Genomic DNA, 51,107 nt, shown 5'->3' with positions numbered 1-51,107 from the left:
TCCTCGGCATCTTCGGCGTGCCGCGCTCGATGATGCCGGAGATCCGCTCCTCCTCGGAGGTGTACGGCACGGTCGAGGAGTCGAGCCTGCTGCGCGAGACGCCCATCGCCGGCATCCTCGGCGACCAGCAGGCCGCGACGTTCGGCCAGGCCGCGTTCGCCGCGGGCGAGGCCAAGAACACCTACGGCACCGGCAACTTCCTGATCTTCAACACGGGCGAGGAGATCGTCCACTCGAAGAACGGGCTGCTGACGACGGTCGGTTACAAGCTCGGCGACCAGCCCGTGCACTACGCACTCGAGGGGTCGATCGCCGTCACCGGCTCGCTCGTGCAGTGGCTGCGCGACAACCTCGGCCTCATCTCGTCGGCCGCCGAGGTCGAGGAGCTCGCGAAGTCCGTCGAGGACAACGGCGGGGCGTACTTCGTGCCCGCGTTCTCGGGCCTGTTCGCGCCGTACTGGCGTCCGGACGCGCGCGGTGCCCTCGTCGGCCTCACGCGCTACGTGAACAAGGGCCACATCGCCCGGGCCGCGCTCGAGGCCATCGCCTTCCAGACGCGCGACGTGGTGGAGGCCGTGAACGCCGACGCCGGCATCGACCTCACCGAACTCCGCGTCGACGGCGGCGCGACGGCCAACGACACGCTGCTCCAGTTCCAGGCCGACATCCTGGGCGTCCCGGTCGTCCGCCCGGTCGTCGCGGAGACGACCGCGCTCGGCGCCGCGTACGCCGCCGGGCTCGCGGTCGGGTTCTGGTCGGACCTCGACGACCTCGCCAAGAACTGGCAGGAGGACCGCCGCTGGACGCCGTCGATGGACGCCGACGAGCAGGGCCGCTTGGTCCGCAACTGGAAGAAGGCCGTCACGAAGACCCTCGACTGGGTCGACGACGACGTCCGCTAGTCGCCGCCGAGCCGCGCGGCGAGGAGCGCGGGGAGCTCGGCGAGCGTGCGGATCTCATGCACGCCCGCCGCAGCGGCATCCGCGGCCTCGTCGTCGGCGGGGCGCAGGCCGGGCCGGTTGAGCCAGACGCCGACCAGCCCGGCCTCCGCCGCGCCGATCGCATCGGTGCGCAGCCGGTCGCCCACGTAGGCGGCGCGAGACACGGGCGCGTCGGCCGCGAACCGCGCGACCGCCGCTGCGAAGATGCGCGGGTCGGGCTTCGCGACGCCCTCGGCACCGGATGCCACGAGGTGGGCGATGCGCCCCGGGTGACCCACCTCGAGCCCGAGCCGCACGAGCTTGGCGAGCTGGAACTCGAACTCGCCGTTCGTGATGATGCCGAACCGCACGCCGGGCAGCACCGTCTCCAGCGCGTCGAGCGCGGGGTGCACGTCGTCGTGGAGCGCCCACGCCTCGCGGTACCGCTCGAAGTACGAGCTGAACCAGGCGCCCGCCGCCTCGTCGTCGACCTGCTCGCCGTGGGCCAGCGCGAAGTCGGTGGCCCGCGCCCGACGCTGCTGCTCGAACGTCAGGTCTCCGGCGAGGTACGCGTGGTAGTGCCGTTCCTCGAGCTCGTGCCACAGCGCCTGCGCCGCCGCGAGGTCACCGGCGTACGCTCGCTCCCGCATGTGCAGCGCGATGCCGGCGGCGACGGCCTCGCGATGCGCCATGAGCGTGTCGTCGAGGTCGAAGAGGACGACCGGCCCGCCGCCGGCTGTTCCGACCGCACCCGACGCGGAGTCGACGCTGCTCACCGCCGGCGGAGGAAGCCCACGCGGTCGTACACCCGGGCGAGCGTCTGCTCGGCCCGCTCGGACGCCTTGTCGGCGCCGATCGCGAGCAGCCGGTCGAGCTCGGCCGGGTCTTCCATCAGCTCGAGCGTGCGCTCCCGGATCGGCGCGACGCGCTCGACGACGACCTCGGCGAGGTCCTTCTTGAGGTCGCCGTAGCCGCGACCGTCGTACTCCGCCTCGAGCTCGGGGATCGCGCGCCCGGTGACCGTCGCGTAGATGTCGAGCAGGTTGGCGATGCCGGGCTTCGCCTTCGGGTCGTAGCGGATCTCGCGCTCGGTGTCGGTGACCGCGCTCCTGATGCGCTTGGCGATGACCTTCGGGTCGTCCATCAGGTTGATCAGCCCGTTCGGGCTCGACGCCGACTTCGACATCTTGGCCGTGGGCTCCTGGAGGTCGTAGATGCGAGCCGACTCCTTCGGGATCATCGCCTCGGGGACGACGAACGTGTCGCCGAACCGCGAGTTGAAGCGGCCCGCGAGGTCGCGCGTGAGCTCCAGGTGCTGACGCTGGTCGTCGCCGACGGGCACCAGGTGCGTGCCGTACAGCAGGATGTCGGCGGCCATGAGCACCGGATAGGTGAACAGGCCGACGGTCGTCGCCTCGGCGCCGTACCGCGTCGACTTGTCCTTGAACTGGGTCATGCGGCTCGCCTCGCCGAAGCCCGTGAGGGTGCCCAGCACCCAGGCGAGCTCGGTGTGCGCCGGCACGTGCGACTGCACGAAGAGCGTGGAGCGCTCGAGGTCGACGCCGGCCGCGAGGTACTGCGCCGCCGTGCGGCGGGTCGCCTCGCGCAGCGCGTCGGGCTCCTGCGGCACCGTGATCGCGTGCAGGTCGACCACGCAGTAGATCGGGTCGTGGTCGTCCTGCAGGGCGACCCAGTTCACGAGCGCGCCGAGGTAGTTGCCGAGGTGGAGCGAGTCGCCGGACGGCTGCATGCCGGAGAAGACGACGGGACGTGCGGAGTTCATGGATTCAGGAGTCCTCAGGGGTCGGAATGGCGTAGTCGACGACGACGGGGGCGTGGTCGGACCATCGCTGGTCGTAGGCGTCGGCGCGGTCGACCGAGTACGCCTGCACCAGGTCGGCCAGCGCGGGCGTCGCGAGCTGGTAGTCGATCCGCCAGCCGCTGTCGTTGTCGAACGCCTTGCCGCGCCACGACCACCACGTGTACGGGCCGGGCACGTCGCCGGCGACCCGACGGCCCACGTCGACCCAGCCGAGGCCCGCGCCGTCGTTGTAGCGCTCGTCGTCCTCCGAACCCATGAACCGGTCGAAGTACGCGCGTTCCTCGGGCAGGAAGCCGGCCCGCTTCACGTTGCCCTTCCAGTTCTTGATGTCGAGCGTGCGGTGACCGACGTTGAGGTCGCCCACGACGACCGCGAGCTCGTGCTCGGCGAGTTGCGTCATCCGCTCGCTCATCGCGTCGAGGAAGCGGTACTTGTCGACCTGCTTGGGCGAGTCGGCCTCACCCGAGGGGACGTAGCAGCTCACGACCGTGACGATGCGCCCGCCGACCTCGTAGTCGGCTTCGAGCCAACGGCCGGCGGTGTCGTGGTCGGTCTCGCCGAGCTCCACCCGGTGGATGTGCGCGTCGGCGCGACTCGCGATCGCCACGCCCGCGCGGCCCTTCGCGGTGGCCGGGTCGTGCAGGATGCTCCACTCGTCGCCGAGCAGGTCGGCCAGGTCGTCGGTCGACGCGCGGACCTCCTGCAGGGCGAGGAGGTCGACATCGCGCGCGGCCAGCCAGTCGCCCATGCCTCGGCGGAACGCCGCGCGGACCCCGTTCACGTTGGCGGTGGCGACACGGAGCATCGAGGCGGGGGGCATGCCTTCGATCCTAGGCGAGCCCCCCGACGTCCCGGTTCCGGCGACGCCCGCGCCGCCGCCGCGCGGCCGCCGCCTCGGCCGCCGCCTGATCGAGTGCCCGCTCGGCGTCGGCGACCGCGAGCTCCGCGTCGGCCAGGTCGGCCTCCGCGCGCGTCAGCCGCCGTCGGCCGCGCAGCCACCCGAACCATCCGGACTCCTCCATGGCGTCGCGGATCGTGCGTACTTCGCGTCGACGCTCGGCCGCGTCGGCCCGGCGCTCCGCGAGCAGCGCCTCGGCCGCCCGCTGGTCCGGCGTCACCGGACGCAGCGTGTCGTTCGCGTCGGCCGTCTCGATCGCGATCCAGGCGGCGGCGACGAGGATCACGATGCTCGCGATGCGGAACCACAGCAGCAGCCCGATGAACACCGTGAACGTCGCCAGCAGCGGGTTGTTCGTCGTGGCCGTCACGAGGAAGCCGCCCAGCACGTGCAGGACGCTGAGCGCCGCCGAGCCGAGGAGCGAGCCGATCCACATGCGCCGCCACGGCACGGCCGCTCCCGAGAGGAACCGGAACAGGACGGCGAGGGCCACGGTGTCGATGACGAACACCACGACGAGCGATCCGAACCGCAGGCCGCCCGACATCACCGGCGAGGCCGCTTCGGTCGAGAGGCCCAGCAGGTCGAGGAACGCGTCGAGGAGGGTCGTGGCGACGATCGAGAGCAGCGCGGCCACGACGAGGGCGATGCCGAAGCCGAGCGAGGCGAGGAAGTCGCGCGCCTTCAGCAGGACGTACGGCCGGTCGTCGCGCGGCAGGCCGAAGGTGCTCCGCACCGCGAGCCTCGTATAGGTGATCCAGCTGATCGCCGTCCAGATCAGGCCCGCGAGGGCCACGGCGCCCGTCAGACCGAACAGGCTCGTGCTCGCCTCGGTCACCTCGACCAGGTCGTCGGTCGTGATGAGGCCCTTCGGGCCGATGAGTCCGGGCGCGTAGGTGTTGATCAGCGTGATGAGGGCGTCCAGCGTGTCCGGGCTCGACACGAGCCAGAGCCCGGCGATCGCGAATGCCACGTAGATCGCGGCGAACGTCGCGAACAGCGCCTGGTAGCTCATGCCCGCCGACAGCAGGAACCCGTTGCGCTGCAGGAAGTGCCGCCAGACGCGCACGGGGAAGATCTGCATCGTGCGCCGGGTGAGGTTCGTCACCCGCGCGATCGGCTCGTCGAGGCGCAGCCTGAGCTCGCGCCCGTTCATCGGCTCCGCGCGGGGCGCCACCGCGGCGCCGCTCGCGTCGCCGTCGGGTCGCCCCGCTCCGCGTCGTCCCACGCGATCACCCTAGCCAGTGCGCGGCCCCGGACACGACGACGGGCCCGGCGTCCGCTGACGCCGGGCCCGTGCCGTCGATGCTGCCCGCTAGGGCTTGCCGCGCATGATCGCCTGCTTGACCTCGGCGATGGCCTTGGTGACCTCGATGCCGCGGGGGCACGCGTCGGTGCAGTTGAAGGTCGTGCGGCAGCGCCACACGCCCTCCTTGTCGTTCAGGATGTCGAGGCGAACCTTCGCCTCGTCGTCGCGCGAGTCGAAGATGAAGCGGTGGGCGTTCACGATCGCCGCGGGGCCGAAGTACTGCCCGTCGGTCCAGAACACCGGGCACGACGACGTGCAGGCGGCGCAGAGGATGCACTTGGTGGTGTCGTCGAACCGCGCCCGCGAGGCGACGTCCTGGATGCGCTCCTTGCCCGGCTCGGGAGTGGTGCGCGCCTGCAGGAACGGCTGCACCTCGCGGTAGCTCGCGAAGAACGGCTCCATGTCGACGACGAGGTCCTTCTCGAGCGGCAGGCCCTTGATCGCCTCGACGTAGATCGGCTTCGAGATGTCGAGGTCCTTGATCAGCGTCTTGCAGGCGAGGCGGTTGCGGCCGTTGATGCGCATGGCGTCCGAGCCGCAGATGCCGTGCGCGCACGACCGGCGGAAGGTCAGTGACCCGTCCTGCTCCCACTTGATCTTGTGCAGCGCGTCGAGCACCCGGTCGGTCGCGTACATCTCGACGTCGAAGTCCTGCCAGCGCGGCTCCGAGTCGACCTCGGGGTCGTAGCGGCGGATCAGGAACGTGACGGTGAAGGACTGGATCGCGGCATCCGCCGACCCGGCCGACGTGTTCTCGAGCGTGGCGGTCGTCACGTCAGTACTTCCTCTCCATGGGCTGGTATCGGGTGATCGTCACCGGCTTCCAGTCGAGCCGGATGTGGTCGGAGGCGATCGACGAGTGGGGGTCGCCCGACAGGTAGGCCATCGTGTGCTGCATGAACCGCTCGTCGTCGCGGTCGGGGAAGTCGTCGCGCATGTGGCCGCCGCGGCTCTCCTCGCGGTTCGCGGCGGACTCGACGACGACCTCGGCGAGGTCGAGGAGGAAGCCGAGCTCGACGGCCTCGAGCAGGTCGGTGTTGAACCGCTTCCCCTTGTCTTGCACGGCGATGTTGCGGTAGCGCTCGCGCAGGCCGGCGATGACGGATGCCACGTGGGCGAGCGACTCCGCGGTGCGGAACACCTGCGCGCCCTTGTCCATCTCGTCCTGGAGCTCCTTGCGGATCGCGGCGATGCGCTCGGTGCCGTTCGAGTCGCGGAGCATCTCGAGCATGCGGCGCACGTCGCCGGCCGGGTCGGCCGGGAGCGGCGTGAAGTCGACGCCGGAGTTGACGTACTCGACCGCGTTGCGACCGGCGCGCTTGCCGAAGACGTTGATGTCGAGCAGCGAGTTCGTGCCGAGCCGGTTGGAGCCGTGCACCGAGACGCAGGCGCACTCGCCGGCCGCGTAGAGCCCCGGCACGACGGTGGTGTTGTCGCGGAGCACCTCGGCGTTGACGTTGGTCGGGATGCCGCCCATGGCGTAGTGCGCGGTCGGCATCACGGGCACCGGCTCGTAGACCGGGTCGACGCCGAGGTAGGTGCGGGCGAACTCGGTGATGTCGGGCAGCTTGGTCTCGAGGACCTCGGCGCCGAGGTGCGTGCAGTCGAGCAGCACGTAGTCCTTGTTCGGACCGGCGCCGCGCCCTTCCGCGACCTCCTGCACCATGCATCGGGCGACGATGTCGCGCGGCGCGAGGTCCTTGATCGTCGGCGCGTAGCGCTCCATGAACCGCTCGCCGGACGCGTTGCGGAGGATCGCGCCCTCGCCGCGCGCGCCCTCGGTGAGGAGGATGCCGAGGCCGGCGAGGCCGGTCGGGTGGAACTGGAAGAACTCCATGTCCTCCAGCGGCAGGCCCTTGCGCCAGATGATGCCGACGCCGTCGCCCGTGAGCGTGTGGGCGTTCGACGTCGTCTTGTAGATCTTGCCGAAGCCGCCGGTGGCGAAGATCATGGCCTTGGCCTGGAAGACGTGCAGCTCGCCGGTCGCCAGCTCGTAGGCGACGACGCCCGACGGCTGCGGGACGCCGTCGACCTCGGTCATGACCAGGTCGAGCGCGTAGAACTCGTTGTAGAACTCGATGCCGAGCTTGACGCAGTTCTGGAACAGCGTCTGCAGGATCATGTGACCCGTGCGGTCGGCCGCGTAGCACGCGCGGCGGACCGGCGCCTTGCCGTGGTCGCGCGTGTGGCCGCCGAACCGGCGCTGGTCGATCTTCCCGTCGGGCGTGCGGTTGAACGGCAGGCCCATGTTCTCGAGGTCGATGACCGCGTCGATCGCCTCGCGCGCCAGGATCTCGGCCGCATCCTGGTCGACGAGGTAGTCACCGCCCTTGACGGTGTCGAACGTGTGCCACTCCCAGCTGTCCTCCTCGACGTTCGCGAGGGCGGCCGCCATGCCGCCCTGCGCCGCGCCCGTGTGCGAGCGGGTCGGGTAGAGCTTCGAGATGACGGCGGTGCGCGCGCCGGGGCCGGCCTCGATCGCGGCGCGCATGCCGGCGCCGCCGGCGCCCACGATGACGATGTCGAACTGGTGGTGGTGCACGCCGTCGACGATCGTCGACTCGGCGCTGGCGTTCTGGGGGTTCACGTGACTCCTATGCGGCGGGGCAGAACGAGGGGAGCAGGTCGGCGGGCGATCCGGCGGGGCACGGGTCGAAGGTGAACACGACCAGCGTGCCGAGCACGAGCAGCACGGCGACGGATGCCACGAGCGCGAGCTTCAGCACCTTCTGCACGGTGCCCGGGTTCGTGTAGTCGTTGATCAGCGTGCGCATGCCGTTGGCGCCGTGGATCAGGGCCAGCCAGAGCATGAGGACGTCCCACCACTGCCAGAACGGCGAGGCCCACTTGCCGGCGACGAAGCCGAAGTCGATCGCCTTCACGCCCTCGCCGACCATGAGGTTGGCGAAGAGGTGGCCGAAGACGAGCACGAGCAGGATCACGCCGGAGGCGCGCATGTAGATCCAGCCCCACTTCTCGACGTTGACGCCGCGGCGAGGCGCCGGCCGGGCGGGAGTGCGCGGGGATTCGATGACGGTCATCTCGGCGCTCCTAGTGGCTGAAGACGTTGATGAGGTGGCGCGGGGTGAACGCGAGCATGGTCAGCACCCACAGGCCGATGACGACGTAGAAGAGGACCTTCTGGTTGCGCGTGGCCCACGACCAGAAGTCGACCAGGATGACGCGGATGCCGTTGTACGCGTGGAACACGATCGCTCCCACGAGCGCGACCTCGCCGAGGCCCATGATGGGCGTCTGGTAGGCGGCGATCACCGCGTTGTACGCCTCGGGGCTCACCCGGACCAGCGAGGTGTCGAGGATGTGCACGAGGAGGAAGAAGAAGATCGCGACTCCCGTGATCCGGTGCAGCACCCACGACCACATACCCTCGCGGCCGCGGTAGAGCGTGCCGCCCGGCTTCTCGGTCGCCGGCTTCTCGGGTGCGGTCGGGGTCCGTGTCGTCGTTGTTGACATGGACAACCCTCCTGGCGGTGTGCGTCGCCCGACTGTGGGCGTGACGGGACCGATGGCCCGGGTTCGAGTCTAATCCCGACTCGAGCGTGCTCCGGTCGCCGCCGTGTCCACCCGTCGGCCCGCCGCTATCCTGAGCGGATGCGACAGGCACCCCTCGACCGCTTCTACAGCGTCATCCCCGCGGGCGGGGTCGGCTCCCGGCTCTGGCCGCTCTCGCGCGCCGACGCCCCCAAGTTCCTGCACGACCTCACCGGATCGGGCCAGACCCTGCTGCGCGACACGTGGGAGCGGCTGGCCCCGATCTCGGGCGAGCAGCGCATCATGGTCGTCACCGGGCGCGCCCATCGCGCGGCCGTGGAGGCGCAGCTGCCGGAACTCGCCGACGAGAACATCGTGCTCGAGAGCGAGCCGCGCGACTCGACCGCCGCGATCGGCCTGGCGGCCGCCATCCTCGAACGCCGCGAACCGGGCGTCATCATCGGCTCGTTCGCCGCCGACCACGTGATCTCGGGTTCGACGCTCTTCCGCGAGGCGGTGACCGCGGCCGTCGCCGTCGCCGACGCCGGATACATCGCGACGATCGGCATCACGCCGACCGAGCCCGCCGTGGGCTTCGGCTACATCGAGTGCGGGGATCCGCTCGAGCTGGGCGGCCACGAGCACGTCTCGGCGGTGTCGAGCTTCGTCGAGAAGCCCGACCTCGAGACCGCGAAGCGCTACCTCGACGGCGGCCGGCACCTCTGGAACGCCGGCATGTTCATCGCGCGCGCCGACCTGCTCCTCGCCGAGATCGCGCGCACCGAGCCCGAGCTGCACGCCGGCCTCGTCGAACTCGCCGCCGCGTGGGACGATCCGGCGACGCGCGGCCCGGCGGTCGACCGCATCTGGCCGACGCTCGAGAAGATCGCGATCGACTACTCGGTGGCGGAGCCGGCCGCGGCGGCCGGCCGCATGGCGGTCATCCGCGGTCACTTCCAGTGGGACGACGTGGGCGACTTCGCCTCGCTCGCCAAGCTCAACACCGCCGGACGCTCGGGGGAGCTCGCCATCCTCGGAGAGAACGCGCGGGTCCTCGCCGACGCGTCGAGCGGCATCGTCGTGAGCCGCGCCGACCGCGTCATCAGCCTCATCGGCGTGCGCGATATCGTCGTCGTGGACACGCCCGACGCACTCCTCGTCACCACGAGCGAGCACGCGCAGCGGGTGAAGGCGGTCGTCGACGCCCTCCGGCTCGGCGGCTCGAACGACGTGCTCTAGGCGCGGGAAGGCGGTCGGCGGATGCGGATGCGCAGGTCAGTCCGGTTCGGAGTCGCCCTGGTGGCGGCATCCGTCGCCCTCGCGGGCTGCGCGCCGGCCCCGGAAGCCGGCGACGACGGCGCGACCGCCGACGGCTGCGTGCGGATGGTGACCAACTCGGGCGGCCTCGAGGACCGGTCGTTCAACCAGTCCACCTGGGAGGGGCTGCAGCAGGCCGAGGAGGAGTACGGCGTCGAAGCCGAGGCCCTCGTGTCGACGAGCGAGACCGACCTCGCCCCGAACGTCCAGCAGGCCGTCGACTCGGGCTGCGGCCTCATCGTCACCGTCGGCTACGAGCTCGCCGATGCGACGCTCGACCAGGCGGGCCGCAATCCCGACCTCGCCTTCGCGATCGTCGACGAGACGGTCGAGGCCGACAACGTCAAGCCGGTCGTGTTCGACACCGCGCAGGCGTCCTACCTCGCCGGCTACCTCGCGGCCGGCGTGACGAAGACCGGCGTGGTGGCCACCTTCGGCGGCGGCAACCAGCCGCCCGTGACCCTGTTCATGGACGGCTTCGTCGACGGCGTGGGCCGCTACAACGAGGTGCACGGAACGGACGTTCGGGCGCTCGGCTGGAACAAGGACCGCCAGGAGGGTTCGTTCACCGGCGACTTCGAGGACATCAACAAGGGCAAGGTGCTCACCGAGGGCTTCATCGACCAGGGTGCGGACGTGATCCTCCCCGTGGCCGGGCAGGTGGGCGAGGGCGCCGCCGCGGCGGCGGTCGAGCGGGACGGCGTGTCGATCATCTGGGTCGACAGCGACGGGTACGACACCCTCCCCGCCGAGTTCCGGCCGGTGCTGCTCACGAGCGTGCTGAAGAACACCCAGCAGGCGATGGTCGACATCGTCGGCGAGGTGCAGGACGAGACCTTCGACAGCGAGCCGTATGTCGGCACGCTCGAGAACGGCGGGGTCGACCTCGCGCCGTACCACGACCTCGAGTCGCTCGTCCCGCCGGAGCTGCAGGGCGAGCTCGAGGGCATCCGCCAGGCGATCATCGCCGGTGAACTCGTCGTCGAGTCGCCCTCGACCCCCTGAACGGATGCCGCGTCCCCCGCTCGGGGGTGAGGTCGCCCTGCTCATATGAGCAGAATGTCGCGGCTTCATAACCATTGCCCGATGGCCGAGCGGGACCCGTTCCGTGCGGCGCAACTTTGGGTAACGTGACCTCACGGTCCCCGAGACCCGTTCGGGGTGCGTCTTTTGGAGGACACAGTGACGTTCACGTTCAAGAAGGCCGCGTTCGGCGGCCTGGCGACGCTCGGTGCGGTCGCGCTGCTCGCCGGCTGCGCTTCGGCGCCCGAGGAGTCGGACGAGGCCGGCGGCGGCGAGGCGCTCGACTACCTGCCCTGCATGGTCTCCGACGCGGGCGGATTCGACGACAAGTCGTTCAACCAGCTCGGCCTCGAGGGCATGCAGCGTGCGGCCGAGGAGCTCGGCACGGAGTACATCGAGGTCGAGTCGGCCGCGGAGACCGACTACCCGTCGAACCTCCAGAACCTCGTCGACCAGGGCTGCAACACCATCGTCACCGTCGGCTTCCTGCTCGCGCCGGCCGCCCTCGAGTCGGCGACCGCGAACCCCGACGTCGAGTACGTCTCGATCGATGACACCGTCGACCAGGACTTCGACGGCACCACCGACGCCGAGAACATCAAGCCGATCATCTTCGACACCGCCCAGGCGGCGTTCCTCGCCGGCTACCTCTCGGCGGGCATGTCCGAGACCGGCGCCGTCGGCACCTTCGGCGGCATCAACATCCCGACCGTCTCGATCTTCATGGACGGCTTCGCCCAGGGCGTCGAGTACCACAACGAGCAGAAGGGCACCGACGTCCAGGTCATCGGCTGGGACCGCGCCGCGCAGGACGGCTCCTTCACCGGTGGCTTCGAGGCGAACGACACCGCTCGCCAGGTCGCGCAGGGCCTCATCGACCAGAACGTCGACGTGCTCCTGCCCGTCGGCGGCCCGATCTACCAGAGCGCCGCGGCCGCGATCCGCGACGCCGGCCGTGACATCGCCCTCATCGGCGTCGACGCGGACGTGTTCGAGACCGACCCGTCGGTCGGCGACCTCCTCCTCACCTCGATCCGCAAGGGCATCGACGTGGGCACCTACGAGGCGCTCGTCGCCGCCGGCAACGGCGAGTTCTCGGCCGAGCCGTTCATCGGCACGCTCGAGAACGAGGGCGTCGGCCTCGCGCCGTTCCACGACTTCGAGGACGCCGTCTCGGACGAGCTGAAGACGGAGCTCGAGGACCTGCAGCAGCAGATCATCGACGGCGACATCGTCGTCGAGTCCTACCTCGCTTCGCAGGAGTAGGCACACGTTCGGAGGGGGGTCGGCACAGCCGGCCTCCCTTCGTCGTTTCCGGCGGGTGCGCGACATCCGCAACATCTGAGCGGCCCCGGCCGCGCATCGGCGCACTTCGGCGCACGACCGCAGTGTTCGGCGGTCTGAGAACTAGGATCGGTGGCATGAAACTCGAACTCCGAGGAATCACGAAGAAGTTCGGTTCCCTGGTGGCGAACGACCACATCGACCTCACCGTCGAGGCGGGGGAGATCCACTGCCTCCTCGGAGAGAACGGCGCAGGCAAGTCGACGCTGATGAACGTCCTGTACGGCCTCTACCAGGCCGATGAGGGCGAGATCGCGCTCGACGGCCGAGTGCAGCACTTCGATGGGCCCGGTGACGCGATGCGGGCCGGCATCGGCATGGTGCACCAGCACTTCATGCTGATCCCCGTGTTCACGGTCGCCGAGAACGTCATGCTCGGGCACGAGCAGACGAAGGGACTCGGTCGTCTCGACCTGCCCGCGGCTCGCGCGAAGGTGCGCGAGATCAGCGAGCGGTTCGGGTTCGACGTCGACCCCGACGCCCTCGTCGACGACCTGCCGGTCGGCGTCCAGCAGCGCGTCGAGATCATCAAGGCGCTCTCGCGCGATGCGCGGGTGCTCGTGTTCGACGAGCCGACGGCCGTCCTGACCCCGCAGGAGACCGACGAGCTGATGGGCATCATGCGTCAGCTGAAGGAGTCCGGCGCGTCCATCGTCTTCATCACGCACAAGCTCCGCGAGGTCCGCGAGGTCGCAGATCGCATCACGGTGATCCGACTCGGCAAGGTCGTCGGCGAGGCAGCCCCGACCGCCTCCAACGCCGAGCTCGCCTCCCTCATGGTCGGGCGCGCGGTCGAGCTCACCGTCCACAAGGAGGAACCGAAGCTCGGCGACGAGGCGCTCACGGTCGAGCACCTGAGCGTCGTCGACCCGATCGGCCAGCTCGTCGTCAACGACGTGAGCTTCAGCGTGCGGCGCGGCGAGGTGCTCGCGGTCGCGGGCGTCCAGGGCAACGGCCAGACCGAGCTCACCGAGGCGCTCGTCGGACTGCAGCCCCGCGTGCAGGGCACCATCCGGCTCGACGGCGAGGACATCACCAAGAACTCCGTGCGCCGCATCCTCGACGCCGGCGTCGGCTTCGTCCCCGAGGACCGCAAGGAAGACGGCCTCGTGGGCGAGTTCTCCATCGCCGAGAACCTCATGCTCGACCGCGCCGAGGGTGCGCCGTTCGTCAAGGCCGGCAACGTGCAGCGCGGGTTCCTCGCCGAGTTCGCGAGGGACAAGGTCCAGGAGTTCGACATCCGCACGCCCGGGATCGACACCTGGGCGGGCCGCCTCTCCGGCGGCAACCAGCAGAAGGTCGTCCTCGCCCGCGAGCTGAGCCGCGACCTGCGCCTCCTCGTGGCCGCGCAGCCGACCCGCGGCGTCGACGTCGGGTCGATCGAGTTCATCCACAAGCGCATCCTCGAGACGCGCGACGAGGGCGTGCCGGTGGTCGTCGTCTCGACCGAGCTCGACGAGGTCACCGCGCTCGCCGACCGCATCATGGTCATGTACCGGGGTCGCGTCGTCGGCATCGTCCCCGGCGACACCCCCCGCGACGTGCTCGGCCTCATGATGGCCGGAGAGGCGCCCCCCTCCGCGTCCGCCCCCACCCCCGAAGGAGCCGTCGCATGAGCAACGTCAACGACCCCGACGTGGCATTGGAGACGGGCACGAAGGTGCCGCCGGACGAGCCGGTCCGCGAGCGCGAGCCCGCGGTCGAGCCGCCGTCGCGCTGGCACGAGGCCTTCCGGCGCATCACGACCGGCAACGCGATCATCTCGGTGCTCGCCGTGCTGCTCGCCCTCATCGTCGGCGCGATCATGATCGCCTTCACCGACGAGCGCGTGCAGTCGGCATCCGCCTACTTCTTCGCGCGGCCCGGCGACACGTTCGTCGCGATCTGGGATGCGGTCGGCGGCGCGTACGCGGCCTTCTTCCAGGGGTCGATCTACAACTTCCGCCGTGACGACTTCATCGCCGGCATCCGCCCGCTCACCGAGACGCTCAAGTTCGCGACGCCGCTCATCGCGGCGGGCCTCGGCGTGGGCCTCGCGTTCCGCGTCGGCATGTTCAACATCGGTGGACGCGGGCAGATGCTCCTCGCCGCCGCGGGCGCCGGTTGGGTCGCGTTCTCCTTCGACCTGCCGTGGGGCCTCCACATGATCGTCGCGGTCGTCGTCGGCCTCCTGGCCGGAGCGCTGTGGGCCGGGATCGCGGGACTGCTGAAGGCGCGCACGGGCGCGCACGAGGTCATCGTGACCATCATGCTGAACTACGTCGCCCTCTACCTCGTGTCGTGGATGCTGCGCACGCCCGGCCTGCTGCAGGCACCCGGGTCGAACAACCCGAAGACGCCGCCGATGAAGGACACGGCGATCTTCCCCGACCTGCTTCCGGGGCCCCAGCTGAACCTCCACTTCGGCTTCCTGCTGTCGATCGGCGCCGTCTTCCTCGTCTGGTGGATCCTCGACCGGTCGAGCCTCGGGTTCAAGTTCCGCGCAGTCGGCCACAACCCGAACGCGGCGCGCGTCGCCGGCATCAACGTCAAGTCGATGTACGTCTACGCGATGCTGATCTCGGGTGCGCTCGTCGGTCTCGCCGGCGTGCACCAGGTGCTCGGCACGGTCACGACCGGCTTCTCATCGGGCATCGACGCGGGCATCGGCTTCGACGCGATCACCGTGGCCCTGCTCGGCCGGTCGACGCCGTTCGGCATCCTCGCCGCCGGCCTGCTGTTCGGCGCGTTCAAGGCGGGCGGCTTCTCGATGCAGGCCGCCGAGGGCGTGCCGATCGACATCGTGCTCGTCGTGCAGTCGCTCATCGTGCTGTTCATCGCCGCGCCTCCGCTGGTCCGGGCCATCTTCCGACTGCCCCAGCCGGGCGCCAAGCCCAAGCCCAAGCGAACGCGGACCCCGCGCAAGGAGGAGGTGGCGGCGAAGTGACCGCTCCCACGCAGCACCACGCCACGACGTCCTCGCCCGGACTCGACACGACCGTCGTCGTCAGCTGGAAGGCCCCGATCGCGTTCGCGGTCGTCACCGTCCTCCTCGCCATCCTGTTCATCGCGTCACCGCACGCCGGGGACGCCACCTTCCGGCTCTCGACCGGCAGCGACCTCATCCAGCTCCCCGAACTGGTCCTGAACGGGATCGTGGCCACCTGGATCGGCGTCGTGATGCTCGCCGCCGTCACCGTGGCGTCCGCCGCGCTGGTCCGCGCGAAACGGCGCGTGCCGCTCTGGCTGCTCGTCGTCTTCGCCGTGATCGCCCTCATGGCCTTCCTCACCTGGGCCGCCGCCGGTGCACGGACCCCCATCGTCCCGATGCCGGGCCTGCTGGCCGGGGCGCTCAGCCTGTCGGTTCCGCTCATCTTCGGGGCCCTGTGCGGTGTGATCTCCGAGCGCGTGGGTGTCATCAACATCGCGATCGAAGGACAGCTGCTCGCCGGCGCATTCACCTCGGCGGTGATCGCCTCAGTGATCGGGCAGGGGATCCTCGGGCCGATCATCGGCCAAGTGGCTGGGCTCGCCGCTGCCGCGATCGCCGGCGTGCTCGTCGCCTTCGTGCTCGCCGCGTTCTCGATCAAGTACTTCGTCGACCAGGTCATCGTCGGCGTCGTGCTGAACGTGCTGGTCATCGGCCTCACGAGCTTCCTGTTCTCGCAGGTGCTCGCGCCGAACGCGAGCCTGCTGAACGCACCGCCGCGTCTCGAGCGCATCCCGATCCCGATCCTGTCGGAGATCCCGCTGATCGGGCCGATGTTCTTCCGGCAGACGATCATCATCTACGTCATGTACCTGATCGTCGCGCTGGTGTACTTCGGCCTCTTCCACACCAAGTGGGGTCTCCGGCTCCGCTCGGTCGGCGAACACCCGACGGCGGCCGACACGGTCGGCATCAACGTGACGCGCACCCGCTTCTGGAACGTCTCGCTGGCCGGTGCCATCGCGGGCCTCGGCGGCGCCTTCTTCACGCTCGGCGCGGTCGGCGCCTTCGGCAAGGAGATGACGGCGGGTGCCGGCTTCATCGCCCTCGCGGCCGTCATCTTCGGCCAGTGGGACCCCATCAAGGCGACCCTCGCGGCGCTGCTGTTCGGCTTCGCGTCGAACCTGCAGAACACGCTCTCGGTCATGGGCTCGCCGGTGCCCAGCGAGTTCATGCTGATGCTGCCGTACGTCGTCACCATCCTGGCCGTGGCCGGATTCGTCGGCAAGGTACGCGGCCCGGCCGCCGCCGGCAAGCCCTACATCAAGTCCTGACGACGGGAGCACCATGACCGCCCAGCACGCGATCGACTGGGACCACCTCCGCGAGATCGCCCGCGAGGCGATGGCGAAGGCGTACGTCCCCTACTCCCAGTTCCCGGTCGGCGCCGCCGCGATCGCGGACGACGGCCGGGTGGTGAGCGGATGCAACGTGGAGAACGCCTCGTACGGCGTGACACTCTGCGCCGAGTGCTCGCTGGTCTCCGCGCTGGTGATGTCGGGTGGCGGCAAGCTGACCGCGTTCACGTGCGTCGACGGGCACGGGAACGTCCTCATGCCGTGCGGGCGCTGCCGCCAGCTGCTCTACGAGCACTCGGCGGAGGGCATGCTGCTCGAGACCGTCTCGGGCGTGAAGACCATCGACCAGGTGCTGCCCGACGCCTTCGGGCCGCGCCAGCTCGCCGAGTTCCGAGGAGAGACCGAATGACCGCAGTCGAGGCGTTCGACGCCGTCGACCTGATCCGCACCAAGCGCGACCGCGGCGAGCTGTCGACCGACCAGATCGGCTGGCTCGTCGATGCCTACACGCGCGGGTACGTCGCCGACGAGCAGATGTCGGCGATGACCATGGCGATCTTCCTGAACGGCATGACGCGCCGCGAGATCCGCGACCTCACGATGGCGATGATCGCCTCGGGTGAGCGCATGGACTTCTCCGGGCTCGGCAAGCCCACGACCGACAAGCACTCGACGGGCGGCGTCGGCGACAAGATCACCCTGCCGCTCATGCCCCTGGTCGCCGCGTTCGGCGTCGCGGTGCCGCAGCTCTCGGGCCGGGGACTCGGACACACCGGCGGCACGCTCGACAAGCTCGAATCCATCCCCGGATGGCGCGCCGAGCTGAGCAACGACGAGATGTTCGCCCAGCTCCGCGACATCGGTGGAGTCATCTGCGCGGCGGGAGCCGGACTCGCCCCCGCCGACAAGAAGCTGTACGCCCTCCGCGACATCACCGGCACCGTCGAGGCGATCCCGCTCATCGCGTCGTCGATCATGTCGAAGAAGATCGCCGAGGGCACCGGGGCCCTCGTGCTCGACGTGAAGTTCGGTTCCGGAGCGTTCCTGCAGGACATCGAGCGCTCGCGTGAGCTCGCTCGCACCATGGTCGAACTCGGCGAGGACGCCGGCGTGGCCACGAGCGCGCTGCTGACCAACATGAGCGTGCCGCTCGGCCTCACGATCGGCAACGCCAACGAGGTGCGCGAATCCGTCGAGGTGCTCGCCGGCGGCGGACCCGCCGACATTCGCGAACTCACCGTGGCGCTCGCCCGCGAGATGCTCGCCCTCGCCGGACGACCCGACGAGGACGTGGAGGCCGCGCTCGACGACGGTCGCGCGATGGATACGTGGCGTGCCGCCATCCGGGCGCAGGGCGGGGATCCGGACGCGGACCTGCCGGTCGCGAAGGAGCAGCACGTCGTCACCGCCGACCGCGACGGCGTCCTCGTCCGGCAGGAGGCCCTGCCGTTCGGCATCGCCGCCTGGCGCCTCGGCGCCGGTCGCGCCCGCAAGGAGGACCCGGTCCAGCACGCCGCGGGCATCGACCTGCACGCGAAGCCCGGCGACGCGGTGCGCCAGGGGCAGCCGCTCTTCACCCTCCACGCCGACGAGCCGGCGCGCTTCGCGCGCGCCCTCGAGGTCGTCGAGGGCGCCTGGGCGATCGGCGATGCCGGCGACGAGGTGCACGACGGCGGTCCGCTCATCGCCGATCGCATCGGGCGCTGACGGCGGGAGAAATCCCTCACGTCGCCGACGCCTTCCGCCGGTATCGTGATGGGGTGGATACGCATGCGACCGACTACCGACTCGAGGGGGACGGCACCGACATCCGCTCGCTGCCCAAGATCTCGCTGCACGATCACCTCGACGGCGGGCTCCGGCCGCAGACGCTGATCGAACTCGCCGATGAGATCGGGCTCGAGCTGCCCGCCGCAGACGCGGACGAGCTCGCGACCTGGTTCTCGGACCAGTCGAACTCGGGCTCGCTCGTCGAGTACCTGAAGACCTTCGACCTCACGACGGCCGTCATGCAGACGAGCACCGGGCTCACCCGCGTCGCGCGCGAGTTCGTGCACGACCTCGCGGCCGACGGGGTGATCTACGGCGAGATCCGCTGGGCGCCCGAGCAGCACCTCGCTCGCGGGCTCACGCTCGACGAGACCGTCGAGGCGGTGCAGGCCGGGCTCGACGAGGGCGTGGAGGACGTGCGTCGCCAGGGGCACCGGATCCGGGTCGGCCAACTCGTGACCGCCATGCGGCACGCCGACCGGGGCCTCGAGATCGCCGAGCTCGCGGTGCGCCACCGCGACCGCGGCGTGGTCGGCTTCGACATCGCCGGCGCCGAGGCCGGGTTCCCGCCGAGCCGTCACCGCACGGCGTTCGACTTCCTCGCCACCCGGTTCATGCCGGTCACCGTGCACGCCGGCGAGGCCGACGGCCTCGAGTCGATCCGCAGCGCCCTCTTCGACGGGCGCGCCCTGCGACTCGGTCACGGCGTGCGCCTGGCCGAAGACCTGACCATCGAGCGGCAGGACGACGAGAACACGTACGTCTCGCTCGGTCCGGTCGCCCAGTGGGTGCGCGACCGCGAGATCGCCCTCGAGACGAGCCCGTCGTCGAACCTGCAGACGGGCGCGATCGCCGCGTGGGGCGACGAACTCGTCGACCACCCGTTCGACCTGCTCTACCAGCTCGGCTTCCGGGTCACCGTCAACACCGACAACCGGCTCCAGTCGGCCACGTCGCTGACCCGCGAGCTGGCGCTGCTCTCCGACGCCTTCGGATACGACGTCGACGACTTCGAGATCTTCCAGCTCAACGCCGCCGCGGCGGCGTTCCTCCCGCTCGACGAGCGGGAGGACCTGGCCGAGCAGATCCAGGACGGCTTCGACGAGGCCTGACCCGGCACGCCACGCACCACCACGAACGGAGCCCGATGACCCTTCCGCCGCTTCCCGACTCCGCGATCGTCCTCCACGACGAGTCGACCGAGTGGCGTGCCGCGGTGCGCGCGATCGGGCGGGCGCTGGCGCGGTCGGGAGCCACGCGCGAGGGCTACACCGATCGCATGATCGGCGTGCTGGAGGAGTTCGGCGCCTACATCGTCATCGCGCCCGGCCTCGCGCTCGCCCACGCGCGCCCCGGCCCCGACGTAGTGCGGAACGGCCTGGCGGTGGTCACGCTCGCGGAACCCGTGCCGTTCGGACACCCGCACAACGACCCCGTGCGGGTGGTCGTGGGGCTCGCGGTCACCGGAGCCGACGAGCACGTCGCCAGCGTGGCGGGCCTCGCGAACGTCTTCAACGAGCGCAGCGCCATCGAGCGCCTCGCTGCCGCGTCGACCATCGACGAGGTGCGCGAGGTCTTCGATGGAGCCGACCGTGTCCCGGGCCGGCCGGCCCCCGCTGCGGAGGGCTCGGCATGAGGATCGTCGCGGTGTGCGGGCTCGGGGTGGGCACCTCGGCGATCCTGAAGGCGAACGCCGAGCGTGCGCTCGACCGGCTCGGCCTGACCGCCGACGTCGACGCGAGCGACCTCGCGGGAATCGCGGCAGCGGCAGCGGACGCACAGGTCGTCCTGACGTCGACGGAACTGGCCGGCCGGGTGCGCGAGGCGCTCGGGCGCAACTGGGCCGAGATCATCGAGGTCGAGAACTACTTCGACGTCGACGAGATCGGCCGCAAGCTCGACGCGTCGCTGGGCTGAGCCCGCCGGGCCGGGCCGCGGACTGAGCCCGCCGGGCGCTCAGGCGACGAGTTCCCGCATGCCCGCCTCGACCCGGGCCACCGCCTCGGATGCCGCGGCTCGCCGCTCGGCGACGGACCCCTCGGTGGCCGCCGCGTCGATGTAGACCTTGAGCTTGGGCTCGGTCCCGCTCGGACGCACCATGACCCGGGCGCCGCCCTCGAGGCGGATCCGCAGCACGTCGGACGGCGGAAGCCCGTCGAGGCCGAGCGCGAGGTCCTCGACGGCGGCGACGCGGATGCCGCCGACCTCCGAGGGCGGAGCTGCCCGGAGGCGCGCCATGACCTCGGCGATGCGGCTCAGGTCGGTGACGCGGATCGAGACCTGCGCCGAGGCGAAGCAACCGAAACGCGCCGTGAAGTCGTCGAGGTGGTCGGCGACAGTTCTCCCCTCGGCGGCGAGGCGGGCGGCCAGCGAGAGGAACGCGACCGCCGCCGAGATGCCGTCCTTGTCGCGCACGGTGTCCGGGTTCACGAGGTAGCCGAGGGCCTCTTCGAAGCCGAAGGCGAGCCCGGGTGCGCGCGAGATCCACTTGAAACCCGTCAGCGTGGCCCGGAAGTCGAGCCCGTGGGCGCGCGCGACCGCCTCGAGGCCGGGGGAGGAGACGATCGAGCAGGCGAGCGTGCCGTCGCGCCCGGCCGCCGCGACCTGCTCGGCCACCTGCCAGCCGAGGAGCAGCCCGACCTCGTTGCCGGTGAGCCGGCGCCATCCGCTCGCCTCGGACGCATCGGGGATCGCGATCGCCAGGCGGTCGGCGTCGGGGTCGTTCGCGACGATGAGGTCGGCGCCGGACGCGCGCGCCGCCTCGAACGACAGGTCCATCGCCCCCGGCTCCTCGGGATTCGGGAAGGCCACGGTCGGGAATCGGGCGTCGGGCTCGATCTGCGCCTCGACCAGGGTCGGCGCATCGAAGCCGGCCGTGTCGAGGACTCGGCGCAGCGTCTCCCAGCCGACGCCGTGCATCGCCGTGTACACCACCCACGGCTGCGCGGCCGGCGTCGCCGCGACGGCCGCCGTCGCGCTCACGTAGGCGTCGACGACCGACTCGGGCGCCGTCTCGACCGAGCCGCGCGGCAGGTCGGGCACACGCACCGACTCGGCGACGCGCAGGATGTGCGCGGCGATCTCGGCGTCGGCCGGCGCGACGATCTGGGTGCCCTGGTCGGCGCCGCCGAGGTAGACCTTCATGCCGTTGTCGTTCGGCGGGTTGTGCGACGCGGTGACCATCACCCCGGCGGAGGTGTCGAGGTGGCGGACGGCGAACGCCAGCACGGGCGTCGGCAGCATCCGCGGCAGCAGGATGGCGCGCACGCCGGCCCCCGCGATCACCTCGGCGACGTCGCGCGCGAACACCTCGGAGTTGCGCCGCCCGTCGTACCCCACGACCACCGAGGTGGCCGCGGCCTCCGTCGCCCGCTCGAGCAGGTACGCGGCGAGGCCAGCGGCGCCCTGCGCGACGAGTACGCGGTTCATGCGGTTGGGGCCCGCGGCGATCTCGCCGCGCAGCCCCGCGGTGCCGAAGGCGAGCCGTGCGTCGAACCGGTCGGCGAGGTCGGCGGATGCCGCGGCATCGCCCGCCTTGACGCCCGCCACGATCGACGCGAGCTCGTCGCGCGTCTCGGGGTCGGGGTCCTGCTCGATCCACGCCTCGGCGAGGGCGATGCGGTCGTCATCGGTGAGCTGCGGCATCCGTGGCCTTCTCTCTCGAATGCGTGCGCCGCGCCGGGCGCCGGGGACGGGAAGCGGGATGGAGCGGGAGGGCGGCTAGATCGCCGCGACGATCTTCGCCAGCAGGTCGGAGATGCGCGACTCCGCGGCCCGGCCGGCCTCGATCACCTCGTCGTGGCTGAGCGGCGTCGTCTGGATGCCCGCCGCGAGGTTCGTGATCAGCGACATGCCGAGCACCTCCATGCCCGCCTGGCGGGCCGCGATCGCCTCGAGCGCCGTCGACATGCCGACGATGTCGCCGCCGATGGCCTTCGCCATCCGCACCTCGGCGGGGGTCTCGTAATGGGGACCGCGGAACTGCACGTACACGCCCTCGTCGAGCGTCGGGTCGACCTCGTGTGCAAGCGCCCGCAGCCGCGCCGAGTACAGGTCGGTGAGGTCGATGAAGGTCGCACCCTCGAGCGGCGAGTCGGACGTGAGGTTGATGTGGTCGCTGATCAGGACGGGCGTGCCCGCGGACCAGGTCTCGCGGATGCCGCCCGCGCCGTTCGTGAGGATCATCGTGGTCGCGCCCGCGGCCGCCGCAGTGCGGACCGAATGGACGACGCGTCGAACGCCGTGACCCTCGTAGTAGTGCGTGCGCGCGCCGATGACGAGCGCACGTCGGCCGTTCGGCAGCGCCACCGAGCGCAGCGTGCCGACGTGGCCCTCGAGCGCCGGCTTCGAGAAGCCGGGCACCTCGTGGGCGGGGATCGTGTGCGTGGTCTCGCCGATGAGCTCGGCCGCGGCACCCCAGCCCGAGCCGAGGGTCAGCGCGAGGTCGTGGCGCTCCACGCCGGTGAGCTCCGCGATGCGGGCGGCCGCGTCGCGTGCGACGGCGAACGGGTCGGCGGCGGGGTCGTCGAGCGGGTTCTGCTGCTGCATCCCCTCATGGTACGCAAGCGACGGATGCCGCGGCGCGACGTGCGCGCGCCGATGCTCGCCTGCGCGCGGCATCCGCTCGCCCGCCCGCGTTCGCGCGCCGGCGTTCGTCGCCCGCAGTGGAGCGCCCGCAGCCCGTGGGAGGATGGACGCCATGCACACCACCTTCGAGCGCACGCAACGGATCGCCGTCCTCGGGGGCGGACCCGGCGGGTACGAGGCGGCACTCGCCGCGGCGCAGCTCGGTGCCGAGGTCACGCTCGTCGAACGCGCCGGCGTCGGCGGATCGGCCGTCCTGACCGACGTCGTGCCGTCCAAGTCGCTCATCGCGACCGCCGAGGCGTCGAACGCGGTCAAGGAGGCCGCCGACCTCGGCGTGCAGTTCTTCGCGAAGGGCGCCAACGAGAAGGCCGTGAAGCCGGACGTCGCGATCAACCTCCAGGCGGTCAACAAGCGCCTCCTCGGCCTCGCGGCCCAGCAGTCGGAGGACATGCGCTCCAACCTGCTCGAGGCGGGCGTCAACCTCGTGCAGGGCGAGGGGCGACTCGACGGAGCGAACGCGATCATCGTCGCCACCGCGAAGGGCGGCACCGACTTCGACCGCATCGAGGCCGACACGCTCGTCATCTCCACCGGGGCGACGCCGCGCGTGCTGCCGTCGGCGGTGCCCGACGGGGAGCGGATCCTCACCTGGACGCAGCTGTACCACCTCTCGCAGGTGCCCGAGCACCTCATCGTCGTCGGCTCCGGAGTGACCGGGGCCGAGTTCGCGTCGGCCTACCGCGCGCTCGGCGCGAAGGTGACGCTGATCTCGAGCCGCGAGCACGTGCTGCCGGGAGAAGATGCCGACGCGGCATCCGTCATCGAGAAGGTCTTCAAGCGCAACGGCATGAAGGTGCTGTCGAAGTCGCGCGCCGAGTCGGTCGTCGTCGACGGCGACGGGGTGCTCGCGACCCTGTCGGACGGCCGCGAGGTGCGCGGCTCGCACTGCCTCATGGCGGTCGGCTCGGTGCCGAACACCGCCGACCTCGGCCTCGAGGAGGCCGGAGTGCAGCTCGCCGAGTCCGGACACATCCGCGTGAACCGGGTCGCGCGCACGTCGATGCCGAACATCTACGCCGCCGGGGACTGCACCACGTTCCTGCCGCTGGCGTCGGTCGCGTCGATGCAGGGCCGCACGGCGGTGTTCCACGCCATGGGCGACATCGTGAACCCGCCCGAGAACCGCAACATCACCTCGAACATCTTCACGCAGCCCGAGATCGCCACGGTCGGCTGGACCGAGAAGGAGATCGAAGAGGGCGTGGTGCCCGGCACGGTCTACAAGCTGCCGCTGTCGTCGAACCCCCGCGCGAAGATGATGGGCATCCGCGACGGCTTCGTGAAGCTGTTCGCGTCGGCCGGGTCGGGGGCGATCATCGGCGGCGTCATCGTCGCGCCCAAGGCGTCCGAGCTGATCTTCCCGCTCGCGCTCGCCGTCGAGCACCGGCTCACGGTCGACCAGTTCGCCGAGGCGTTCCCCGTGTACCCGTCGCTCACCGGGTCGCTCACCGACGCTGCGCGCGCCATGCACGTCGTCCGCTGACCTCGGGCGCGCGTTCGGGCGCGTCGTTCGCTCGGGCCCTCCGTTTCGGGCGCGTCGTCCGCTCGGGCCCTCCGTTTCGGGTGCGTCGTCCGCTCGGGCCCTCCGTTTTCAGGAGTTATCCGGCGGGTCGTGCTCGAACACGGCGTGTCATCCTGAGAAGCGCGCCAGATCGGGCCCGGCGTCCTGAGAAGCGTATGCGATGGGTGACCGGCGAGGGGTGGCGAGGCGGATGCCGCGGCCGCCCGGGCCGAACTGCGTGCGTCCGGTCCTCCACACGTCGGCATGCGGCGAGCCCGTCGTGGTCATGGGCATGACGGCGGGGGAGGGACGGATGCCGCGGGAGACTCGACGGCGTGCGCCCATCACCCGTCGTGGCCGTCGCCCAGCACGGCGGGATCGCGACCCGTGCGGAGATCCTCGACGCGGGCGTCCAGGGCATCGACATCTCGCGAGCCGTGAGGGCGGGGGAGCTGATCCGCGTGCGCCGCGCGCACTACGCCGTGCCTGAGGCGCCGCGCGATGCCGTCAGCGCCGTCCGCGTGGGCGGACGGCTCGGCTGCGTGAGCGCACTCGCGAGCTACGGCATCTGGACGAGAGCCACTCCGGTCGCGCACGTCACCCTTCCGGCCAACGCCGCGCGGCTCCGCACGAACCGAGCGCTCGTGCGGACCGACGAGCCGCTGACGCCCGACCGCGCCCTCACCGAGGTCGCCCTGCACTGGACCGACGTCCCGTTCGGTGCGCGGGGCGACGAGTCGGCCTGGAGGGTGCCCCTCGACCGCGCGCTGGCGGCGCTCCCGCGCTGTCGTCCGCACGCCGACGTCGCCGCCGCCTTCGAGTCGGCCGTGCAACGCGGACTGCTGAGCCTCGACCTCGCGCAGCACCTGGCCGACGCGAGCCTGCCGCAGCGGATGCCGCCCCTCGTGCTCGGCGGCCTCGACGGGTCCGGCGTCGAGACACTCCTCGCGATGGAGCTCCGCGCACTTGGCGTCCCCTTCATCCAGCAGGTGCCGTTCGACGGGGTGGGGTTCATCGACTTCCTGGTGGCGGGCCGGCTCGCCGTGGAGACGGACGGCTACGAGTTCCACTCCGATCGTGCTGCCTTCGTCCGGGATCGGCGGCGGGACGAGGACCTGCTCCGACGCGGCATCCCGACGCTTCGCCTCGCCGCGGCGGACGTCATCGCCGATCCGAGGGCTGCGGCGCTCCGAGTGGTCCGCGCGCTCTGCGCGCTCGACTGACCGTCTCGACGACCCGACCGGACCCGACCCGACCCGACGGGCCGACGCGCCGGCCCCCCCGCCCGTGGCATCCGTTCGCCGACTCACCACGACGAACCGTTCTCAGGACGCGCGACGCCGAACCGCGCATTTCTCAGGACGACACGCCGCTCAGCGACCCGACCCGCCGGAAAACTCCTGAGAAACGCAGAAGACGCAGAGAGGCAGAGACGCGGAACGCGCGGAAACGCAGGTCAGGCGTCGGTGATGGCGAGGAGGAGGTGACCGCTCGAGACGGTGACGCCCGGCTCGGCGTTGACGAGGCCGATGATGCCGTCCTTGTGGGCGACGATCGGCTGCTCCATCTTCATCGCCTCGAGCACGAGCACGAGGTCGCCCTTGACGACCTTGTCGCCCTCGGCGACGGCCACCTTGACCACGGTGGCCTGCATGGGCGCCTTGACCGCGTCACCGGTCGACGTGTCGACCGAGTGGTGCAGCGCCCGCCGACGTGGCGCCGGCCCGGCGGTCGCGCTGCCCGATGCGGGCGCACCCGCAAGGCGCTTCGGCAGCGACACCTCGACGCGGCGGCCGTCGACCTCGACGACGACGCTCGTGCGTGCGGCGGGACCCTTCGTCTCCTCGAGCTCGCCGGTCCACGGCTCGATCGTGTTGTCGTACTCGGTCTCGATCCAGCGGGTGTACACGCGGAAGGGCTCGTCGCCGGCGGGCGCGAACGCCTCGTGGTTCACGATGTCGCGATGGAACGGCAGCACGGTCGGCAGGCCGGCGACCTCGAACTCGTCGAGGGCGCGGCGGGCGCGCTCGAGCGCGTCCTTGCGCGAGGAGCCGGTCACGATGAGCTTCGCGAGCAGCGAGTCGAACGCGCCGGAGATCTCGTCACCGCTCGTGACGCCCGAGTCGACGCGCACGCCCGGGCCGCCCGGGAAGCGGAGCTGGTGGATCGGCCCGGGCGCGGGGAGGAAGTTGCGGCCCGGGTCCTCGCCGTTGATGCGGAACTCGATCGAGTGGCCCGTCGTCTCGGGGTCGGGGTAGTCGAGGACGCCGCCCTCGGCGAGGCGGAACTGCTCGCGCACGAGGTCGAGGCCCGTGACCTCCTCGGAGACCGGGTGCTCGACCTGCAGGCGCGTGTTCACCTCGAGGAAGGAGACCGTGCCGTCCTGGCCGATGAGGAACTCGCACGTGCCGGCGCCGACGTAGCCGACCTCCTTGAGGATGGCCTTCGACGCCTCGTACAGCAGGCGGTTCTGCTCCTCGGTGAGGAACGGCGCGGGCGCCTCCTCGACGAGCTTCTGGTGGCGGCGCTGCAGCGAGCAGTCGCGCGTCGAGACCACGACGACGTTGCCATGCTCGTCGGCGAGGCACTGGGTCTCGACGTGGCGGGGCTTGTCGAGGTACTTCTCGACGAAGCACTCGCCGCGGCCGAACGCGGCGACGGCCTCACGGGTCGCCGAATCGAACAGCTCGGGGACCTCCTCGCGGGTGCGGGCGACCTTGAGGCCGCGGCCGCCGCCGCCGAACGCCGCCTTGATGGCGACGGGCAGACCGTGCTGGTCGACGAACTCGAGCACCTCGGCGGCATCCGCCACGGGGTTGAGCGTGCCGGGCGCGAGCGGTGCGCCGACCTTCTCGGCGACGTGCCGCGCCGAGACCTTGTCGCCGAGGCGCTCGATGGCCTCGGGCGAGGGGCCGATCCAGATCAGGCCGGCGTCGATGACCGCGCGGGCGAAGTCGGGGTTCTCGGCGAGGAAGCCGTAGCCGGGGTGCACCGCGTCGGCGCCCGAGCGGCGCGCGACGGAGAGCAGCTTGTCGATCACCAGGTAGGTCTCGGCGCTCGTGGTGCCGTCGAGGGCGTACGCCTCGTCGGCGAGCTTCACGTGACGGGCGTCGCGGTCCTGGTCGGCGTAGACGGCGACCGAGCCGATCCCGGCGTCGCGGGCGGCCCGGATGACGCGGACGGCGATCTCTCCACGGTTGGCGATGAGGACCTTGCTGATGCGGCGCATGACTCCCAAGCCTATTGGCGGACGCACGCCGGACTTTGGGTGCGGTCCACAAAAAAGACCGGAGAGTGTTTCGGTGGCAGACAATCTCACGAGATCAGCGGAGGTCCCACAGGTCGGTCCACGTCGCGCCGAGTTCGCGGACCAGCTCGCGGAGCGTCGAGAGGGACAGCCCCACGACGGTCGACGGGTCGCCGGTCACCGAGCGGATGAACGGCCCGCCAAGGCTGTCGACGGTGAACGCGCCCGCGACCGAGAGGGGTTCGCCGGTGGCGATGTACGCGTCGATCTCGGCGTCGTCGAGGCGGGCGAACTCGACCACGGCCGACGCGGCACGCCCGACCGCCGCGCGTACGGCGCCGCCGCGGTGGTCGATGACCCAGTGCCCGGACCAGAGGACGCCGGCCCGCCCGTTCTGCCGCGCCCATCGCTCGCTGGCCACCTCGGGGCGGTGCGGCTTGCCGAACAGCTCGCCGTCGACGAGGAACGCCGAGTCGCCGCCGAGGATGATCCCGTCGATCGCCTCGCCGTCGACGGTGCGGCCGACGATCGCCTCCGCCTTGCGGCGGGCGAGGAGTTGCACGAGCTCCTCCGGTGCGAGCGGCCCGTGCGTCGCCTCGTGCTCGGCCACGGCCGCCTCCTCGTCGACGCCGGGCGCCAGCAGGACCGGCTCGATGCCGGCCTGGCGGAGCAGCTGGAGTCGCGCGGGGGAGGTCGAGGCGAGGTAGAGGCGCATGGTCCCCATCCTGCCCGCAGGGCCGGTCCGCGGGCCATCTCGGCCGCGACGGCGTGTGGGATGCTCGGATGATGGCAGCTCCACGTCGTCGACGTCCCTCCCGCACGTCCGCGGATGCCGCGCGTCGGCGTCCGAGCGAGCCCGGACCGATGCTCGAGCTCGAGGTCGAGCGCATCGCGCACGGCGGGGTCGCGGTGGCCCGCCACGAGGGCCGGGTCGTGTTCGTCGCCGACGCGATCCCGGGCGAGTTCGTCCGGGTGCAGGTGGTCGATGCCGGCCGCGATCGCTTCTGGCGGGCCGAGACGGTGGAGGTCCTCCGCGCCTCACCCGACCGACGGGACCACGTCTGGCCCGAGGCCTCGGTCGACCGTGCGCCCGAGGCTCGCGCCGGCGGGGCCGAGTTCGGCCACATCCGCATGCCGCGCCAGCGCGAGCTCAAGGCCGAGGTGCTGCGGGACGCGCTCGCGCGCTTCGGCGGGATCGAGGCGGACGTCGCCGTCGAGCCGGTGGACGCCGCGCTCGCGCCGGGCGTCGACGCCGAGGCGGGCACCGGATGGCGCACGCGCGTGCGCCTGCACGTCGCCCCCGACGGCACGGTGGGCCCGTACGCGGCCCGGAGCCACACCGTGGTCCCCGTGACGTCCCTGCCGCTCGCCGTCTCGGAACTCGCCGACCTCGCCCCGCTCGACCGGTCCCTCCCCGGCGCTCGCTGGGTCGACCTGGTCGCGCCGTCGACCGGTGCGCCGGAGGTCGTGGTGCGCGAGCACGACGCGCGTGACCGCGGGCGGACGGGAGCGAGCGCCCGCCCGGAGGAGCGCCCCGTGGTCTCCGAGGTCGTCGGCAGCCGTCCCTTCGCGGTCGACCGCGACGGGTTCTGGCAGGTGCATCGGGGTGCCGCCGCGACGCTCACCCGTGCCGTGCAGGGCCTCGTGGACCCCGATCGCTTCGACCCGGGGGCTGAGAACCAGGACCTCTACGGCGGGGTGGGCCTCCTCGCTGCCGCTGTCGGCGACCGCTTCGGCTCGGCGACCCGCATCACGACCGTCGAGGCCGACGAGCGGGCGACGCTCCACGCGGGCGAGAACCTCGCCGACTGGGTCGGCGCGCGGGCCGTCACCGCGCGCGTCGACCGGTACCTCGCCGAACTCGCCGAGACGACGGATGCCGCACGGCCGGCCCTGCGCGACGCGACGGTCGTGCTCGACCCGCCCCGGTCCGGAGCGGGCCGCGACGTCGTCGACCACCTCGTGCGGCTCGCCCCGGCCCAACTCGTGTACGTGGCCTGCGACCCCGTCGCGCTGGCGCGCGACGTGGGGCTCCTCCGCGAGCGGGGGTACGACCTGGAGGCGATCCGCGCCTTCGACCTGTTCCCGAACACCCACCACGTCGAGGCGGTCGCGCGCCTGGCCGCTAGGGTGTGAATCGACCGTGGAGCCGAGTGAGGGGGGCCCAGTGACCGCGGAACCCGCAACGATGCCGTCGCGCACGACGGTCGCGATCGTCGATGACCACGAGGCCGTGCGACTCGGACTGCGTGCCGCATGCCGCGACGCCGGCTACGACGTCGTCGCGGAGACGGCCGACGTGGCGTCGCTGCTCGCCGGCTTCCGCGACCCGGCGACGGATCCGCCTCGCGTGGTGCTCCTCGACCTCTCGCTCGGCGACGGCTCGAGCGTGACCGACAACGTGCGGGCCGTGCTGGGCTCGGGCAGCAAGGTGCTCGTGCACAGCATCGCCGACCGCGTCGCCGCGGTGCGCGAGGCGCTCGCCGCCGGGGCGGCCGGAGTCATCCCGAAGTCGTCGCCGACGTCCGCGGTGATCTCCGCGATCGCGACGGTCGCCCGCGGCGACGCCTTGAACAACGTCGAGTGGGCCAGCGCCATCGAGGCCGACCAGGAGTTCGCGAAGGCGCAGCTCGGACGCCGCGAGCGCGACGTGCTGCACCTCTACGCCTCGGGCCTCCCGTTGAAGCTCGTGGCCGAGCGCCTCGGCATCGCCCACTCCACCGCGCGGGAGTACCTCGACCGGATCCGCGCCAACGTCGAGGTCGGCCGTCCCGCACCGACGAAGGTCGACCTCCTCCGCCGAGCCGTGGAGGACGGCATCCTGCCCGGCCTCGACCAGGAAGGCGGGGATGGCCGCCGCTGAATGGCGCGCCGCGCGGCTGGTCCCGCGTCGCGCTGCCGTCAGCCGGGCGCAGGTCGAGACCGTGTCCGGACGCGCGCTGGGCGTCTTCGGCCTCGTCTTCGGCGGCCAGACGGTGCCGACGGCGATCGACCAGTCGGCGGCGCTCGCGGAAGGTGCGGGCACCGCCGTCATGGCGGTGCTGTACGGGTCGCTCGCCGCGCTCGCGGTGGCGACGTTCGCCCGCGTCGCGGTCCGGGCGGCGGCGGCGACGTTCGCCGTGCTGTTCGCCATCGTCCTCATGGCATGGCCGTACCTCGTCGTCGCTCCCGCAGCCATCGCCGGGCAGACCCCGTGGCTGTACTACCTCGTCACGGTCGCGACCACGGCCGCCGTGATCGCCGTGCCTCCGATGCCGGCGGCGGCATACACGGTCGTCATCCCCGTCGTCTACGGCGTGATCCGATCGACGCCCGCGGGGGGTGGGGCGCAGCCGTTCCTCGCGGTGCTCGACGCGATGTACGCGATGATCCTCGGCATCGTCGCGCTCGTGATCATCACGATGCTCCGGCAGGCGGCCGAGGCGGTGGACGCCGCGCAGGATGCCGCGCTGCAGCGGTACGACCTCGTGGCACGGCAGCACGCGAACGAGATCGAGCGGGTGAAGGTGGACGCCCTCGTGCACGACAGCGTGCTCACGACGCTGCTGTCGGCCGCCGCCGCCCGGACGCCGGCCGAGCGGGCGCTCGCAGCGAGGATGGCCGGTGACGCGGTGCGCCGGCTCGACGAGGCGGCGGCCGAGGTGCCCGGCAACGAGGATCGGATCGGCCTCGACGTGCTCGTCCGACGACTGCGCAGCGCCGTCGCCGGCTTCTCCGCACCCATCGACGTGCGACCGACGGGCCTCGCGGGCGTCGAGCTCCCCGTCGAAGCGGTCGACGCGCTCTCTTCCGCCGCCGTGCAGGCGATGGTCAACAGCGTGCAGCACGCCGACGAGCCGGGGCACGGCACGGAGCGCTCGGTACAGATTCGCGGCGCCGGGGCGAACGGCTGCGTCATCCGCGTGGTCGACGACGGCCGGGGCTTCGACGCCGACGCGGTGCCGATGAGCCGGATCGGTCTCCGGGTGTCGATCGAGGAGCGGATGGCGAACGCGGGCGGATCGGCCACGGTCCAATCCACGCCCGGCCGGGGCACCGTCGTCACGCTCGCCTGGCCGGCCGGCGTCGAGGGGAGCGGATCGTGATCTCCGTCCCGAGGTGGCTGCTGCTCGTGCTCGGCGCGCTGTTCAGCGCGTATCACGTCGTCCTCGGCATCTACTCGCTGGACAAGCCCGCCTCGCCGTGGCCCGCCGTCGCCGCGCTCGTCCTCTACGCGACGGCGACCGCCCTCAGCCTGTGGCCGGCGCGGCGCGCACGGATGCCCGACTGGCTCGCGGCCCTGAACCTCGGGGTGAGCATCGTGCTGCCGCTGCTCGTCACCAGCCAGCTCGACGCGTCCGACGACAACGGCTACGCCACCTGGTACGTCGCGGCGGTCGGCACGCTGATGACCATCACGGCGGCCCGGCGACAGCTCGTCGCGGCATGGCTCGGCGTCATCGCGCTCGCCGTCCAGACCGTGATCTGGGCCGGGCCCCTCGCCCTCGGGCAGCTCGGCGTCGTCGGTTCGATCGTCTGGGTCGCGATCGCGCACATGCTCTCGTCGGCGCTCGCGGGCGCGGCGCGCTCGACGCGCCGCTACGTGCAGGCCGAGCGCGAGGCCGCCGCGTGGCAGGCCGCACAGGATGCGCACCTCTTCGAGGGGCGCATGCGGCTGGCGCAGACGCAGCGGATCGCGGCGCCCATGCTGCGTCGCATCGCCGACGGCGACCACGAGCTGACCGAGGCGGAGCGACGCGAGTGCCGCACCCTCGAGGCGGCGATCCGCGACGAGATCCGCGGGCGGATGCTGCTCACCGACGGCGTGCGGCGATCGGTGAAGGAGGCCCGCGATCGCGGCGCGACCGTCACGCTGCTCGATGAGGGCGGCATCGACGACCTCGACGAGGATGCGCGCGACCGCGTGCTCTCGCGGCTCGCCGAGGCGATCTCCGGCTCCGGGGCCGACCGCGTGATCGCGCGCACCGCTGCCGCGGGATCACCCGTGGCCGTCACCGTGGTCGGCCTGCGCGGCGGAGGAGAGGGCGAGGTGCTCGAGTCCGACGACGCCGAGGTCGAGCTGTGGCTGGAGATCCCTCGCGTGGAGTGAGCTGCCGCGGCATCCGCTGCCGCAGGCGGCCGCAGACGCGACGTCGGCGAGCCCCGGACATGGAAGCGGGGGGTCGGCCCCTACCGACCCCCCAGCAAGCCCGAGTCACGGCGACAACCCGAATATCGCCCTGACTCGCCCCCAGAAAGCGCCGGCGGTACCCAGCCGTCGGCGGTACGACTCCGTAGAGGGAGTGCGTGCATCAATGCTACGCCCCGGGATCGGAGACGGTAGTCAGCATTTCGGGGGACAACCACGTCCCCCTCGGGGCCCGACCGCCGACGCCGTCGGGCGACGCGAGCCGCCCGCCGATCCGGCGGGCGGCGAATCGGGGGACAGCCAGCTCAGCGCAGGGACGAGGTCCAGCGTCCCGGACCGACCTCGATCGGCGGACGCAGGGCGTTGCGCGGGTGCACCCAGTCGCTGCGCGCCGGCGGGGGCGGGCTGGCCTGCTCCTCGTCGACGGCCGCGACGATCACCGCGGTCACGGCGGCGGCCTCCTCAGCCGACACGTCGCGCGTGAGGAATCGGAGGTCGATGGACTGGGCGCCGTCGGGCTCGCCGGTTGCGGTGGTCATGGCGGCTCCTTACAGCGGGATGTTGCCGTGCTTCTTGGGCGGCAGGCTCGCGCGCTTGGTGCGCAGCGCACGCAGCGCCTTCGTCACCGAGACGCGCGTCGCGGCCGGCTCGATGACTCCGTCGAGTTCGCCGCGCTCGGCGGCGAGGAACGGCGACGCGACGTTGTAGGTGTACTCGTTGGCCAGCCGCGTGCGCACGGCGGCGACGTCCTCACCGGCCTCCTCGGCCCGCTTGATCTCACCGCGGTAGAGGATGTTCACGGCCCCTTGGCCGCCCATCACGGCGATCTCGGCCGTGGGCCAGGCGAGGTTGATGTCGGCGCCGAGCTGCTTCGAGCCCATCACGATGTACGCACCGCCGTACGCCTTGCGGGTGATGACCGTGACGAGTGGGACGGTCGCCTCGGCGTAGGCGTAGAGCAGCTTCGCGCCGCGGCGGATGACGCCCGTCCACTCCTGGTCGGTGCCGGGGAGGTAGCCGGGCACGTCGACGAGCGTGATGATCGGGATGGAGAACGCGTCGCAGAACCGGACGAACCGCGAGGCCTTCTCGCCCGCCGCGATGTTCAGCGTGCCCGCCATCTGGCTGGGCTGGTTGGCGATGATGCCCACCGAACGGCCCTCGATGCGGGCGAAGCCGATGACGATGTTCGGGGCGAACAGCGGCTGCACCTCGAGGAAGTCGCCGTGGTCGACGATGCCCTCGATGACCGAGTGCATGTCGTACGGCTGGTTCGGCGAGTCCGGGATGACGGTGTTCAGCCGGCGGTCCTCGTCGGTGATCTCGAGCTCCGCCTCGCTGTCGTAGACGGGCGCCTCCGACATGTTGTTGTCCGGCAGGAACGAGACGAGGGTGCGCGCGTAGTCGAGCGCGTCGGACTCGTCGCTCGCCAGGTAGTGCGCGACGCCCGACACCGTGTTGTGGGTGAGCGCGCCGCCGAGTTCCTCCATGCCGACGTCCTCGCCCGTGACGGTCTTGATCACGTCGGGTCCGGTGACGAACATCTGGCTGGTCTTGTCGACCATGATGACGAAGTCGGTGAGCGCGGGGGAGTAGACCGCGCCGCCCGCGGCCGGGCCGCAGACGATCGAGATCTGCGGGATGACGCCCGATGCGGCGGTGTTGCGGCGGAAGATCTCGCCGTACTTGCCGAGGGCGACGACGCCCTCCTGGATGCGGGCGCCGCCCGAGTCGAGGATGCCGATGATGGGCACGCCGGTCTTCAACGCGTGCTCCATGACCTTGATGATCTTCTCGCCCGCGACCTCGCCGAGCGAGCCGCCGAAGATCGTGAAGTCCTGCGAGTAGACCGCGACCTGCCGGCCGTGGATCGTGCCGACGCCGGTGACCACCGCGTCGCCGTAGGGGCGCTTGGCCTCCATGCCGAACGCGTACGTGCGGTGCCGTACGAACTCGTCGAACTCCACGAAGGAGCCGGGGTCGAGCAGCTCGGCGATGCGCTCGCGGGCGGTCATCTTGCCCTTGGCGTGCTGCTTCTCGATCGCCGCCTCGCCCGACGCCGTGACGGCCTCGTGGTACCGCTGCTTGAGGTCGGCGAGCTTGCCCGCGGTGGTGGAGAGGTCGGGGCCGTCGTTCGTCGCTTCGGTCACGAGGCTTCACTCTACCGGCCTGCCTCCAGCCGGGATCGTTGACGGTTTCCCACAAAAACCCGGTGGTGCGTGGTGATGATGCCACCGGCGTCGCCCGGACACTAGCCTGATGGCGACGGATCTGGAGGCGCGCATGGAGTGGGTGCGTTCGCGGGCGGCGGTCCCGCGGTTCGAGTGGCTCGACACCACCGGGTCGACCAATGACGTGGCCCGCGAGGCGGCCACCGGGGCGGATGCCGCGGCGTGGCCGCACGGCGCCGCCATCGTCACCGACGACCAGACGCAGGGCCGCGGCAGGCTGGGCCGCACCTGGCTCGCGCCCACGGGCAAGACGCTGGCGATCTCCGTGCTGCTCCGGCCCGGCGCCGACCTGCCCGCCGATGCGTACGGCTGGATCCCGCTGCTGGCCGGCGTCGCGATGACGGAGACGGTGCACGCGGCGGTGGCGGCGGCATCCGTCGACCGCGGCGGCGAGGACGACGGCACCGGCGGCGTCGAGGTCGAGCTGAAGTGGCCGAACGACGTGCTCGTCTCCGGGTACAAGGTGTGCGGCATCCTCTCGGAGCTCGTGGCCGAGGGCACCGTGGTCGTCGGCGCCGGACTCAACGTCGCCCTCGACGAGCACGACCTGCCCACGCTCACGTCGACGTCGCTGCTGCTCGTCACCGGGCGCCGTCCCGACCCCGACGCGGTGCTCGCCGACTACCTGACCCGCCTGCTCGACCTCGTCGACCGCTTCGTCGCAGCGGGCGGCGACGCCGTGGCGAGCGGCGCCGCCGGACGGCTGGTCGCGGTGTGCGGCACGCTCGGCCGGGACGTGCGGGTCGAGCTCCCCGGCGGTGGCGAGCTGCTGGGCGCCGCCGAGGCTGTGGCGCCCGACGGGCGGCTCATGGTGCGGGACCGCGAGGACGGCGAGATCCGGGCGGTCGCAGCCGGAGACGTCACGCACCTGAGGTATTGATGGGGGCCATGGGGGAGGCGAGCGGGACGCCCGGCCTGCCGCCGGGGGAGCGGATCGTGGCCCGGTTGCGGCGACACGCGCGCGTGCTCGTGCTGCCCGCGCTGCTGCTCGTCGCGGTCGCCGGCGCGGTCGGGTACCTCGTGCCCGTCCTCGACGACGGATGGCCGCGACTCGTCGCCGTGGTGGTCGCCGCCCTCGTCGTCCTCCTGGGGTGCGTCATCCCGTACCTGTCGTGGCTCGCCGCCCGGACCACGATCACCACGCGTCGCGTGATCGTCCGGCGGGGCCTCTTCGTGCGCGTGCGGCGCGAGCTGTGGCACCGTCGCGGGTACGACGTGCAGGTGCGCCGCGGATGGCTGCAGCGGATGTTCGGCAGCGGCGACGTCCGGCTCGAGACCGGACACGACGTCCCCGTGGTGCTGCGGGACGTGCCGGGACCGCTCGCGGTGCAGGCGGCGATGCACGAGCTCATGGCCGCCGCGCACGCGCTCGGGGCGCCCGCGGTGGGTCCGGGCACGGCTCCGGACGGCGACACGGCGCCGTGGGCGCGCTCCTGAATCCTCCTCCGGTGCCGGGCACCCGGCCGGACCGCGTACTGTAGTCGGGCGGCTCGCCGTCCCCGCGGGCCGAGCGACGAAAGGCACCACTTGGGCGAGGAATGCATCCACGGTTTCGACGAGGGCCTCTGCGCGATCTGCTCGCCGCCCGCTGAACCCGACCCGGCGGTGACCGCGGCGCGGAGCCGGCAGGCGCGGACCCCGGGCACCTCCCACGAGGCCGCGGCCGCCGCCGAGGCGCGCGCGGCCAAGGCGAGGTCGGCCGCGCGTCCCGCGACCTCCTCCCGCGCGGCCCGGCAGGCCGGATCTCGTGCCGCGCGCGGATCCAGCGCCGTGGCCGAGGCCCCGGTCGACGCCGCCGCGACCCGTCTCTTCCACGTGACCCACATCGACAACCTCGGCCGCATCCTGGGCGCCGGCGCGCTGCTCGCCGACGCGGGCGACCCGCCGGCCGAGCCCGCCGTCGACCTCGCCGCGCCCGCGGCGCGCGCGTTCCGCCGGTCCGCCTCGGTCGGCGAGTCCGGCGCCCGGGTGGCGGAGTACGTGCCCTTCCTGGTCAGCACCGACGCCCACGTGTGGGAGTCCATCCGCACCGGGACGCCCGACCCCCGGCTGAACGCCGAGGCGGTCGGCCACCCCATCGCCGATCACGTGATCCTCGTCACGTCCGTCGGTGCGGCCGCGGGCGCCCGGCTGCAGACGCCCGGGCACGTCGTGGTGTCCGAGACGGATGCCGCAGTCGGGGGCGGCTCGTTCGCCGCCACCTGGCCCGAGGCCGAGCGGACCCTCGTGCGCCTGACGCTCGCCGACGACGGCGCGGGGGTGCGCGCCGCCGAGGTCCTCGTGCACGGCGCCGTACCCCTCGAGCGGATCGCGCTCGTCGCCGTGGCCAACGACCGCGTGCGCGACCGGGTCAGGGCCGCGCTGCAGGCGGTGGGGTCGAAGACCCGGGTCGCCGTGTATCCGCCGTGGTTCCAGGCGGCGGCCGAGTAGCGGCATCCGCCCCGCCCCGCCCCGGAGAAGGGTCGCCGCCGCCGACCTCGGGGGCGGGCTCGAGCGGCGGCTCCTCGAACAGGGCGCGCTGCGCCTCCTCGACGCGCGCCAGGTTCGACAGGCCGTCGGCGCGGTGGTGGCCGAACACCCAGTAGCGGTAGAGCAGGAAGCGGAACGCGGTGCCGAGCGCGAGCCCGACGACGTTCGTGGCGATGTTGTCGGCGAGCAGGCTGGTGAATCCGAGCAGGTAGTGGCTCACCCAGAGGCACAGCAGCGCGATCGCCATGCCGCCGACCGACACGACCGCGTACTCCGCGAACTCGCGAAGCGCGTGGCGGCGCCGGTGGCGGCGGAAGGTCCAGTAGCGGTTGCCCAGCCAGTTGAACACGATCGCCACGGACGTCGAGACGGTCTTCGCGCCGATCGCCGACTGCACCCACGTGCCCTCGCCGAGCACGCCCAGGCGGAGCGCGTTGAACAGCGCCACGTCGATCACGAGGCCGATGAGGCCGACGACGCCGAACTTCACGAGGTAGGCGAGGAACCCGTTCCACGCCCGGGACGCGAGGTCGCGGAACGTCGCTGGCATCCCTGAATCCTACGGCCGGGCCGCCATAGGATGGGGTGTCGCGGTGCACGGGGCGCCGCGGGGAGGAGCGTGCACGGGTGCGAGTCGGAGTGATCGGCGCGGGGCAGCTCGCCCGCATGATGATCCCCGCGGCGATCGAGCTCGGGGTCGAGCTCCGGGTCCTCGCCGAGGGCGAGGGCATGGCCGCATCGCTGGCCGCCGACCACGTCGGCGACTACACCGACCCCGACACGGTGCTCGCGTTCGCGCGCGAGGTCGACGTGGTGACCTTCGACCACGAGCACGTGCCGCAGCACGTGCTGCGGACCCTCGTCGACGCCGGCGTCGCCGTCCACCCGGGCCCCGACGCCCTCCGCTTCGCGCAGGACAAGCTGCTCATGCGCGAGCGGCTCGCCGAGCTCGGGCTGCCGGTGCCCGAGTGGGCGCGCGTGGCGACGCCCGACGAACTCGACGCGTTCATCGCCGAGCACGGTGGCGCGGCGGTCGTGAAGACGCCGCGCGGCGGATACGACGGCAAGGGCGTCCGCGTCGTGCGCGGCGCGGCCGAGGTGGCGGAGTGGTTCGCCACCGTCGGCGAGGACGGCCGCGACGGTGCACTCCTCGTCGAGGAGCTCGTCGACTTCCGGCGCGAGCTCGCGCAGCTCGTCGCCCGCCGCCCCTCGGGCGAGGTCGTCGCCTGGCCGCTCGTCGAGACGGTCCAGGTCGGCGGGGTGTGCAGCGAGGTCATCGCGCCGGCGCCGCGCTCCGCGGGCCGGCTCGCTGACGTCGCCGCCGACGTCGCCATCGCCGTCGCCGAGGGCGTGGGCGTGACGGGCGTGCTCGCCGTCGAGATGTTCGAGACCGTCGACGACCGCGTGCTCGTCAACGAGCTCGCCATGCGCCCGCACAACTCCGGGCACTGGACCATGGACGGTGCCACGACCAGCCAGTTCGAGCAGCACCTCCGCGCGGTGCTCGACCTGCCGCTCGGCGGCACCGGATGCCACGACGAGTGGGCCGTGATGGTGAACCTCCTCGGCGGGCCCGCCGAGGGCACGCTGACCGACCGCTACGCCGACGCGCTCGCCGGGCACCCGACCGTGAAGGTGCACAACTACGGCAAGGCGCCCCGGCCGGGCCGCAAGGTGGGCCACGTCACCGCGATCGGGCCCGACCTCGACGAGGCGGTCTACGAGGCGCGGGCGGCTGCGGCGGCGCTGCAGGACTAGACCCGCGGGCGGGCTCACGGAATCACCCAGCCGGCGGCCCTACTATCGACGGGTGATCGCAGGCAATTCCCCCGCACCCCTCGTCGGCGTCGTCATGGGTTCCGACTCCGACTGGAACGTCATGCGCGAGGCCTCGGAGCTCCTCGACGAGTTCGGCGTCGCCCACGAGGTCGAGGTCGTCTCGGCGCACCGCACGCCCGAGAAGATGATCGCCTACGGCAAGGAGGCGGCCGGTCGCGGCATTCGGGTGATCATCGCGGGCGCGGGCGGCGCCGCCCACCTGCCGGGCATGCTCGCGTCGGTCACGACCCTGCCGGTCGTCGGCGTGCCCGTGCCGCTCTCCCGGCTCGACGGACTCGACTCGCTGCTGTCCATCGTGCAGATGCCCGCCGGCGTGCCCGTCGCGACGGTCTCGATCGGCGGCGCCAAGAACGCGGGACTCATCGCGGTCAAGATCCTCGCCACGGCCGACGACGCCCTGCGCGACGCCCTCGCCGACTACGCCGCCTCGCTCGCCGCGCTCGTCGAGCAGAAGAACGAACGCCTGAAGTCCAGCCGATGACCATCGCCGCAAGTCCCATCCGGCACCCCGACACCGGGTCGCGCCCGCTCATGACGCGGCGCGGCTGGTGGCTCGTGGGGATGAACATCCTCATCCCCGGCTCGGCACAGGTGCTCGCCGGCGACCGCCGACTCGGCCGATTCGGCCTCGGCGCGACGCTCGCCCTGTGGGTCCTGATGCTCGCGGCGATCATCACGTGGTTCGCGGCGCCCACTGTGGTGTACACGATCGCGTCGAACAGCATCGCGCTCTGGATCATCGCGCTCGGACTCGTCTTCTACGCCGTCCTGTGGCTGGTGCTGACGCTCGACACGCTGCGGCTCGTCCGCCTGGTCAAGGCGCAACCGTCGGCGCGGGCGCCGATCGCCGCGCTCGCCGCCGTCGTGCTCGTCGTCGCCTCCGGCGGCGCCGCGTACGGCGCCTACCTCGCCACGACGGCGAGCGGCTTCCTGTCGACGGTGTTCGCGGCCGGCCCCAGCGAGCCGCCCGTCGACGGGCGGTACAACATCCTGCTGCTCGGCGCCGACACCGGGCCGGACCGCGAGGGCACGCGTCCCGACAGCATGACCGTGGCCTCGATCGACGCGCAGACCGGGCAGGCCGTGCTCATCGGCCTGCCGCGCAACCTCGAGGACGTGCACTTCCCGGCGGACTCCCCGATGGCGTCGGCCTATCCGAGCGGGTACGGCACGGAACAGGGGTGCCTGGTCGACGTGTGCCTGCTCAACTCGATCTACACCGAGGCCGAGGTCGTCACGCCCGAGCTCTACCCCGACGCGGCGAGCCGCAACAGCTCGCCGGGCATCGAGGCCATGCGGGATGCCGCGGAGGGCGTCACCGGCCTCACCATCCAGTACTTCGTGGTCATCGACATGCAGGGCTTCGAGGCGCTCATCGACGCGCTCGGCGGTGTCGAGATCACCGTCGAGGAGCGCCTGCCGATCGGCGGCGACGAGTACCTGCAGAACGTCGACGGCTGGGTCGAGGCCGGGACGCAGCGGATGAACGGCTACACGGCGCTGTGGTACGCGCGCTCGCGGTACAGCGGCACCGACTACGACCGGATGGAGCGCCAGCGCGTGCTGCAGGAGGCGATCCTGCGCCAGTTCACGCCGGCGAACGTGCTCACGAAGTTCCAAGCCGTCGCGCAGGCGGGCGCGGAGACGGTCCGGACCGACATCCCGCAGTCGATGCTCGGCTACTTCGTCGACCTCGCCGGAAAGACCCGGGAGCTGCCGGTCGCGACGGTCGAGCTCACGCCCGACGCCGGGGTCGACCCGGCGTACCCGGACTGGGACCTCGTGCACGCGCTCATCCAGGACGCGATCACGACGGCGACCGCGGAGCCGACCCCGCCGGCCCCCCAGGCCGGCTGATCGCCCCGAGGTCGAGCGGCTACAGGTCGGCGTGCAGCTGCCAGACCCGCTCGGCGGAGTCGCGCCAGTCGAACGCCTGCGCCCGGTCGGTGCCGGCGATCGAGAGCCGCTCGGCGACGTCGCGCTGCTCGACGACGGCGGTGATCGCCGCCGCGAGGCGCTCGACGTAACCGCCGCCGACACCGACCGGCACGGCGATGCCGGCATCGGCCCCGACCTCCAGGTAGGCGGGCGTGTCGGAGTGGATCACGGGAGTGCCGAGGCGGAACGCCTCGATGAGCGCCGTGCCGTCGCCCTCGTCGCGGCTGGGCGCGACGACCGCGGTCGCGCGCGACAGCACGACCGCGTGCTCGGCGGGGTCGTCGGGTTCGACCGCGACCACGCGCGCCGGCGCCACACCGGCCTCCTCGGCGACCGTGGCCAGGTGCTGTTCGCCCCAGGTCTGCGGGCCGATCACGACGAGTGGGATCTCCGGCACGCCGGGCCGGCCGAGCGCGTGGAGCAGGTCGACCACGCCCTTGCGCGGCTCGAGGGTGCCCTCGACCGCGAGGTACTCGGCCGGGAGCCCCAGGCGCCGCGCGACCTCGTCGGCGTCGCCGGGCACCTCCAGGCCGGGTCGGGGCGCCGTGCCGATGACGCGCACGCGGTCGCCGAGGTCGACGATCTGGGCCAGGCGCTCGGCGAGGGCGTGCGTCGGCACCACGACCGCATCCGCGTGGCGTCGCGCCCGCTTCAGCATCGCCTTCTGCCAGGCCACCGACGCCGACGTGAGCGACTCGGGGTTGGTCCAGGCGAGGACGTCGTGCACGGTCACCACCACCTGCTCGCCCGGGACCGTGCGGTCGTGGCGGCGCAACGGCGCGAACAGCGTCGGCGCGTGGATCATTCCGCCGCCCGGTGACGTCGTCAGGCCGAACTGCCAGGCGGCGGCGAGCTCGCGACGCGCGAGGCTCGACTTGTAGAGGCCCGACAGCCCGGGGAACGCCTCGAGGATCCGCTCGTAGTCGCTCGGCAGCGAGCTGGAGACGACGCCCTCGACCTCGCACCCGCGCGGCGCGGTCGCGATGAGCGCGCGCGTCAGGGCCTCGGTGTAGCGGCCGGTCGGCCCGGGAACGGGCGCGACGAACTGGTCGACGATCACGCGGAGCGTGGTGGCCATGCCCCTCCTCGGATGCTCGTGCGGCGGCCCGTCAACTGTAACGTCCGGGGCCGGTCGCCGTGCCCCGACCGCGACCCTGTGGACGGCGACGACGTGCGGACAGGGCAAGATGGATGGGTCCCGTCCCACCGAGAACGAGAGCGAATGAGCCACACCCCTGCGTCCGCGCGCGTCGTCGCGGTGGTCGTCGCCTACAACCGCCGCGACCTGCTCGCCGAGGTGCTGGCCGCCCTCGCCGCCCAGGAGTCGCCGGTCGAGCGCGTGGTGGTCGTCGACAACGCGTCGACGGATGCCTCGGCCGACGTCGCCCGCGCGGCCGGCGACCTCGTCGACCTCGTCGAACTGCCGAGGAACACCGGCGGGGCCGGTGGCTTCGCGGCCGGCATGGCGGTCGCGCTCGCCGATCACCGCCCGGACTGGATCTGGCTGATGGACGACGACACCGTCCCCGAGCCGGCCGCCCTCCGGGAGCTGCTCGCCGGGGTGTCCGGCACCGACGCCGTCGTCGCGGGCTCGCGCGTCGAGTGGTTCGACGGCACCGAGCACCCGATGAACACGCCGCGGCCAAAGCCGTTCGCCGAACGCCGGGAGCGGCGCACGGCCGCCGAGCGCGGCGTCGTGCCGATCCGCAGCACGTCCTTCGTCTCGATGCTCGTGCGGGCGGACGTGGTCCGCGAGATCGGGCTGCCGATCGCCGACTACTTCATCTGGAACGACGACTTCGAGTACTCCACGCGGGCGCTCCGCGGTCGTCGCGGCGTGCACGTCCCGGCATCCGTCGTCGTGCACAAGACGCGCGTCCTGGGTTCGACGGATGCCGACCCGGGGGCGCGGTTCTACTACGAGGTCCGCAACAAGCTGTGGATGTTCCGCCGGTCGCGGAGCCTCGCCGGCTGGGAGAAGCTGCTCTACGGGGGTTCGAGCGTGCTGCGGTGGGTGCGCACGTTCGCGCGCTCGGCCGACCGGTCGGTGCTCGCCGACGGCTGGCGTCGCGGATGGCACGACGGGACCCGCTACCGTCCGCGGCCGAACGCCGACGCGCTCGCCGGGCTCGGCCGCGCCTCCGACGCGATCGCGGCGGTGGAGGCATCGTGAGCGAACCGTTCAGCCTCCTGATGGCCGTGTACCGGGGCGACCATCCGGTGCACTTCGCCAAGGCGTTCACCTCGAGCGTCGAGGCGCAGACGCGACGCCCCGCCCAGGTCGTGCTGGTCCAGGACGGCCCGGTCTCGCCCGGGCTGGAGGGCGCGATCGAGACGGCGATCGCCCACTCGCCCGTCCCCGTCCTGCACCACCGCATCCAGGAGAACGCGGGCCTCGCGCACGCGCTCGCCGAGGGACTCGCCCGCTGCGAGCACGACATCGTGGCCCGGATGGACGCCGACGACATCTCGCTGCCGGAGCGCTTCGCCGCGCAGCTGCCGCTCATCGAGGGCGGACTCGACCTCGTGGGCACCGGCATGCTCGAGTTCCTCGACGACGACGGCTCGATCGTGGGCCGACGCGTGCCGCGCACCGCGCAGGCCGAGATCGAGCGGTTCGCCCGCTTCCACGACCCCTTCAGCCACCCGACGGTCGTCTACCGGCGCAGCGCGGTCGAGCGCGCCGGGGGATACCAGCCCCTCGGCCTCATGGAGGACTACTGGCTCTTCGCGCGCATGATCCACGCCGGGGCCCGGGTCGGGAACCTCGCCGAGCCGCTCCTCATGTACCGCGTGGGCGACGGCGCCTACGCGCGGCGCGGCGGCCGGGCCCAGTGGAGCAGTGAGATGCAGCTCCAGCGCGCCCTGCGTCGCATCGGCTTCACCACCCGGCTGCAGTACCTCCGGAACGTCCTCGTCCGCGGCACCTACCGGTTCGTCCCCGAGCCGATCCGGCGTCGCGCGTACCGGCGCCTCATCGCCCGCGGATCGAGTTCCGACCACGCCTGAACCTGCCGGCGGCATCCGTCGGCGCGCTCGCGACGCCCGCTCGCGCCGGACGGGATGCGCCGCCCGCGATGCGACGCGCCGAGCCGGAATACCCCCCGGGGCCCCCGGCATCCGCTTACCATGAGGCCCGTGTCCCTGCGTGCAGGGGCGGTTCGGGGGGAATGACATGGCGTCGGTACGGGCGATGTTGACGACGGCGGGAGCCGTGGTCGCGCTGATCGCGAGCGCGCTCACGGCGCAGGTGACGATGCCCGCGCAGAGCGCGGCGGCGGCGGCGGATCCGAAGGACTTCAACGCCGGGATGATCATCAGCGACCAGGTCTTCTACGACAGCTCGACGATGACCGCGGCGCAGATCCAGTCCTTCCTGAACGCCCGCGTGCCCACCTGCGCGAGCGGCTACGTGTGCCTGAAGGACTACTCGCAGGCCACGACGAGCCAGCCCGCCCGCAGCGAGGGCTGCGCCGCGTACGCCGGCCAGGCGAACGAGTCCGCCGCGCTCATCATCTACAAGGTGGCGCGCGCCTGCGGGATCAATCCGCGCTCGCTGATCGTCCTGCTCGAGAAGGAGCAGGGCATCGTCACCGACTCGTCGCCGTCGTCGCGGCAGTACCGTTCGGCCACGGGCTACGGCTGCCCGGACACCGCCGACTGCGACGCCAACTACTACGGCTTCTTCAACCAGGTGTACAACGCCGCCTGGCAGTTCCGGAAGTACCGTGCGAACCCGGGGATCCGCGCCTACCAGGCGGGTCGCTACAACACGATCCTGTGGCATCCGAACACGGCATGCGGGTCGTCGCAGGTCTACATCCAGAACCAGGCGACGGCGGGCCTGTACATCTACACGCCCTACCGCCCGAACGCGGCGGCGCTCGCGAACCTCTACGGCACGGGCGACGCCTGCTCGAGCTACGGCAACCGCAACTTCTGGAGACTCTTCACCGACTGGTTCGGCTCGACGAGCGCGCCGGCTGCGCCGCCGCCCGCGCCGCTGTCCACCGACCAGATCCCGATGGTCTACGCCGTCGACGGCGCCGGGGTCATGTACCTCTACCCCGGATCGGGTACGGGCGGCTGGCGACCGCGCGTGCAGGTCGGCAGCGGATGGAACAACATGAAGTTCATCGACGGTGTCGGCGACGTCACCGGTGACGGCTACCGCGACGTCATGGCGATCGATTCGGCCGGGGTCCTGCGGACCTACCCGACCGACGGCCGCGGGAACTTCCGGAGCCCCGTCGAGGCCGGGACCGGGTTCCAGAACGTCACCGCGATGTTCGCCGCGGGCGACTTCGACTCGGACGGCGACCAGGACCTCTTCACGCGGGACGCGGCGGGCGTGCTGCGCCTGCACACGAACAACGGCAACGGCACATTCGCGCCGCCGAAGCAGGTGGGCATCGGCTGGAACGTGTTCACCACGTTCGTGGGCAGCGTCGACGTGAACGGGGACGGCAACCCCGACGTGCTCGGTCGCGCCGCCGACGGCGCCCTGTGGCTCTACGCGGGCGACGGCCGTGCCGGATGGAAGCCGGCCCAGCGGGTCGGCACCGGCTGGAACGTGATGACCAGCATCATCACGCCCGGGGACTTCGACGGCGACGGACGCGACGATCTCCTGGCGCGCGACGGCGCCGGCGGCCTCTACCTGTATGCCGGCAACGGCACGGGCGGCTGGCGCGCACCCAAGCTCATCGGCAACGGGTGGAACGGGATGTCGCTCCTCGCCGGTCCGGGGGCGAAGTCCGGCCCGGTGGTCCCGCTCACGACGGGCATGGGCGACCTCACCGGCGACGGCACGCGCGACCTCATCGCGCAGGCGTCGGGCGTCGGCACCTGGATCTACCCGTCGAACGGGTCGGGCGGTTGGTTGCCGCGTCGGACGGCGCCCGGCGAGTGGGGTGGCACGAACCTCGTGTTCGGCGGAGGCGACTGGGACGGCGACGGGCGTCGCGACGTGTTCGCGCGCGACACCGCGGGCGACCTCTGGCGTCACGCGAGCGACGGCAACGGCGGATTCGCCCCCCGGGTGAAGGCCGGCAACGGCTGGGGCGGCTTCACGGCGGTGTTCGGCGGCGGCGACGTCGACGGCGATCGCGATTGGGACATCATGGCCCGCGACGGCTCGGGGGTCCTCTGGATCTACCCCGGCAACGGCGCAGGCGGGTTCGAACCCCGCGTCCGCGTCGGCGGGGGCTGGGAGACGATGCGGTGGGTGTTCAGCCCGGGCGACTTCACGGGCGACGGGCGCCCCGACCTCATCGCGGTGACCAGCGCGGGCGAGATGCGCCTGTACGCGCGCACCGCGACCGGGTACGCGGCCCCGACCGTGATCGGCAGCGGCTGGCAGGGCATGACCTGGGTGGGCAGCCCCGGCGACCTCGACGGCGACCTCAGGGCGGACGTCCTGGCCCGCAGCTCCGACGGCGTGCTCCGGCTGTATCCCGGCAACGGCCGGGGCGGATGGCTGACCGCACGCCAGGTCGGCAGCGGATGGCAGTCCATGACGCTCATCGGCTGACCGGTCGCCGGGCTGCGCGGGGCGGTTCCGCTAGGATCGTCGGGTGTGCTCCGTGAGGTCAGGCGAGTGACGGCCGCCGGTCCCGTCGCGGAGGTCGTCATCGCCGTGCACGACGCGCGGCGCCCGGTCGGACGGGCGATCGGTTCGATCGTGGGCGAGCCCGGAGCGGGCCGCGAGCATGGCGTATCGGCGCGCGCCCGGGTGACGGTCGTGTGCCACAACATCGAGGCGTCGGCGTTCGCGGCCACGGTCGAGCGGTTCGCCGATGCGGACGTGCGGTGGCTCGAGCTGCACGACGGCATCCGCAGCCCGGCGGGCCCCTTCAACCACGGACTCGCCCGTGCGGAGGCGCCCTACGTGAGCGTCATGGGCTCCGACGACTGGTTCGACCCGGGCGCGGTCGACGCCGCGGTTCGCCACCTCGAACGCGACGCCCCCGAGGTGCTGGTGCTGCCCTTGCGCCACCAGGACGGCCCGCCGATGGCGAACCCCCTCAGCCGCCGCGGACGGCACCGCCGGCTGGACCCGGTGAAGGACCGCCTCGCCTATCGCACGGCGCCGCTCGCCTTCATCGACCGGCGACTGGTCGACCGGCTCGAACTCGAATTCGTTCCGAAGCTCCGCTCGGGCGAGGACGCGCCGTTCTCGGCCCGGCTCTGGAACTTCGCCGAGCGCATCGACTTCCACCCCACCGACCCGGGCTACGTGATCGGCGCCGACGCCGCCGTGCGGGTCACGACCGCCCCGATGGGCGTGGAGGACGAGCTCGCCCCGTACATCGGCCTCTTCGCCGAGCCGTGGGTGGCCGCCATGCCCCCCTCCCGCCGTCACGCGCTCGTCGTCAAGACGCTGAGGATCCACCTCGTGGGCGGGCTGGTCCGGCGCGCCGAGGCCGACTCGCTCGGCCCCGGCGAGCACGAGGCCTACCGCTCACTCGCGCAGGCAGGACTCTCGATCGCGCCGCGCGCGCTCGATCCGATGTCGCGGCGCGACCGCGCCATCCTCGACCTCCTCGTCGCCGAACGGCCCGCGGAACTCGGCGCGCTCCGGGAAGCGGGCCGGCGCCGTAACCGGGCGGGTCGCGCCGACCGGCTGCTCACCCGCGACCTGCGGCACGCGCTCGACCGGGAGTCCGACCTGCGCCGGGTACTCAGGTACGTGGGGTGGCCGCATTGAGCACCGCACCGGTCCATGAGAGAGGGACGATGACCAAGCCTGCGCTCCTGATCCTGTCGTTCTCGCCCATCGCCGGCGACGCGCGCGTGCTGAAGCAGGTGCGCCTGTTCCGCGACCGCTACGCCGTCACCACCTGCGGGTACGGCGAGGCGCCGGAGGGCGTCGAGCACATCCGGATTCCCGACGGGCTCTCGGTCACGGCGCTGAACGGCCGGCTCATCACCCTGCGCTGGTACCGGCGCGCCTTCTGGAGCCTTCCCGCCGTGCGGTGGGTGCGCGAGGCGCTCGCCGGACGACGGTTCGACGCCGTGCTCGCCAACGACCTCGAGGCCGTGCCCCTCGCGCTGCGCGTCGCCGACGGCGGTCGCGTCCACGCCGACCTGCACGAGTACGCGCCGCGGCTGCACGAGGAGCACGCCGCATGGAATCGCCGCATCCGCCCCTTCGCCGAATGGCTCGCCCGACGCTACGCGGCGCGTGCGGCATCCTGGACCACGGTGGGCGCAGGCCTCGCGCGGGAGTACGAGCGCCAGTTCGGCTTCGCGCCCGCGGTCGTGACGAACGCCGCACCCTACGCCGACCTCCAGCCGGGACCCGTCGGCGATCCCATACGTCTCGTGCACAGCGGGGCGGGCCTCGGCAACCGCAATCTCATGACCATGGTGGAGGGCGTCGAACTCGCCCGGCGCGAGGTGACCTTCGATCTCTACCTCACGCCCAACGACCCCGCCTACCTCGACCGCATCCGCCGCCACGCCGAGCGCAGCACCCGGGTCCGGCTGCACGACCCGGTGCCCTACGACCGCCTCATCGCGACGCTCAACGAGTACGACGTCGGCGTCTTCGTGCTGCCGCCGGTCAACTTCAACTACCGCTGGGCGCTGCCCAACAAGCTCTTCGACTACATCCAGGCGCGCCTGGGCATCATCGTCGGCCCCTCCGAGGAGATGGCGCACTACGTCCGCGAACACGACCTTGGCGTCGTCGCCGACGATTTCACCGCCGAGTCCCTCGCCCGCGCCATCGATGCCCTGGACGGCGACGCCGTCCGCCGGATGAAGCTCGCCTCGCACGCCGCCGCGCCGGTCGTGTCGGCGGAACGCGAGGTCCACGGGTGGGAGACCGCGATCGACCGACTGCTCGAGCCCCGGAGCGCCTCGTGAGCCGGCCCTCGCTGCTGATCCTCTCGTTCTCCGACATCCGCGGCGACGCCCGGGTCCTCAAGCAGGTTCGCGAGTTCACCCGCGACTACGACGTGATCACGTGCGGGTACGGGGCGGCGCCCGACGGGGTGGTCGAGCACCTGCGCATCCCGTCCGACGCCCCCGCGTGGCGCTTCGACCGGGTCGCCCTCGTCCTCCGCCGGTTCGAGCGGGCGTACCGCGGCAACCGCGCCGTCGTGGAGGCGCAGCGGCTGCTCGGCGGTCGCACCTTCGACGTGGTGCTCGCCAACGACCTCGACACCGTGCCGCTCGCGATCGGGCTGCGACCGCGCGGGGGCGTCCACGCCGACCTGCACGAGTACACCCCGCGCCAGCGCTACGAGGACCTGCGATGGCGCATCTTCTTCGCCCCGCTCATGGCGTGGCTCGTTCGCCGCTACGTGCGTCGTGCCGACTCCGTGACGACGGTGGGGGAGGGCGTCGCCGCCGAGTACGAGCGCGTCTTCGGCGTCCGCGCGGGGGTCGCGACGAACGCAGCCCCGTACGTCGCCGCGGCCCCGACGCCGGTCGGCGAGCCCATCCGGCTCGTGCACAGCGGTGCGGGCCTGCGCAACCGCAGCATCACGCTCATGATCGACGCGGTGGAGCGCGCGACGAGGCCCGTGACGCTCGACCTGTACCTCACCGAGAACGACCCCGGCCTCATCGCCGAGATCCGCGAGCGTCAGTCGGAGCGCGTCCGACTGCACCCGCCGGTGCCCTACGCCGACCTGATCCGCAGGCTCGCCGAGTACGACGTCGGCGTGTTCGTGCTTCCGCCGATCAACTTCAACTACCGCTGGGCGCTGCCCAACAAGCTGTTCGACTTCGTGCAGGCGCGTCTCGGCATCATCGTCGGACCGTCCCCGGAGATGGCCGGAGTCGTGCAGCGGCACGGGCTCGGCACGGTCACCGCCGGATTCGACGCCGACGACCTGGCCCGCGAGATCGACGCGCTCACCCCCGAGCGCGTCGCCGAGTGGAAGGCCGCGTCCGACCGGGCCGCCGCGGAGCTGTCCAGCGAGACCCAGGTCGCCGTGTGGCGTCGCGCGATCGACGCACTGGCCGCGCGTGCGCGCTCGGCGTGAGCCGGCTCAGCGTGCGCGGCGCACCAGTTCGTCGATGACGCGCTCGGCCGCCCGCCCGTCGCCGTAGGGAGCGGCATCCGTGGGCTGCGGCGCGGCACGGCCGACCGCGTCGCGGATCTCCTCGGCGCCGTTGGCGAGCACGTTCCATCCCAGCTCGACGGTCTCGACCCACTCGGTCTCGGTGCGCACGGTCGTGCACGGGACGCGCAGGAGGAACGCCTCCTTCTGCAGTCCGCCCGAGTCGGTGACCACCCCGCGCGCCGACAGGACGGCGTTGATGAGGTCGGGGTAGGCGAGCGGCGCATGCGAGACGAGCGAGCCTGCGTCGAGGTCGATCCCGTGCTGCTGGGCGCGCGCGATGACGCGCGGGTGCGCGAGCAGCACCACGGGGTGGTCGATCGCCGACAGCGCGTCGACGATCATGCGCAGCCGTGCCGGGTCGTCGGTGTTCTCGGCGCGGTGGATGGTCGCCACGGAGTACGCGCCCGGCTCGAGTCCGAGCTCGCCGACGAGCTCGACCGGACGGCCCCGCTGGGCGTCGCGCACCTGCATCAGGACGTCGGTCATCACGTCGCCGACGACCACCGAACGGGCGGCGAGGCCCTCGTCGGCGAGGTGACGTGCGGCCACGCCCGTCGGCGCGAGCAGGAGGTCGGCGGCATGGTCGGTGAGCACGCGGTTGTGCTCCTCGGGCATGCGACGGTTGAAGGAACGCAGTCCGGCCTCGAGGTGTGCCACCGGAAGGTGCAGCTTGACCGCGCTCAGCGTCGCGGCGAGCGTCGAGTTGGTGTCGCCGTAGACGAGCACCCAGTCGGGCGCGTGCTCCTCGAACACCGCGTCGAGGGCGCCGAGGATCGCGCCCGTCTGGACGCCGTGACTGCCCGAGCCGACGCCGAGGTGCACGTCGGGTGCGGGGATCCCGAGGTCGGCGAAGAAGACGTCCGAGA

The 51,107-nt window shown here is 72.1% G+C and carries 47 protein-coding genes (1 of these 47 running past the window's edge); 30 read left to right on the top strand and 17 right to left on the bottom strand.

The window, feature by feature from the left end:
- Positions 1-902 (top strand): FGGY family carbohydrate kinase (locus RH861_RS15090; RefSeq protein ID WP_310521681.1); only part of this gene is annotated, 902 nt, incomplete at its 5' end.
- Here the strand turns inward: RH861_RS15090 and RH861_RS15085 are convergent.
- The 8 genes from RH861_RS15085 to sdhC form a co-directional block, all read right to left on the bottom strand.
- A complete protein-coding gene (locus RH861_RS15085; protein WP_310521680.1) occupies positions 899-1,696 on the bottom strand; it encodes an HAD family hydrolase in 798 nt (265 codons plus the stop codon). The genes RH861_RS15090 and RH861_RS15085 overlap by 4 nt on opposite strands.
- Complete coding sequence (trpS, locus tag RH861_RS15080) at positions 1,693-2,703, bottom strand: tryptophan--tRNA ligase (protein WP_310521679.1); 1,011 nt, start codon at positions 2,701-2,703, stop codon at positions 1,693-1,695. The genes RH861_RS15085 and trpS overlap by 4 nt, the downstream gene beginning before the upstream one ends.
- A 4-nt stretch (positions 2,704-2,707) precedes the next feature.
- A complete protein-coding gene (locus RH861_RS15075) occupies positions 2,708-3,562 on the bottom strand; it encodes an exodeoxyribonuclease III (RefSeq protein WP_310521678.1) in 855 nt (284 codons plus the stop codon).
- 10 nt (positions 3,563-3,572) lie between these two features.
- Positions 3,573-4,868 (bottom strand): YihY/virulence factor BrkB family protein, encoded by a 1,296-nt coding sequence (locus RH861_RS15070; RefSeq protein ID WP_310521677.1) that lies wholly within the window; start codon positions 4,866-4,868, stop codon positions 3,573-3,575.
- Positions 4,869-4,955: 87 nt separating this feature from the next.
- Entirely contained in the window at positions 4,956-5,723 is a 768-nt protein-coding gene (locus RH861_RS15065) for a succinate dehydrogenase iron-sulfur subunit (protein ID WP_067947992.1), read from the bottom strand.
- Between the two features lies 1 nt (position 5,724).
- A complete protein-coding gene (gene sdhA / locus RH861_RS15060; RefSeq protein ID WP_310521676.1) occupies positions 5,725-7,536 on the bottom strand; it encodes a succinate dehydrogenase flavoprotein subunit in 1,812 nt (603 codons plus the stop codon).
- Between the two features lie 7 nt (positions 7,537-7,543).
- Entirely contained in the window at positions 7,544-7,990 is a 447-nt protein-coding gene (locus tag RH861_RS15055; RefSeq protein ID WP_310521675.1) for a succinate dehydrogenase hydrophobic membrane anchor subunit, read from the bottom strand.
- 10 nt (positions 7,991-8,000) lie between these two features.
- Positions 8,001-8,423: a succinate dehydrogenase, cytochrome b556 subunit gene (gene sdhC / locus RH861_RS15050; RefSeq protein WP_082847107.1), complete on the bottom strand. Its 423-nt coding sequence runs from the start codon at positions 8,421-8,423 to the stop codon at positions 8,001-8,003.
- A 138-nt stretch (positions 8,424-8,561) separates the two neighbouring features.
- Here sdhC and RH861_RS15045 point away from each other — a divergent pair, with 138 nt between their 5' ends.
- The 11 genes from RH861_RS15045 (at position 8,562) to RH861_RS14995 (ending at position 20,078) form a co-directional block, all read left to right on the top strand.
- Positions 8,562-9,680: a mannose-1-phosphate guanylyltransferase gene (locus RH861_RS15045; protein WP_310521674.1), complete on the top strand. Its 1,119-nt coding sequence runs from the start codon at positions 8,562-8,564 to the stop codon at positions 9,678-9,680.
- Between the two features lie 27 nt (positions 9,681-9,707).
- The gene (locus tag RH861_RS15040) at positions 9,708-10,763 is read left to right on the top strand and encodes a BMP family lipoprotein (RefSeq protein ID WP_310521673.1); all 1,056 of its coding nucleotides are present in this window, start codon (positions 9,708-9,710) and stop codon (positions 10,761-10,763) included.
- Between the two features lie 177 nt (positions 10,764-10,940).
- Entirely contained in the window at positions 10,941-12,047 is a 1,107-nt protein-coding gene (locus tag RH861_RS15035; protein WP_248598282.1) for a BMP family lipoprotein, read from the top strand.
- Positions 12,048-12,202: 155 nt separating this feature from the next.
- Entirely contained in the window at positions 12,203-13,741 is a 1,539-nt protein-coding gene (locus tag RH861_RS15030) for an ABC transporter ATP-binding protein (RefSeq protein WP_310521672.1), read from the top strand.
- Complete coding sequence (locus tag RH861_RS15025) at positions 13,738-15,051, top strand: ABC transporter permease (protein WP_310521671.1); 1,314 nt, start codon at positions 13,738-13,740, stop codon at positions 15,049-15,051. The genes RH861_RS15030 and RH861_RS15025 overlap by 4 nt, the downstream gene beginning before the upstream one ends.
- Positions 15,048-16,367 (top strand): ABC transporter permease, encoded by a 1,320-nt coding sequence (locus RH861_RS15020; RefSeq protein ID WP_310521670.1) that lies wholly within the window; start codon positions 15,048-15,050, stop codon positions 16,365-16,367. The genes RH861_RS15025 and RH861_RS15020 overlap by 4 nt, the downstream gene beginning before the upstream one ends.
- A gap of 13 nt (positions 16,368-16,380) precedes the next feature.
- On the top strand, positions 16,381-16,800 hold the full coding sequence (locus tag RH861_RS15015) for a cytidine deaminase (RefSeq protein ID WP_310521669.1): 420 nt from the start codon (positions 16,381-16,383) through the stop codon (positions 16,798-16,800).
- Positions 16,797-18,098, top strand: coding sequence for a thymidine phosphorylase (locus RH861_RS15010; protein WP_310521668.1), 1,302 nt, complete (start codon positions 16,797-16,799; stop codon positions 18,096-18,098). The genes RH861_RS15015 and RH861_RS15010 overlap by 4 nt, the downstream gene beginning before the upstream one ends.
- A gap of 53 nt (positions 18,099-18,151) precedes the next feature.
- The gene (locus tag RH861_RS15005) at positions 18,152-19,273 is read left to right on the top strand and encodes an adenosine deaminase (protein ID WP_310521667.1); all 1,122 of its coding nucleotides are present in this window, start codon (positions 18,152-18,154) and stop codon (positions 19,271-19,273) included.
- A gap of 35 nt (positions 19,274-19,308) precedes the next feature.
- Complete coding sequence (locus RH861_RS15000) at positions 19,309-19,797, top strand: PTS sugar transporter subunit IIA (protein WP_310521666.1); 489 nt, start codon at positions 19,309-19,311, stop codon at positions 19,795-19,797.
- The gene (locus tag RH861_RS14995; protein WP_310521665.1) at positions 19,794-20,078 is read left to right on the top strand and encodes a PTS sugar transporter subunit IIB; all 285 of its coding nucleotides are present in this window, start codon (positions 19,794-19,796) and stop codon (positions 20,076-20,078) included. The genes RH861_RS15000 and RH861_RS14995 overlap by 4 nt, the downstream gene beginning before the upstream one ends.
- A gap of 39 nt (positions 20,079-20,117) precedes the next feature.
- Here the strand turns inward: RH861_RS14995 and RH861_RS14990 are convergent, their stop codons facing one another.
- Positions 20,118-21,806, bottom strand: a complete 1,689-nt coding sequence (locus tag RH861_RS14990) for a phospho-sugar mutase (protein ID WP_310521664.1) — start codon at positions 21,804-21,806, stop codon at positions 20,118-20,120.
- Between the two features lie 75 nt (positions 21,807-21,881).
- Positions 21,882-22,709, bottom strand: a complete 828-nt coding sequence (locus RH861_RS14985) for a purine-nucleoside phosphorylase (protein ID WP_310521663.1) — start codon at positions 22,707-22,709, stop codon at positions 21,882-21,884.
- Positions 22,710-22,860: 151 nt separating this feature from the next.
- Here RH861_RS14985 and RH861_RS14980 point away from each other — a divergent pair, with 151 nt between their 5' ends.
- Both RH861_RS14980 and RH861_RS14975 read left to right on the top strand, forming a co-directional pair.
- Positions 22,861-24,291 (top strand): NAD(P)H-quinone dehydrogenase, encoded by a 1,431-nt coding sequence (locus RH861_RS14980; protein ID WP_310521662.1) that lies wholly within the window; start codon positions 22,861-22,863, stop codon positions 24,289-24,291.
- A gap of 353 nt (positions 24,292-24,644) precedes the next feature.
- Positions 24,645-25,532: a type IV toxin-antitoxin system AbiEi family antitoxin domain-containing protein gene (locus tag RH861_RS14975; protein WP_310521661.1), complete on the top strand. Its 888-nt coding sequence runs from the start codon at positions 24,645-24,647 to the stop codon at positions 25,530-25,532.
- 233 nt (positions 25,533-25,765) lie between these two features.
- Here the strand turns inward: RH861_RS14975 and RH861_RS14970 are convergent, their stop codons facing one another.
- Together RH861_RS14970 and RH861_RS14965 are read right to left on the bottom strand one after the other, a co-directional pair.
- Positions 25,766-27,538 (bottom strand): acetyl/propionyl/methylcrotonyl-CoA carboxylase subunit alpha, encoded by a 1,773-nt coding sequence (locus RH861_RS14970; RefSeq protein ID WP_310521660.1) that lies wholly within the window; start codon positions 27,536-27,538, stop codon positions 25,766-25,768.
- Between the two features lie 94 nt (positions 27,539-27,632).
- On the bottom strand, positions 27,633-28,271 hold the full coding sequence (locus RH861_RS14965; protein WP_310521659.1) for a Maf family protein: 639 nt from the start codon (positions 28,269-28,271) through the stop codon (positions 27,633-27,635).
- Positions 28,272-28,342: 71 nt separating this feature from the next.
- Between RH861_RS14965 and RH861_RS14960 the strand changes: the two genes are divergently transcribed.
- Genes RH861_RS14960 through RH861_RS14945 form a run of 4 tightly spaced genes read left to right on the top strand, consistent with a single transcriptional unit; the run spans position 28,343 to position 32,645 of the window.
- The gene (locus tag RH861_RS14960; protein ID WP_374760990.1) at positions 28,343-29,692 is read left to right on the top strand and encodes a class I SAM-dependent RNA methyltransferase; all 1,350 of its coding nucleotides are present in this window, start codon (positions 28,343-28,345) and stop codon (positions 29,690-29,692) included.
- A 52-nt stretch (positions 29,693-29,744) separates the two neighbouring features.
- Positions 29,745-30,419: a response regulator transcription factor gene (locus RH861_RS14955; protein ID WP_310521690.1), complete on the top strand. Its 675-nt coding sequence runs from the start codon at positions 29,745-29,747 to the stop codon at positions 30,417-30,419.
- The gene (locus RH861_RS14950) at positions 30,406-31,641 is read left to right on the top strand and encodes a sensor histidine kinase (RefSeq protein ID WP_310521658.1); all 1,236 of its coding nucleotides are present in this window, start codon (positions 30,406-30,408) and stop codon (positions 31,639-31,641) included. Before RH861_RS14955 ends, RH861_RS14950 begins: the two co-directional genes overlap by 14 nt.
- Positions 31,638-32,645, top strand: a complete 1,008-nt coding sequence (locus RH861_RS14945; protein WP_310521657.1) for a DUF8320 family protein — start codon at positions 31,638-31,640, stop codon at positions 32,643-32,645. The genes RH861_RS14950 and RH861_RS14945 overlap by 4 nt, the downstream gene beginning before the upstream one ends.
- 344 nt (positions 32,646-32,989) lie before the next feature.
- Here RH861_RS14945 and RH861_RS14940 read toward each other — a convergent pair whose 3' ends face one another.
- Positions 32,990-33,223, bottom strand: coding sequence for an acyl-CoA carboxylase epsilon subunit (locus tag RH861_RS14940; protein ID WP_310521656.1), 234 nt, complete (start codon positions 33,221-33,223; stop codon positions 32,990-32,992).
- Between the two features lie 9 nt (positions 33,224-33,232).
- Positions 33,233-34,834, bottom strand: a complete 1,602-nt coding sequence (locus RH861_RS14935; protein WP_310521655.1) for an acyl-CoA carboxylase subunit beta — start codon at positions 34,832-34,834, stop codon at positions 33,233-33,235.
- A gap of 109 nt (positions 34,835-34,943) precedes the next feature.
- On the opposite strand from RH861_RS14935, the gene RH861_RS14930 reads away from it, so the two are divergent.
- The 3 genes from RH861_RS14930 (at position 34,944) to RH861_RS14920 (ending at position 37,345) form a co-directional block, all read left to right on the top strand.
- Positions 34,944-35,795 (top strand): biotin--[acetyl-CoA-carboxylase] ligase, encoded by an 852-nt coding sequence (locus tag RH861_RS14930; protein ID WP_310521654.1) that lies wholly within the window; start codon positions 34,944-34,946, stop codon positions 35,793-35,795.
- A gap of 8 nt (positions 35,796-35,803) precedes the next feature.
- Positions 35,804-36,352, top strand: a complete 549-nt coding sequence (locus RH861_RS14925) for a PH domain-containing protein (protein WP_310521653.1) — start codon at positions 35,804-35,806, stop codon at positions 36,350-36,352.
- 90 nt (positions 36,353-36,442) lie between these two features.
- A complete protein-coding gene (locus RH861_RS14920; RefSeq protein ID WP_310521652.1) occupies positions 36,443-37,345 on the top strand; it encodes a DarT ssDNA thymidine ADP-ribosyltransferase family protein in 903 nt (300 codons plus the stop codon).
- Here the strand turns inward: RH861_RS14920 and RH861_RS14915 are convergent.
- On the bottom strand, positions 37,266-37,934 hold the full coding sequence (locus RH861_RS14915; RefSeq protein ID WP_310521651.1) for a GtrA family protein: 669 nt from the start codon (positions 37,932-37,934) through the stop codon (positions 37,266-37,268). The two genes, RH861_RS14920 and RH861_RS14915, sit on opposite strands and share 80 nt — an antisense overlap.
- 77 nt (positions 37,935-38,011) lie before the next feature.
- Here RH861_RS14915 and RH861_RS14910 point away from each other — a divergent pair, with 77 nt between their 5' ends.
- From RH861_RS14910 to RH861_RS14900, 3 genes are all read left to right on the top strand, one after another.
- Entirely contained in the window at positions 38,012-39,142 is a 1,131-nt protein-coding gene (locus RH861_RS14910; RefSeq protein WP_310521650.1) for a 5-(carboxyamino)imidazole ribonucleotide synthase, read from the top strand.
- A gap of 94 nt (positions 39,143-39,236) precedes the next feature.
- Positions 39,237-39,704: a 5-(carboxyamino)imidazole ribonucleotide mutase gene (gene purE / locus RH861_RS14905; RefSeq protein ID WP_310521689.1), complete on the top strand. Its 468-nt coding sequence runs from the start codon at positions 39,237-39,239 to the stop codon at positions 39,702-39,704.
- Positions 39,701-41,080: an LCP family protein gene (locus RH861_RS14900; RefSeq protein ID WP_310521649.1), complete on the top strand. Its 1,380-nt coding sequence runs from the start codon at positions 39,701-39,703 to the stop codon at positions 41,078-41,080. The genes purE and RH861_RS14900 overlap by 4 nt, the downstream gene beginning before the upstream one ends.
- A 19-nt stretch (positions 41,081-41,099) precedes the next feature.
- On the opposite strand, the gene RH861_RS14895 is transcribed toward RH861_RS14900, so the two are convergent.
- Entirely contained in the window at positions 41,100-42,239 is a 1,140-nt protein-coding gene (locus RH861_RS14895) for a glycosyltransferase (RefSeq protein WP_310521648.1), read from the bottom strand.
- 144 nt (positions 42,240-42,383) lie between these two features.
- Here RH861_RS14895 and RH861_RS14890 point away from each other — a divergent pair, with 144 nt between their 5' ends.
- The 6 genes from RH861_RS14890 to RH861_RS14865 all read left to right on the top strand — a co-directional run bounded on the left by RH861_RS14890 (position 42,384) and on the right by RH861_RS14865 (position 50,160).
- Positions 42,384-43,334, top strand: coding sequence for a glycosyltransferase (locus tag RH861_RS14890; RefSeq protein WP_310521647.1), 951 nt, complete (start codon positions 42,384-42,386; stop codon positions 43,332-43,334).
- A complete protein-coding gene (locus RH861_RS14885) occupies positions 43,331-44,170 on the top strand; it encodes a glycosyltransferase (protein ID WP_310521646.1) in 840 nt (279 codons plus the stop codon). The genes RH861_RS14890 and RH861_RS14885 overlap by 4 nt, the downstream gene beginning before the upstream one ends.
- Positions 44,171-44,336: 166 nt before the next feature.
- Positions 44,337-46,694, top strand: coding sequence for an FG-GAP repeat domain-containing protein (locus tag RH861_RS14880; protein ID WP_310521645.1), 2,358 nt, complete (start codon positions 44,337-44,339; stop codon positions 46,692-46,694).
- 45 nt (positions 46,695-46,739) lie between these two features.
- Positions 46,740-47,870 carry a glycosyltransferase gene (locus RH861_RS14875; RefSeq protein ID WP_310521644.1) on the top strand — a complete coding sequence of 377 codons (1,131 nt, stop codon included), beginning with the start codon at positions 46,740-46,742 and terminating at the stop codon, positions 47,868-47,870.
- A 29-nt stretch (positions 47,871-47,899) separates the two neighbouring features.
- Positions 47,900-49,033, top strand: a complete 1,134-nt coding sequence (locus RH861_RS14870; protein WP_310521643.1) for a glycosyltransferase family protein — start codon at positions 47,900-47,902, stop codon at positions 49,031-49,033.
- Entirely contained in the window at positions 49,030-50,160 is a 1,131-nt protein-coding gene (locus tag RH861_RS14865; protein WP_310521642.1) for a glycosyltransferase family protein, read from the top strand. Before RH861_RS14870 ends, RH861_RS14865 begins: the two co-directional genes overlap by 4 nt.
- 6 nt (positions 50,161-50,166) lie before the next feature.
- On the opposite strand, the gene wecB is transcribed toward RH861_RS14865, so the two are convergent.
- Positions 50,167-51,107 carry the 3' portion of a non-hydrolyzing UDP-N-acetylglucosamine 2-epimerase gene (wecB, locus tag RH861_RS14860; protein WP_310521641.1) on the bottom strand. Its footprint extends 127 nt past the window's final position, so 941 of the gene's 1,068 nt are visible here — the last part of the coding sequence; the start codon falls outside the window, past its right edge; its stop codon occupies positions 50,167-50,169.

The sequence above is a fragment of the Agromyces indicus genome, assembly GCF_031432295.1.
GTDB lineage: Bacteria > Actinomycetota > Actinomycetes > Actinomycetales > Microbacteriaceae > Agromyces > Agromyces indicus.
This window is presented reverse-complemented; position numbering and strand designations above follow the sequence as displayed.

Excerpts from the sequence above, each read along its gene's own strand:
- RH861_RS14900 (WP_310521649.1), top strand. The coding sequence starts at position 39,701 with ATGACCATCGCCGCAAGTCCCATCCGGCACCCCGACACCGGGTCGCGC.
- RH861_RS15045 (WP_310521674.1), top strand. The coding sequence starts at position 8,562 with ATGCGACAGGCACCCCTCGACCGCTTCTACAGCGTCATCCCCGCGGGC.
- RH861_RS14915 (WP_310521651.1), bottom strand. The coding sequence starts at position 37,934 with ATGCCAGCGACGTTCCGCGACCTCGCGTCCCGGGCGTGGAACGGGTTC.
- RH861_RS14925 (WP_310521653.1), top strand. The coding sequence starts at position 35,804 with ATGGGGGAGGCGAGCGGGACGCCCGGCCTGCCGCCGGGGGAGCGGATC.
- RH861_RS14955 (WP_310521690.1), top strand. The coding sequence starts at position 29,745 with ATGCCGTCGCGCACGACGGTCGCGATCGTCGATGACCACGAGGCCGTG.
- RH861_RS15015 (WP_310521669.1), top strand. The coding sequence starts at position 16,381 with ATGACCGCCCAGCACGCGATCGACTGGGACCACCTCCGCGAGATCGCC.
- RH861_RS15025 (WP_310521671.1), top strand. The coding sequence starts at position 13,738 with ATGAGCAACGTCAACGACCCCGACGTGGCATTGGAGACGGGCACGAAG.
- RH861_RS14870 (WP_310521643.1), top strand. The coding sequence starts at position 47,900 with ATGACCAAGCCTGCGCTCCTGATCCTGTCGTTCTCGCCCATCGCCGGC.
- RH861_RS15010 (WP_310521668.1), top strand. The coding sequence starts at position 16,797 with ATGACCGCAGTCGAGGCGTTCGACGCCGTCGACCTGATCCGCACCAAG.
- sdhC (WP_082847107.1), bottom strand. The coding sequence starts at position 8,423 with ATGTCAACAACGACGACACGGACCCCGACCGCACCCGAGAAGCCGGCG.
- RH861_RS14940 (WP_310521656.1), bottom strand. The coding sequence starts at position 33,223 with ATGACCACCGCAACCGGCGAGCCCGACGGCGCCCAGTCCATCGACCTC.
- RH861_RS15055 (WP_310521675.1), bottom strand. The coding sequence starts at position 7,990 with ATGACCGTCATCGAATCCCCGCGCACTCCCGCCCGGCCGGCGCCTCGC.
- RH861_RS14895 (WP_310521648.1), bottom strand. The coding sequence starts at position 42,239 with ATGGCCACCACGCTCCGCGTGATCGTCGACCAGTTCGTCGCGCCCGTT.
- RH861_RS15030 (WP_310521672.1), top strand. The coding sequence starts at position 12,203 with ATGAAACTCGAACTCCGAGGAATCACGAAGAAGTTCGGTTCCCTGGTG.
- RH861_RS15075 (WP_310521678.1), bottom strand. The coding sequence starts at position 3,562 with ATGCCCCCCGCCTCGATGCTCCGTGTCGCCACCGCCAACGTGAACGGG.
- RH861_RS15000 (WP_310521666.1), top strand. The coding sequence starts at position 19,309 with ATGACCCTTCCGCCGCTTCCCGACTCCGCGATCGTCCTCCACGACGAG.
- RH861_RS14880 (WP_310521645.1), top strand. The coding sequence starts at position 44,337 with ATGGCGTCGGTACGGGCGATGTTGACGACGGCGGGAGCCGTGGTCGCG.
- RH861_RS15040 (WP_310521673.1), top strand. The coding sequence starts at position 9,708 with ATGCGCAGGTCAGTCCGGTTCGGAGTCGCCCTGGTGGCGGCATCCGTC.
- RH861_RS14990 (WP_310521664.1), bottom strand. The coding sequence starts at position 21,806 with ATGCCGCAGCTCACCGATGACGACCGCATCGCCCTCGCCGAGGCGTGG.
- RH861_RS14950 (WP_310521658.1), top strand. The coding sequence starts at position 30,406 with ATGGCCGCCGCTGAATGGCGCGCCGCGCGGCTGGTCCCGCGTCGCGCT.
- RH861_RS14960 (WP_374760990.1), top strand. The coding sequence starts at position 28,343 with ATGGCAGCTCCACGTCGTCGACGTCCCTCCCGCACGTCCGCGGATGCC.
- RH861_RS14965 (WP_310521659.1), bottom strand. The coding sequence starts at position 28,271 with ATGCGCCTCTACCTCGCCTCGACCTCCCCCGCGCGACTCCAGCTGCTC.
- purE (WP_310521689.1), top strand. The coding sequence starts at position 39,237 with ATGGGTTCCGACTCCGACTGGAACGTCATGCGCGAGGCCTCGGAGCTC.
- RH861_RS14890 (WP_310521647.1), top strand. The coding sequence starts at position 42,384 with ATGAGCCACACCCCTGCGTCCGCGCGCGTCGTCGCGGTGGTCGTCGCC.
- RH861_RS14995 (WP_310521665.1), top strand. The coding sequence starts at position 19,794 with ATGAGGATCGTCGCGGTGTGCGGGCTCGGGGTGGGCACCTCGGCGATC.
- RH861_RS14930 (WP_310521654.1), top strand. The coding sequence starts at position 34,944 with ATGGCGACGGATCTGGAGGCGCGCATGGAGTGGGTGCGTTCGCGGGCG.
- RH861_RS14980 (WP_310521662.1), top strand. The coding sequence starts at position 22,861 with ATGCACACCACCTTCGAGCGCACGCAACGGATCGCCGTCCTCGGGGGC.
- RH861_RS14970 (WP_310521660.1), bottom strand. The coding sequence starts at position 27,538 with ATGCGCCGCATCAGCAAGGTCCTCATCGCCAACCGTGGAGAGATCGCC.
- RH861_RS14985 (WP_310521663.1), bottom strand. The coding sequence starts at position 22,709 with ATGCAGCAGCAGAACCCGCTCGACGACCCCGCCGCCGACCCGTTCGCC.
- trpS (WP_310521679.1), bottom strand. The coding sequence starts at position 2,703 with ATGAACTCCGCACGTCCCGTCGTCTTCTCCGGCATGCAGCCGTCCGGC.